This window comes from Neorhizobium huautlense (assembly GCF_002968575.1).
GTDB classification, from domain to species: domain Bacteria; phylum Pseudomonadota; class Alphaproteobacteria; order Rhizobiales; family Rhizobiaceae; genus Neorhizobium; species Neorhizobium huautlense.
Genome location: NZ_PVBM01000013.1, coordinates 1 through 55925, shown reverse-complemented (window position 1 = coordinate 55925; position 55925 = coordinate 1). Strand labels below are relative to the sequence as shown.

General features: G+C 60.6%; 59 protein-coding genes. 36 read left to right on the top strand and 23 right to left on the bottom strand.

The genetic code is table 11. The features are described from left to right. Positions 1-182: 182 nt before the first annotated feature. From urtA to ureG, 16 genes are all read left to right on the top strand, one after another. Positions 183-1472: an urea ABC transporter substrate-binding protein gene (gene urtA / locus C5L12_RS15655; protein WP_105372978.1), complete on the top strand. Its 1290-nt coding sequence runs from the start codon at positions 183-185 to the stop codon at positions 1470-1472. A 165-nt stretch (positions 1473-1637) separates the two neighbouring features. Continuing rightward, positions 1638-3251: an urea ABC transporter permease subunit UrtB gene (urtB, locus tag C5L12_RS15650; protein WP_105373066.1), complete on the top strand. Its 1614-nt coding sequence runs from the start codon at positions 1638-1640 to the stop codon at positions 3249-3251. Beyond that, positions 3248-4417 (top strand): urea ABC transporter permease subunit UrtC, encoded by a 1170-nt coding sequence (gene urtC / locus C5L12_RS15645; protein WP_105372977.1) that lies wholly within the window; start codon positions 3248-3250, stop codon positions 4415-4417. Before urtB ends, urtC begins: the two co-directional genes overlap by 4 nt. Before the next feature lie 5 nt (positions 4418-4422). Then, a complete protein-coding gene (gene urtD, locus C5L12_RS15640; RefSeq protein ID WP_105372976.1) occupies positions 4423-5184 on the top strand; it encodes an urea ABC transporter ATP-binding protein UrtD in 762 nt (253 codons plus the stop codon). Positions 5185-5186: 2 nt separating this feature from the next. Next, positions 5187-5882 carry an urea ABC transporter ATP-binding subunit UrtE gene (gene urtE, locus C5L12_RS15635; protein ID WP_105372975.1) on the top strand — a complete coding sequence of 232 codons (696 nt, stop codon included), beginning with the start codon at positions 5187-5189 and terminating at the stop codon, positions 5880-5882. 130 nt (positions 5883-6012) lie between these two features. Beyond that, positions 6013-7251, top strand: a complete 1239-nt coding sequence (locus C5L12_RS15630) for a CE1 family esterase (RefSeq protein WP_245422925.1) — start codon at positions 6013-6015, stop codon at positions 7249-7251. Continuing rightward, the gene (locus C5L12_RS15625; RefSeq protein WP_105372973.1) at positions 7188-8033 is read left to right on the top strand and encodes an urease accessory protein UreD; all 846 of its coding nucleotides are present in this window, start codon (positions 7188-7190) and stop codon (positions 8031-8033) included. The genes C5L12_RS15630 and C5L12_RS15625 overlap by 64 nt, the downstream gene beginning before the upstream one ends. A gap of 19 nt (positions 8034-8052) precedes the next feature. Beyond that, positions 8053-8355 carry an urease subunit gamma gene (locus C5L12_RS15620; RefSeq protein ID WP_105372972.1) on the top strand — a complete coding sequence of 101 codons (303 nt, stop codon included), beginning with the start codon at positions 8053-8055 and terminating at the stop codon, positions 8353-8355. Positions 8356-8365: 10 nt separating this feature from the next. Next, on the top strand, positions 8366-8617 hold the full coding sequence (locus tag C5L12_RS15615) for a DUF1272 domain-containing protein (RefSeq protein WP_105372971.1): 252 nt from the start codon (positions 8366-8368) through the stop codon (positions 8615-8617). 11 nt (positions 8618-8628) lie between these two features. Beyond that, positions 8629-8934 carry an urease subunit beta gene (locus tag C5L12_RS15610; protein WP_105372970.1) on the top strand — a complete coding sequence of 102 codons (306 nt, stop codon included), beginning with the start codon at positions 8629-8631 and terminating at the stop codon, positions 8932-8934. After that, positions 8931-9338 (top strand): lysozyme inhibitor LprI family protein, encoded by a 408-nt coding sequence (locus C5L12_RS15605; RefSeq protein ID WP_245422924.1) that lies wholly within the window; start codon positions 8931-8933, stop codon positions 9336-9338. Before C5L12_RS15610 ends, C5L12_RS15605 begins: the two co-directional genes overlap by 4 nt. 59 nt (positions 9339-9397) lie before the next feature. Then, positions 9398-11107 (top strand): urease subunit alpha, encoded by a 1710-nt coding sequence (gene ureC / locus C5L12_RS15600; RefSeq protein ID WP_105372969.1) that lies wholly within the window; start codon positions 9398-9400, stop codon positions 11105-11107. 194 nt (positions 11108-11301) lie between these two features. Then, the gene (locus tag C5L12_RS15595) at positions 11302-11844 is read left to right on the top strand and encodes a peroxiredoxin (protein WP_105372968.1); all 543 of its coding nucleotides are present in this window, start codon (positions 11302-11304) and stop codon (positions 11842-11844) included. Between the two features lie 126 nt (positions 11845-11970). Continuing rightward, a complete protein-coding gene (ureE, locus tag C5L12_RS15590; RefSeq protein WP_105372967.1) occupies positions 11971-12471 on the top strand; it encodes an urease accessory protein UreE in 501 nt (166 codons plus the stop codon). A gap of 6 nt (positions 12472-12477) precedes the next feature. Further along, positions 12478-13149, top strand: coding sequence for an urease accessory protein UreF (locus tag C5L12_RS15585; protein WP_105372966.1), 672 nt, complete (start codon positions 12478-12480; stop codon positions 13147-13149). Between the two features lie 41 nt (positions 13150-13190). After that, positions 13191-13802 carry an urease accessory protein UreG gene (ureG, locus tag C5L12_RS15580; protein ID WP_105372965.1) on the top strand — a complete coding sequence of 204 codons (612 nt, stop codon included), beginning with the start codon at positions 13191-13193 and terminating at the stop codon, positions 13800-13802. A 123-nt stretch (positions 13803-13925) separates the two neighbouring features. Here the strand turns inward: ureG and C5L12_RS15575 are convergent, their stop codons facing one another. The 7 genes from C5L12_RS15575 to C5L12_RS15540 form a co-directional block, all read right to left on the bottom strand. Continuing rightward, complete coding sequence (locus C5L12_RS15575; RefSeq protein ID WP_165924121.1) at positions 13926-14633, bottom strand: Crp/Fnr family transcriptional regulator; 708 nt, start codon at positions 14631-14633, stop codon at positions 13926-13928. A gap of 174 nt (positions 14634-14807) precedes the next feature. Next, positions 14808-18146, bottom strand: coding sequence for an efflux RND transporter permease subunit (locus C5L12_RS15570; protein WP_105372963.1), 3339 nt, complete (start codon positions 18144-18146; stop codon positions 14808-14810). Between the two features lie 14 nt (positions 18147-18160). After that, positions 18161-19354, bottom strand: a complete 1194-nt coding sequence (locus C5L12_RS15565) for an efflux RND transporter periplasmic adaptor subunit (RefSeq protein ID WP_105372962.1) — start codon at positions 19352-19354, stop codon at positions 18161-18163. A gap of 297 nt (positions 19355-19651) precedes the next feature. Beyond that, positions 19652-20617 carry an ABC transporter substrate-binding protein gene (locus tag C5L12_RS15560; protein ID WP_105372961.1) on the bottom strand — a complete coding sequence of 322 codons (966 nt, stop codon included), beginning with the start codon at positions 20615-20617 and terminating at the stop codon, positions 19652-19654. Between the two features lie 54 nt (positions 20618-20671). Further along, entirely contained in the window at positions 20672-21802 is a 1131-nt protein-coding gene (locus C5L12_RS15555; protein ID WP_105372960.1) for an ABC transporter permease, read from the bottom strand. Then, complete coding sequence (locus C5L12_RS15550; RefSeq protein WP_105372959.1) at positions 21799-22683, bottom strand: ABC transporter permease; 885 nt, start codon at positions 22681-22683, stop codon at positions 21799-21801. The genes C5L12_RS15555 and C5L12_RS15550 overlap by 4 nt, the downstream gene beginning before the upstream one ends. Positions 22684-22920: 237 nt before the next feature. Next, entirely contained in the window at positions 22921-23712 is a 792-nt protein-coding gene (locus C5L12_RS15540) for an ABC transporter ATP-binding protein (RefSeq protein ID WP_105372958.1), read from the bottom strand. A gap of 127 nt (positions 23713-23839) precedes the next feature. Here C5L12_RS15540 and C5L12_RS15535 point away from each other — a divergent pair, with 127 nt between their 5' ends. Continuing rightward, complete coding sequence (locus C5L12_RS15535) at positions 23840-24259, top strand: cupin domain-containing protein (protein ID WP_105372957.1); 420 nt, start codon at positions 23840-23842, stop codon at positions 24257-24259. 34 nt (positions 24260-24293) lie between these two features. Here the strand turns inward: C5L12_RS15535 and hydA are convergent, their stop codons facing one another. The 4 genes from hydA to C5L12_RS28155 are packed head-to-tail and all read right to left on the bottom strand — an operon-like array spanning position 24294 to position 27831. Then, a complete protein-coding gene (gene hydA / locus C5L12_RS15530) occupies positions 24294-25748 on the bottom strand; it encodes a dihydropyrimidinase (protein ID WP_105372956.1) in 1455 nt (484 codons plus the stop codon). Beyond that, a complete protein-coding gene (locus C5L12_RS15525; protein WP_105372955.1) occupies positions 25745-26329 on the bottom strand; it encodes an endonuclease domain-containing protein in 585 nt (194 codons plus the stop codon). Before C5L12_RS15525 ends, hydA begins: the two co-directional genes overlap by 4 nt. Continuing rightward, positions 26329-27582 carry a Zn-dependent hydrolase gene (locus C5L12_RS15520; protein WP_105372954.1) on the bottom strand — a complete coding sequence of 418 codons (1254 nt, stop codon included), beginning with the start codon at positions 27580-27582 and terminating at the stop codon, positions 26329-26331. The genes C5L12_RS15525 and C5L12_RS15520 overlap by 1 nt, the downstream gene beginning before the upstream one ends. 21 nt (positions 27583-27603) lie before the next feature. After that, the gene (locus C5L12_RS28155; RefSeq protein WP_132409269.1) at positions 27604-27831 is read right to left on the bottom strand and encodes a hypothetical protein; all 228 of its coding nucleotides are present in this window, start codon (positions 27829-27831) and stop codon (positions 27604-27606) included. On the opposite strand from C5L12_RS28155, the gene C5L12_RS15515 reads away from it, so the two are divergent. Then, on the top strand, positions 27824-28468 hold the full coding sequence (locus C5L12_RS15515) for a TetR family transcriptional regulator C-terminal domain-containing protein (RefSeq protein ID WP_105372953.1): 645 nt from the start codon (positions 27824-27826) through the stop codon (positions 28466-28468). The two genes, C5L12_RS28155 and C5L12_RS15515, sit on opposite strands and share 8 nt — an antisense overlap. Before the next feature lie 71 nt (positions 28469-28539). Here C5L12_RS15515 and C5L12_RS15510 read toward each other — a convergent pair whose 3' ends face one another. Beyond that, a complete protein-coding gene (locus C5L12_RS15510; RefSeq protein ID WP_105372952.1) occupies positions 28540-29580 on the bottom strand; it encodes a glutamine synthetase beta-grasp domain-containing protein in 1041 nt (346 codons plus the stop codon). Positions 29581-30023: 443 nt separating this feature from the next. Here C5L12_RS15510 and C5L12_RS15505 point away from each other — a divergent pair, with 443 nt between their 5' ends. After that, positions 30024-30221, top strand: coding sequence for a DUF2735 domain-containing protein (locus C5L12_RS15505; protein ID WP_105372951.1), 198 nt, complete (start codon positions 30024-30026; stop codon positions 30219-30221). A gap of 57 nt (positions 30222-30278) precedes the next feature. Here the strand turns inward: C5L12_RS15505 and C5L12_RS15500 are convergent, their stop codons facing one another. After that, positions 30279-31316 (bottom strand): YeiH family protein, encoded by a 1038-nt coding sequence (locus C5L12_RS15500; protein ID WP_105372950.1) that lies wholly within the window; start codon positions 31314-31316, stop codon positions 30279-30281. A gap of 114 nt (positions 31317-31430) precedes the next feature. Between C5L12_RS15500 and C5L12_RS15495 the strand changes: the two genes are divergently transcribed. The 4 genes from C5L12_RS15495 (at position 31431) to C5L12_RS15480 (ending at position 33434) form a co-directional block, all read left to right on the top strand. After that, complete coding sequence (locus C5L12_RS15495) at positions 31431-32330, top strand: LysR family transcriptional regulator (protein ID WP_105372949.1); 900 nt, start codon at positions 31431-31433, stop codon at positions 32328-32330. 85 nt (positions 32331-32415) lie between these two features. Beyond that, positions 32416-32595 carry a hypothetical protein gene (locus C5L12_RS15490; RefSeq protein WP_105372948.1) on the top strand — a complete coding sequence of 60 codons (180 nt, stop codon included), beginning with the start codon at positions 32416-32418 and terminating at the stop codon, positions 32593-32595. A 73-nt stretch (positions 32596-32668) separates the two neighbouring features. Beyond that, positions 32669-33058, top strand: coding sequence for a group II truncated hemoglobin (locus tag C5L12_RS15485; protein ID WP_105372947.1), 390 nt, complete (start codon positions 32669-32671; stop codon positions 33056-33058). 55 nt (positions 33059-33113) lie between these two features. Further along, positions 33114-33434, top strand: coding sequence for a DUF423 domain-containing protein (locus C5L12_RS15480; RefSeq protein ID WP_105373064.1), 321 nt, complete (start codon positions 33114-33116; stop codon positions 33432-33434). A 28-nt stretch (positions 33435-33462) separates the two neighbouring features. On the opposite strand, the gene C5L12_RS15475 is transcribed toward C5L12_RS15480, so the two are convergent. The 3 genes from C5L12_RS15475 to C5L12_RS15465 all read right to left on the bottom strand — a co-directional run bounded on the left by C5L12_RS15475 (position 33463) and on the right by C5L12_RS15465 (position 34656). Next, positions 33463-33963, bottom strand: a complete 501-nt coding sequence (locus C5L12_RS15475; RefSeq protein WP_105372946.1) for a DUF4405 domain-containing protein — start codon at positions 33961-33963, stop codon at positions 33463-33465. Between the two features lie 71 nt (positions 33964-34034). Then, complete coding sequence (locus C5L12_RS15470; protein WP_105373063.1) at positions 34035-34265, bottom strand: hypothetical protein; 231 nt, start codon at positions 34263-34265, stop codon at positions 34035-34037. Then, entirely contained in the window at positions 34246-34656 is a 411-nt protein-coding gene (locus C5L12_RS15465; protein WP_105372945.1) for a DUF2325 domain-containing protein, read from the bottom strand. Before C5L12_RS15465 ends, C5L12_RS15470 begins: the two co-directional genes overlap by 20 nt. A gap of 225 nt (positions 34657-34881) precedes the next feature. Here C5L12_RS15465 and C5L12_RS15460 point away from each other — a divergent pair, with 225 nt between their 5' ends. Continuing rightward, positions 34882-36243, top strand: a complete 1362-nt coding sequence (locus C5L12_RS15460; RefSeq protein ID WP_105372944.1) for an NAD(P)-dependent oxidoreductase — start codon at positions 34882-34884, stop codon at positions 36241-36243. Between the two features lie 14 nt (positions 36244-36257). Next, the gene (gene preA, locus C5L12_RS15455) at positions 36258-37571 is read left to right on the top strand and encodes an NAD-dependent dihydropyrimidine dehydrogenase subunit PreA (protein WP_105372943.1); all 1314 of its coding nucleotides are present in this window, start codon (positions 36258-36260) and stop codon (positions 37569-37571) included. A 50-nt stretch (positions 37572-37621) separates the two neighbouring features. Here preA and C5L12_RS28420 read toward each other — a convergent pair whose 3' ends face one another. Both C5L12_RS28420 and C5L12_RS15450 read right to left on the bottom strand, forming a co-directional pair. Further along, entirely contained in the window at positions 37622-37792 is a 171-nt protein-coding gene (locus C5L12_RS28420; RefSeq protein ID WP_165924113.1) for a hypothetical protein, read from the bottom strand. Positions 37793-37810: 18 nt separating this feature from the next. Continuing rightward, positions 37811-38302, bottom strand: coding sequence for a low affinity iron permease family protein (locus tag C5L12_RS15450; protein WP_105372942.1), 492 nt, complete (start codon positions 38300-38302; stop codon positions 37811-37813). A 383-nt stretch (positions 38303-38685) separates the two neighbouring features. Here C5L12_RS15450 and C5L12_RS15445 point away from each other — a divergent pair, with 383 nt between their 5' ends. Together C5L12_RS15445 and C5L12_RS15435 are read left to right on the top strand one after the other, a co-directional pair. After that, positions 38686-40452, top strand: a complete 1767-nt coding sequence (locus C5L12_RS15445; RefSeq protein WP_170109101.1) for a sensor domain-containing diguanylate cyclase — start codon at positions 38686-38688, stop codon at positions 40450-40452. Positions 40453-40741: 289 nt separating this feature from the next. After that, positions 40742-41725, top strand: a complete 984-nt coding sequence (locus C5L12_RS15435; protein ID WP_157949058.1) for a sensor histidine kinase — start codon at positions 40742-40744, stop codon at positions 41723-41725. A 95-nt stretch (positions 41726-41820) separates the two neighbouring features. On the opposite strand, the gene C5L12_RS15430 is transcribed toward C5L12_RS15435, so the two are convergent. The 4 genes from C5L12_RS15430 to C5L12_RS15415 all read right to left on the bottom strand — a co-directional run bounded on the left by C5L12_RS15430 (position 41821) and on the right by C5L12_RS15415 (position 46308). After that, complete coding sequence (locus C5L12_RS15430; RefSeq protein WP_105372938.1) at positions 41821-42630, bottom strand: galactosyl transferase; 810 nt, start codon at positions 42628-42630, stop codon at positions 41821-41823. Between the two features lie 31 nt (positions 42631-42661). After that, positions 42662-43660 carry a polysaccharide pyruvyl transferase family protein gene (locus tag C5L12_RS15425; protein ID WP_105372937.1) on the bottom strand — a complete coding sequence of 333 codons (999 nt, stop codon included), beginning with the start codon at positions 43658-43660 and terminating at the stop codon, positions 42662-42664. 41 nt (positions 43661-43701) lie between these two features. Beyond that, a complete protein-coding gene (locus tag C5L12_RS15420) occupies positions 43702-45183 on the bottom strand; it encodes a lipopolysaccharide biosynthesis protein (RefSeq protein WP_105373062.1) in 1482 nt (493 codons plus the stop codon). Positions 45184-45735: 552 nt separating this feature from the next. Beyond that, positions 45736-46308 (bottom strand): CGNR zinc finger domain-containing protein, encoded by a 573-nt coding sequence (locus C5L12_RS15415; RefSeq protein WP_105372936.1) that lies wholly within the window; start codon positions 46306-46308, stop codon positions 45736-45738. Positions 46309-46432: 124 nt separating this feature from the next. Between C5L12_RS15415 and C5L12_RS15410 the strand changes: the two genes are divergently transcribed. Further along, complete coding sequence (locus C5L12_RS15410) at positions 46433-47329, top strand: alpha/beta fold hydrolase (protein ID WP_105372935.1); 897 nt, start codon at positions 46433-46435, stop codon at positions 47327-47329. 43 nt (positions 47330-47372) lie between these two features. Here the strand turns inward: C5L12_RS15410 and C5L12_RS15405 are convergent, their stop codons facing one another. Continuing rightward, entirely contained in the window at positions 47373-48191 is an 819-nt protein-coding gene (locus C5L12_RS15405) for a helix-turn-helix domain-containing protein (RefSeq protein ID WP_105372934.1), read from the bottom strand. A gap of 119 nt (positions 48192-48310) precedes the next feature. Here C5L12_RS15405 and C5L12_RS15400 point away from each other — a divergent pair, with 119 nt between their 5' ends. From C5L12_RS15400 to C5L12_RS15365, 8 genes are all read left to right on the top strand, one after another. Continuing rightward, a complete protein-coding gene (locus tag C5L12_RS15400) occupies positions 48311-49258 on the top strand; it encodes a DUF6282 family protein (protein ID WP_105372933.1) in 948 nt (315 codons plus the stop codon). A 21-nt stretch (positions 49259-49279) separates the two neighbouring features. Beyond that, complete coding sequence (locus C5L12_RS15395; protein ID WP_105372932.1) at positions 49280-50302, top strand: NAD(P)H-quinone oxidoreductase; 1023 nt, start codon at positions 49280-49282, stop codon at positions 50300-50302. A gap of 16 nt (positions 50303-50318) precedes the next feature. Beyond that, positions 50319-51092, top strand: coding sequence for an HpcH/HpaI aldolase family protein (locus C5L12_RS15390; protein ID WP_245422923.1), 774 nt, complete (start codon positions 50319-50321; stop codon positions 51090-51092). Between the two features lie 39 nt (positions 51093-51131). Next, positions 51132-51893: an SDR family NAD(P)-dependent oxidoreductase gene (locus tag C5L12_RS15385; protein ID WP_245422922.1), complete on the top strand. Its 762-nt coding sequence runs from the start codon at positions 51132-51134 to the stop codon at positions 51891-51893. Positions 51894-52008: 115 nt separating this feature from the next. Continuing rightward, the gene (locus C5L12_RS15380; RefSeq protein ID WP_157949057.1) at positions 52009-52461 is read left to right on the top strand and encodes a tripartite tricarboxylate transporter TctB family protein; all 453 of its coding nucleotides are present in this window, start codon (positions 52009-52011) and stop codon (positions 52459-52461) included. 16 nt (positions 52462-52477) lie between these two features. After that, positions 52478-53983, top strand: a complete 1506-nt coding sequence (locus tag C5L12_RS15375) for a tripartite tricarboxylate transporter permease (protein ID WP_105372929.1) — start codon at positions 52478-52480, stop codon at positions 53981-53983. A 57-nt stretch (positions 53984-54040) separates the two neighbouring features. Beyond that, the gene (locus C5L12_RS15370; protein WP_105372928.1) at positions 54041-54664 is read left to right on the top strand and encodes a nuclear transport factor 2 family protein; all 624 of its coding nucleotides are present in this window, start codon (positions 54041-54043) and stop codon (positions 54662-54664) included. A 111-nt stretch (positions 54665-54775) separates the two neighbouring features. After that, on the top strand, positions 54776-55753 hold the full coding sequence (locus tag C5L12_RS15365; protein ID WP_105372927.1) for a Bug family tripartite tricarboxylate transporter substrate binding protein: 978 nt from the start codon (positions 54776-54778) through the stop codon (positions 55751-55753). The last annotated feature ends 172 nt before the right edge of the window (positions 55754-55925 follow it).

The window sequence follows — 55925 nt, the reverse complement described above, 5'->3', positions numbered from 1 at the left end:
TAGCCTTGCAGGAACGGCAGGTCGATTACCTCCGAGGTCATAACGGTGGCTCACACCCTTCCCGCTTCTCCCCCTGCGGTACGTCATTTTACGTATGTGGTTTTGCGATGCAGCGCCCGATAGTCGCTTAAGCAACGGTTAAGGTTTTCGTTGCGGACGAACGAGAAGAGGGGTTCGAACCAATGACTTTCAAAGCAAAGTTTGCTGGCGCATTGCTCGCCACCGTCATGTCGACGACGGCGCTTTCCGGCGCCTTCGCCGCAGACGACACCATCAAGATCGGCGTTCTGCACTCGCTTTCGGGCACCATGGCCATCTCCGAGACCACCCTCAAGGATGTCATGCTGATGCTCGTCGAGGAGCAGAACAAGAAGGGCGGCGTGCTGGGCAAGAAGCTCGAAGCCGTCGTTGTCGACCCGGCATCCGACTGGCCGCTGTTTGCCGAAAAGGCCCGCCAGCTCATCTCCCAGGACAAGGTGGCTGCCGTCTTCGGCTGCTGGACTTCGTCTTCGCGCAAGTCCGTCCTACCGGTCTTCGAGGAGCTCAATTCGATCCTCTTCTACCCGGTCCAGTACGAGGGTGAAGAATCCTCGCGCAACATCTTCTACACGGGTGCCGCGCCTAACCAGCAGGCCATCCCGGCTGTCGACTACCTGGCTGAAAGCGAAGGCGTGCAGCGCTGGGTTCTGGCCGGCACCGATTATGTCTATCCGCAGACCACCAACAAGATCCTCAAGGCCTATCTGATGTCGAAGGGCGTTGCCGAATCCGACATCATGGTGAACTATACGCCATTCGGTCACTCCGACTGGCAGACCATCGTCTCCGACATCAAGAAGTTCGGCTCCGCCGGCAAGAAGACCGCCGTCGTCTCCACCATCAACGGCGATGCCAACGTTCCCTTCTACAAGGAACTCGGCAACCAGGGCATCAAGGCCGAAGACATTCCGGTCGTGGCCTTCTCGGTCGGTGAAGAAGAGCTTGCCGGTCTCGACACCAAGCCGCTCGTCGGCCATCTCGCCGCCTGGAACTACTTCCAGTCCGTCGACGCCGAGGTCAATGCCGATTTCATCAAGGAATGGAAGGCCTTCACCAAGAACGACAAGCGCGTCACCAACGACCCGATGGAAGCCGCCTATATCGGCTTCAACGCCTGGGTAAAGGCCGTCGAAGCCGCTGGCACCACCGATACCGACAAGGTTCTGGACTCGATCATCGGCGTTTCCGTTCCGAACCTTTCGGGCGGCACATCCACCGTCATGCCGAACCATCACATCACCAAGCCGGTGCTGATCGGTGAAATCCAGGCGGACGGCCAGTTCGAAATCGTCCAGGAAACACCTGCCGTCGTTGGTGACGAATGGTCCGATTATCTGCCGGACTCCAAGAACCTGATCTCCGATTGGCGCAAGCCGATGTCCTGCGGCAACTTCAACGTTGCTTCCGGCAAGTGCGGCGGCAAGGGCAGCTGATTCTAACTGGTGAAACCTGAGGGCTGGGGGGTGAGCCCCCGGTCAGACCCTCTCCCCGACCTGAACCAGGTCGGGGAGAGAGAATTGCGGCGTCGCCGCCAGTTGTTCCTTCGGCCTCAGGGTTTCAGGCGAGGGGCGTTCCGGCCGGCCGACAGGGGCGATATCATGACCTTGAAATCTTTTCTCCAGGCTTTGCTTGCCTGTCTGATCCTTTCCTTCGCCGCGCCGTCTTTCGCGCAGAGCGACCCCAAACCTTTGATCGATGCATTAGCCAAAGCTGATTTCAACGAGGCCGAAAAACTGCTCGGCCAGATCGCCGCAACCGGCGATGCCCGCGTCGTGCCGGCGCTTAATGCCTTTGCCGAGGGCGATCTCTATTTCCGCAAATCCGACAATCTCGTTTTCATCGCTAAGGCCGCCGGTTCCGGTTTCGAGTTGATCGATCCGTTGACAGGTGCCGCGGCCGGGCAGGCGGCGAAGAACGCCGTCACCAAGATCAAGGTCAACAACAATCTGCGCCGCGTCATCCGCTCCGCCATGGGCGGCCTCACGCTTTTGAGCCCGGATCGCGCCGTGCGGCTGCAGGCCGCCGAGGCGGTGCTGCGCTCGCCAAGCCCGGAAAACCTCGATCTGGTCGAGGCAGCCCTTGCCAAGGAGACCGATGGGGAGGTCAAGGCGCGCATGGAGGAAGCGCGGGCGGTTTCGGTCCTCTCCTCCGACCGCTCCATCGATGAAAAGCGCTCCGCAATCGAAACCATCAAGAATCTCGGAGGCCGCAATTCGCTCGGCATCCTGAATTCCGTTTCCGGTTCGATCGAAGTCGGGCTCAAGGGTGACTTGGATGCGGCCATCGCTTCGATCGAGAGCGAACAGCAGCTCTGGGACATGGCGCAGAACGTCTGGTATGGCCTGTCGCTCGGCTCCGTGCTGCTGCTCGCCGCAATCGGCCTTGCGATCACATTCGGCGTCATGGGAATCATCAACATGGCGCATGGCGAAATGGTCATGCTCGGCGCCTATTCCACCTTCGTGGTGCAGGAGGTGATTCGCGACAATGCACCAAACCTGTTCGACTGGTCTCTGGCGATCGCGCTGCCCGTCGCCTTCCTCGTCACCGGTGCCGTCGGTCTGGTGATCGAGCGCGGCGTCATTCGTTTTCTTTACGGTCGCCCGCTTGAAACACTGCTCGCCACCTGGGGCGTCTCGCTCATCCTGCAGCAGACGATCCGCTCGATCTTCGGGCCGACAAACCAGGAAGTCGGCAACCCGTCCTGGATGTCGGGTTCGTTCCCCGTGGGCGGCATGACGATCACCTGGAACCGCATGTGGATCATCCTTTTCTCCATGTCGATCTTCGTGGCGCTGCTGGTGGTGCTGAAGAAATCGGCCTTCGGCCTCAATATGCGGGCCGTCACCCAGAACCGCCGCATGGCGTCGTCTATGGGCATCAAGACGCCGTGGGTCGATGCCTTCACCTTCGCGCTGGGCTCGGGCATTGCCGGTATCGCGGGTGTCGCGCTTTCCCAGATCGACAACGTCTCGCCGAATCTCGGCCAGAGCTACATCATCGACAGCTTCATGGTCGTGGTCTTCGGTGGCGTCGGCAATCTCTGGGGGACGCTGGTCGGCGCACTGTCGCTCGGCGTGCTGAACAAGTTCCTCGAACCTTCGGTCGGTGCCGTGCTCGGCAAGATCCTGGTTCTGGTGCTGATCATCCTCTTCATCCAGAAACGTCCGCGCGGTCTCTTCGCGCTCAAGGGAAGGGCGGTGGAAGCATGATTTCCGGCTTTGTCTTTCGGGCTCTCGACGGCAGGATTGTCGTTGCCGTCGCCATTTTGCTTGGCGTCGCCCTGCTCGTGCCGGCGCTCAACCTGATGACCCCGCCGGACAGCGCGCTGCATATTCCGACCTATGCCGTGTCGCTCTTCGGCAAATATCTCTGCTATGCGCTGCTGGCGCTCGCGCTCGATCTCGTCTGGGGTTACTGCGGCATTCTCTCGCTCGGCCACGGTGCCTTCTTCGCACTCGGCGGTTATGCGATGGGCATGTATCTGATGCGCCAGATCGGCAGTAGAGGCGTATACGGCAACCCGATCCTGCCGGACTTCATGGTGTTCCTCAACTGGAAGGAGCTTCCCTGGTTCTGGCATGGTTTCGACTGGTTCGTCTTCGCCATGGCGATGGTGCTGGTCGTGCCCGGCCTGCTTGCCTTCGTCTTCGGCTGGTTCGCCTTCCGCTCCCGCGTCAACGGCGTCTATCTGTCGATCATCACCCAGGCGATGACCTATGCGCTGATGCTCGCCTTCTTCCGCAACGACATGGGCTTCGGCGGCAATAACGGCCTGACCGACTTCAAGGATATCCTGGGCTTCCCGGTCCAGGCGGACGGCACGCGTGCGGTTCTCTTCGCCATGTCGGCAATCATGCTGGCGCTCTGCCTCCTCGTTGCGTCGGCCATCGTCCGATCGAAGTTCGGCAAGGTTCTGGTCGGCGTGCGCGATGCGGAAAGCCGGGTGCGTTTCCTCGGCTTCCGGGTGGAGAACATCAAGCTCTTCACCTTCGTCGTCTCGGCGATGATGGCGGGCATTGCAGGTGCGCTTTTCGTACCGCAGGTCGGCATCATCAATCCGGGCGAATTCGCGCCTGCCAACTCCATCGAGGTGGTCGTCTGGACGGCGGTCGGTGGGCGCGGCACGCTGATCGGGCCGGTCATCGGCGCGGTGCTCGTTAATGCTGGCAAAAGCTTCTTCACCGGCGCCTTCCCGGAAATCTGGCTCTATGCGCTCGGCGGCCTCTTTATCGCCGTGACGCTCTTCCTGCCGAAGGGCATCGTGGGCACGGTTCAGCAGGGTTGGAATTCGCGCAAGGCGATGAAGGCTGCCGCGGAGGCGGAAAAGGGCAGGGACGAGGCAGTGCCCGTCACGCAGGCGCAGGCGGCGGAGTGAAAACGATGAATATGATTGCCGAAACAAGACAAAAAAGCCTGCTCTATCTCGAAAACGTCTCCGTCTCCTTCGACGGTTTCAAGGCGCTGAACTCGCTGTCCTTCGTGGTCGAACCCGGCGAGCTGCGCGCCATCATCGGTCCGAATGGCGCCGGTAAGACGACGATGATGGATATCATCACCGGCAAGACGAGGCCGGACACCGGCACGGTGTTGTTCGAGGATGCGATCGATCTGACGAAAAAGGACGAGGCCGATATCGCCCAGCTCGGCATCGGCCGCAAATTCCAGAAGCCGACTGTCTTCGAAAGCCACACCGTCTGGGACAATCTGGAACTGGCGCTCAACCGCGACCGCGGGGTGTTTGCCACGCTCTTCTACACGCTGTCGACCGAAGACGAGGCGCGCATCGAGGAAATCCTTTCGACCATCCGCCTGACCCATCGCAAGGACGAGCTCGCAGCCAATCTTTCGCACGGCCAGAAGCAATGGCTGGAGATCGGCATGCTGCTTGCCCAGGAGCCCAAACTCCTGCTCGTCGACGAACCTGTCGCCGGCATGACGGACGCGGAAACGGCCGAAACCGCCGAACTCCTCAAGGAAATCGCCAAGACGCGATCAGTCGTCGTGGTCGAACACGACATGGGCTTCATCCGCGAGCTCGGCGTCAAGGTGACGTGCCTGGCGGAAGGCTCCGTGCTCGCCGAGGGCTCGATCGATTTCGTGTCCAACGATCCGAAGGTGATCGAGAACTATCTGGGGCGGTGATTATGCTGACGGTCAACAACATCAATCTTCACTACGGCGCGGCACAGGCGTTGCGTGGCGTCTCGATCACCGCCGAAATGGGCAAGATCACCTGCGTGCTGGGGCGCAACGGCGTGGGGAAGAGCTCTCTTCTCCGAGCCGTTACCGGCCAGCACGCGGTCAGCGCCGGTACGATCAGCTTCCAAAACGAAGTGCTGAACGGCCTGCAACCCTATGCCCGCGCCAAGCACGGCATCGGCTACGTGCCACAGGGGCGCGAAATCTTCCCGCTGCTCACCGTGCAGGAAAACCTTGAAAGCGGTTATGCGCCGCTCGCCCGGAAGGATCGCTCCATTCCGGATGAAATCTTTTCGTTGTTTCCGGTTTTGAAAACCATGCTCGGACGACGCGGTGGCGACCTGTCCGGTGGCCAGCAGCAGCAGCTGGCGATCGGCCGCGCCATGGTCACCCGTCCGAAGATTCTCGTGCTCGACGAACCCACCGAAGGCATTCAGCCTTCGATCATCAAGGATATCGGCCGGGCGATCCGCTATCTCCGCGACTCGACCGGCATGGCCATCCTGCTGGTCGAACAGTATCTGGATTTCTGCCGAGAGCTTGCCGATCAGGTTTACATCATGGATCGTGGCGAAATTGTGCATGAGGGTGCGGCCGAAACATTGGATACGGCAGAAGCGAGGCGGCACCTGACTGTGTAGTCCTAGTATTTCCATGGTGAATGTTTGTATCGCGTCGCAGCACTTCGTGCGTTTCGTCATCAGCGGATATGTGTTACCTAGGCGGCGTAGGGAGCGTTCCATGTAAGCTTGGAACACTCTGAGGCGGACCTTGCACATTGTTGACACCACTTCCCGCACCCATGATGAGGCGCTGATGGATTTTGCTCGCGTTGCCGGTACCTTTTCCAACCCCGCTCTTACTCGCGCGACCGCAGTAGGGGCTTTTTTCTTGGCTGCGAGCGGTGCCTATGCCGGCTGCGGCCAGCCCCTGGAACCGGGCCGTCATCCCATCACCATCGAAAGCGAAGGGGTTTCGCGTTCGGCCGTCTACTTCATTCCCTCTTCCTATACCGGCAGCCAGAAAGTCCCGGTCGTTTTCGACTTTCATGGCAGCCACAGCAATCCTCAAGGTCAGCTGAACAGGAGTTCCTGGGACAAAGTTGCCGAAAAGAACGGCTTCATCGTCATGGCGCTGCAGGGGAGCCTGCCCGGCAGTTCGGCCGGCACCTATGCCTGGAATGTGCCTTACGTAACGACCCAACCCGGCGGCCTCAATGAAGTTGCCTATATCACGCAGGCGCTCGAGACGGTGAAGGAGACCTTCTGCACCGATCCGGCACGCATCTACGCCTCCGGTTATTCCGGCGGCGGGCGTATGCTTTCGGCCTATCTTTGCGCTGGGCACGACGATTTCGCGGCCGCAGGCTTCGTGCATTCGCTGCGCGCCGGCCGACCGGTCGAGATCGACGGCAAGTGGAGGCCCGATGCGGAAAACTGCTCGCCAGCAAGGCCGATCTCCATCATGGCCTTTGCCGGCGAGAAGGACGACGCCAATCCCTATGCCGGCGGCGGCAAGGCCTACTGGCAATACGGCTTCAAGACCGCGATACAGAGATGGACCGAGCTCGACGGCTGCAAGGGCAACGGCGATCCGAAGACCGTCGACGACGTGACCTTCAGCCTCTACGGCACCTGCAAGAACGGTGCCCGTGTCGCATCCTACGTCTTTGCCAATGGCACCCATGCCTGGCCGAAACCGGCACCGGCGACGGAAGCGGTCATTGCCGCTGCCAAGGATGGCGCTGCAGGCGTCACCAAGGTCGCCACCGTTGCCGACGCCAAGCCGGCTTTCGATGCGAATATTGATCCGGCATCGCGGATGTGGGAGTTTTTCGGCAAGGCCGACAGCACCGATGTGATCGCCACCGCCGCGCCCGCAAAGGGGAAATCTGGCACGGGCGTTGCATCGGATTGCGCGACCGATACCGATCTTCAGGGGACGACGTGCAGCAGCACCCAGCCGATCAATATGCGCCGCAGCGGGCAAGGGGTGCAGGACGCCTTGTAACCAAGGCTTCCGGCGGGCGCACCCGGCTCGCCGAGTTCTACCAGGAAGGCTGCGCAAAAATTCGTCTTCCGGAAACATTTTCGCCTGAAATGGAGGCGATCCTCATCAATACGTCAGGGGGACTGACCGGCGGCGACATGATCGAATGGTCCGTCGCCGCTGCTGATTCCACCAGACTTTCGGTTACCACCCAGGCAAACGAGAAGATTTATAAAGCCGCCGCCGACACGGCTTCCGTTTCCACCCACATAACTGTCGGCAAGGACGCCTCCGTCCACTGGCTTCCCCAGGAAACCATTCTGTTCGACCAGGCCTCGTTGACCCGCCGGCTTGATGTCGACCTTGCCGAAACTGCCGAATTTCTAGCGGTCGAGGCGGTGCTGCTCGGGCGGAAGGCGATGGGCGAGGCCGTTGCCGAGGGCTTTTTTCGCGACCGGTGGCGGGTGCGCCGCTCCGGCAGGCTCATTCATGCCGAAGAGCTGCGGTTCGACGGCGCGATCGAGCGGATGACGCAGTCGGCAGGGGTCCTCTCCGGTCAGGTCGCCTTCGCCACCCTGTTTTATACCGGGCCGCTTGCCGAGGTGCTTTTTTCCAAGCTCCGCGCCTGTCTTGACGATACCGCCGGCGGAGCCAGCCCGTGGACTGGCGGAGCCAGCCACTGGAACGGCAAGCTGATTGCGCGGCTTGCGGCGCCGACCGGTTTCGAGATGAGAAAAATCCTGACACCGGCAATTTCCGTATTGCGTAACGGCGCGCCAGTGCCGAAAGTCTGGAACATCTGATTTTTATCACGGGATTCCCATGAACCTGACGCCCAGAGAAAAAGACAAGCTGCTGATATCAATGGCGGCGATCGTTGCGCGCCGCCGGCTCGAGCGGGGCGTCAAGCTGAATTATCCGGAAGCTATCGCGCTGATTACCGATTTCGTCGTCGAGGGTGCCCGTGACGGTCGTTCCGTCGCCGATCTCATGGAAGCGGGTGCGCATGTCGTCAGCCGCGACCAGGTAATGGAAGGCATTGCCGAAATGATTCACGATGTGCAGGTGGAGGCGACCTTTCCCGACGGCACCAAGCTCGTCACTGTGCACGAACCCATAAGGTGAGGAGGGCGCCATGCTGGAGCTACGCCCCAATTGCGAATGCTGCGACAAGGACCTGCCGCCCGAAAGCCGGGAGGCGATGATCTGCACCTTCGAATGCACATTCTGCGCCGACTGTGCGACCGCCATCCTGGCCGGCACTTGTCCGAATTGCGGCGGCGAACTGGTGCGCCGCCCGGTGCGCCCGGCGGGGAAGCTCGCCAAGTACCCCGCATCCACGAAACGCGTTTTGAAGGCCGAGGGCTGTGCGCCCAAGGCTGCTTGAGGAGGAGAGTCATGATTCCTGGCGAAGTCATTGCCGCTGCAGGCGAAATCGAGCTCAACTCCGGCGCTCCGACGGTGACGGTGGAGGTCTCCAACACCGGCGACCGGCCAGTGCAGGTGGGCAGCCATTATCATTTCTTCGAGACCAACAACGGCCTTTCGTTCGACCGCGAGAAAGCCCGCGGCATGCGGCTCGATATCCCGGCCGGCACGGCAGTGCGCTTCGAGCCCGGGCAGACCCGGCAAGTCACGCTAATCCCGCTTTCGGGCAAACGGGAAGTCTACGGTTTCCAGCAAAAGATCATGGGTGCCCTGTGAAATTGACGATAGCCGCCGCCGTTCTGTTGGTTTTCGCCCTGCCTGCGCTTGCGCAGGAGCCGAAGCCCAACTGCAAGAACCCCATCACGCAGATGGAAATGACCTATTGTGAAGAGCAGGAATTGAACGCTGCCGACAAGATCCTCAACGTGGAGTACCAGAAGGCCCGCAAGGCCATGAAGACATGGGATGCCGACGCGGAGGCCAATCTGAAAGGGGCCGAAGATGCGCTCGTCAAGGCGCAGCGCGCTTGGGTCGCCTATCGCGATGCTCAATGCGCCTCCTACGGTTATCAGGCCCGCGGCGGCTCGATGGAGCCCCAGCTCATCTACGGTTGCCAGGCAGACCTCACCCGCAAGCGGACGGCCGAACTGAAAGAGCTGACCGAGATCATGGGGAACTGAGTTCCCTATCGGTCAAAATTCCATTCCCAAATTACTCGAATTCCAGAGGTAGACCGTCCATGCCACACAAGATGTCCCGCGCCGCCTATGCCTCGATGTTCGGTCCGACCGTGGGCGACAAGGTGCGGCTTGCGGATACGGAGCTCTTCATCGAGGTGGAGAAGGATTTCACCGTCTATGGCGAAGAGGTGAAATTCGGCGGCGGCAAGGTCATCCGCGACGGCATGGGCCAGAGCCAGGCGACGCGGGCGGAGGGCGCGGTCGACACTGTCATCACCAATGCGCTGATCGTCGACCATTCTGGCATCTACAAGGCGGATGTCGGCCTGAAGGACGGACGCATCCATGCAATTGGCAAGGCCGGAAATCCGGATACGCAGCCAGGTGTCACGATCATCGTCGGCCCGTCGACCGAGGCGATTGCAGGCGAGGGCAAGATCCTGACCGCCGGCGGCATGGACGCGCATATCCACTACATCTGCCCGCAGCAGATCGAGGAAGCGCTGATGTCGGGCGTCACCTGCATGCTGGGCGGCGGCACTGGGCCGGCGCATGGCACGCTCGCCACCACCTGCACCGGTGCCTGGCATATCGAACGGATGATCGAAAGCTTCGATGCGTTCCCGATGAACCTCGCGCTTGCCGGCAAGGGCAATGCCTCGCTGCCGGCGCCGCTGGAGGAAATGATTCTTGCCGGCGCCTCATCGCTCAAGCTGCATGAGGACTGGGGCACGACGCCAGCGGCCATCGACAATTGCCTGACGGTTGCGGACCAGTTCGACGTGCAGGTGATGATCCACACCGATACGCTGAACGAAAGTGGTTTCGTGGAGGATACGGTCGCGGCCATCCGGGGCCGCACCATCCATGCCTTCCACACGGAAGGGGCTGGCGGCGGGCACGCGCCCGACATCATCAAGGTCTGCGGCAATCCGAACGTCATCCCGTCCTCGACCAACCCGACGCGGCCTTATACGGTCAACACGCTCGCGGAACACCTCGACATGCTGATGGTCTGCCATCACCTGTCGCCGTCGATCCCGGAAGACATCGCCTTTGCCGAAAGCCGCATCCGCAAGGAAACCATCGCGGCGGAAGATATTCTCCACGATATCGGCGCCTTCTCGATCATTTCTTCCGATAGCCAAGCCATGGGCCGCGTCGGTGAGGTGGCGATCCGCACCTGGCAGACGGCCGACAAGATGAAGCGTCAGCGCGGTCAGCTGAAGGAAGAAACCGGCGATAACGACAATTTCCGCGTCAAGCGCTATATCGCCAAATATACAATCAACCCGGCGATCGCCCATGGCGTTTCCCATGAAATCGGTTCGGTGGAAGTCGGCAAGCGGGCCGACCTCGTACTCTGGAATCCGGCCTTCTTCGGCGTGAAGCCGGACATGGTGCTGCTCGGCGGCTCGATCGCAGCCGCGCCGATGGGCGACCCGAACGCCTCGATACCCACCCCGCAGCCGATGCATTACCGGCCAATGTTTGCGGCCTACGGCAAGCTTCGGACCAATTCCTCCGTCACGTTCGTATCCCAGGCCTCGCTCGATGCGGGTCTCGCCCACAAGCTCGGCGTCGCCAAGAAGCTGCTGGCGGTCAGGAACGTCCGCGGCGGCATTTCGAAAGCCTCGATGATCCATAATTCGGCAACGCCGCATGTGGAGGTCGATCCGGAAACCTACGAGGTGCGTGCCGACGGCGAGCTGCTCACTTGCGAGCCGGCGACGGTGCTGCCGATGGCGCAGCGTTATTTTCTGTTCTGACACCCAAATCCGGAGGTAAGCGGCAATCAGGCGGCCGCCGATCGGCGCGTTACCCATGTATGCGTAGAGCGCATGGCTGTTATGCCGCAGACCTTTGATGCTGCACTGCAAGATATTTTACGTTAGTTTTCGTCATCTCATTCAGGCGGTCGCCCAAGCCGTCGATTTTCCGCGATTTCAGGAGAGTTGAAACCATGCTTATTGGAAAACGTATTCCCGATGTGACGTTCCGGACCCGCGTACGCGACGAGTCGATCGGCGGCCCGAATCCCTTCCGCTGGGAAGACAAGACGACCAGGGACTATTTTTCCGGCAAGCGTGTCGTCCTCTTTTCGCTACCTGGTGCCTTCACGCCAACCTGCTCGACTTATCAGCTGCCGGATTTCGAAAAGCTTACCGGTGAGTTCAAGGCACAGGGCATCGACGAAATCTATTGCATTTCCGTCAACGATGCTTTTGTCATGAACGCCTGGGGCAAAAGCCAGAACCTTGAGAACGTCAAGCTCATTCCGGATGGTTCGGGTGAATTCACCCGCAAGATGGGCATGCTGGTCGCCAAGGACAATCTCGGCTTCGGGATGCGCTCCTGGCGTTATGCCGCCATCATCAATGACGGCATCGTCGAGCAGTGGTTTGAAGAGGAAGGTTATTCCGACAACTGCGACTCCGACCCCTATGGCGTTTCTTCTCCGCAGAATATCCTGGAGAATCTGAAGTCGGCCAAGATCGCGGCTTGATTTGGTGCATTCCGCGCCATCCGGAACCCGGACGCCAGTCCGGGTTTTTTGTTGATTGTTCAAAGGCCTTGCTCGTTGAGGCAAGCTCCGCAATGATGCGGTTTTCGCAGACAGACGAGTGGTTCCATGCAGCATATCCATTCCTACCGCCCCGCCGGCGTCATCACCGATCCGCCGGTCGATATCGTCACGTTGCCGCATGACCTGCGTCATCTGCGCCGCAAGCTGCTGCATCTTTCGAATGGCGACATGGTGATGCTCGACCTTAAGGAAGCGGTGCTCTTCCATCACGGTGACCGGCTGGTGCTCGACAGCGGCGATACCGTCGAGGTGCGTGCGGCGCCGGAGAAGCTTTTCGAGGTCAGGGCGCGTGACACACTGCATCTGATCGAGCTTGCCTGGCATCTCGGCAACCGGCATCTTTCGGCGCAGATCGAAGAAGGCCGCATCCTGATCCTGCGCGACCACGTGATCCGCGCCATGCTCGAAGGGCTTGGCGCCACGGTCGCGGAGATCGAGGAGCCGTTCCAGCCGGCGCGCGGTGCCTATCATTCACATGGGGGGCATTCGCATGGCAGCCATGCGCATGGACATGATAACCATGACCATCATCACCATCATGATTGAGCCTGCATGAGCCAGGCCCTCGATACGCAGGCGCTTCTGAGGTTGATGGCCTGGCTGTCTCCCGCCTTTCCGATTGGCGGCTTTGCCTATTCCGGCGGTCTTGAGCGGGCAGTTTTTGATGGTCTGGTGACGGACGCCGCAGGCCTTGAGGAGTGGATATCGACGCTGCTCCGGCGTGGCAGTCTCTGGAACGACGCGGTTCTGTTTTCCGAAGCCTGGCGGCAGGTGGAGAACGAGGCGGAACTGAGTGAGGTCGCGGAACTGAGCCTCGCCCTGAGCGGCTCTGCCGAGCGGTTCATGGAGGCGTTGTCGCTCGGGAAGGCATTCGTCGTGGCGGCTTCTGCCTGGCCAAATCCGGTGCTGGATCGCCTGCCGCGCGATGTGCCTTTTCCCGTCGCAGTCGGAGCAGTCTCGGCAGCGCATCACATTCCTGCCGGCAAGGCGCTGGCCGCCTATCTGCATGCCGCCGTCTCCCAATCGGTCTCGGCGGCCATCAGGCTTGGTGTCTGCGGACAGTCGGAAGGGGTGAAGGTCCTGGCCTCCCTCGAGGTGCTGATTGAAGAGATTTCACAGTGCGCGGTGCGGGCCACCCTCGATGATCTCGGCAGCGCGGCGGTGCAGGCGGAAATCGCCTCGCTCCGGCACGAAACACAAAATTCACGGCTTTTCCGCTCGTGAGGGCGGCTTAAGCTGACTTGGGATTTATGAAAGGAAGTCACATGAAATCGACGAACGGCCCCTTGCGCGTCGGCATCGGCGGCCCTGTCGGCTCCGGCAAGACGGCTTTGACGGAAAAACTCTGCAAGGCGATGCGGGAGAGTTATTCCGTCGCTGTTGTCACCAACGACATCTATACGAAGGAAGACGCCGAGGCGCTCGTCAGGATGCAGGCGCTTTCCTCCGACCGGATCGTCGGCGTCGAGACCGGCGGTTGTCCGCATACCGCGATCCGCGAGGATGCGACGATCAATCTCCAGGCGATTGCGGGTCTCAACGAGCGCATCCCCGATCTTGACGTGGTCTTCATCGAATCCGGCGGCGACAATCTTGCGGCGACCTTTTCCCCGGATCTTGCCGACATCACCATCTATGTCATCTCAACCTGCCAGGGCGAAGAAATACCCCGCAAGGGCGGCCCGGGAATCACCCGCTCCGACCTGCTCGTCATCAACAAAAAGGATCTGGCACCCTATGTCGGCGTCGATCTCGATGTGATGGACCGCGACGCCCATCGCATGCGCGAGGCGAAACCGCATCTCTTCACCGATCTGAAACGCGGCGAAGGAGTGGACCACGTGGTCCGGTTCCTGAAGGAGCAGGGCGGGCTGTAAGCGCTGCCTTGGAAAAAGAAGGCGGCGGCCTCGAAAGCCACCAGCCTATCGCATGCCGCCGCCACCGCCCGTGTACGGCATGCTTTCGGGAAGCCGGCCTTGCCAGGCGGGACCTCCCTCGCGTCAACCGTGATGAACGTTCATTTCCCGAAGCGCTTGCACATCGCCCACCTGGATCACACGGCCTCGCACGGTGACGCCGGTCTTCCGCAAGGTGGAAAATGCGCGGGAAAGGGCTTCCGGGGCGAGGCCCAGCATACCCGCCAGCAGGCTCTTCTGGAAAGGGAGGCGAATGGAGGCCGGGCCACCATCCACCGGACAGCGCGTCAGGATGTAATTCGCCACCCGTTGCGGCGCCGTATGCAGCCGGTCGTTGGCGACGCAGTCCATGGCCGTCAGAAGGTGTTGGGACAGGGAGATCATCACCGCCTTGGCGACATCGCTTTCCTGTTCGGCAAGTTCCCGGACGGTCTGCGCATCGAAACGGGCGAGCGTCGCGGCTTCGGCGGTCTGTGCATGAAACGGGTATTTCTTGTCGCCATAGAGAAGGCACTCGGCGAAGGTGTCACCCGGTGCGCAGATGCGGATATCCGCTTCGCGCCCCTCCCGATTCAACCGGTAGAGCCTGACATAACCGCTGAGCACGCAGTAGAAGGCGCCGGCATCTTCCCCTTCGCGGAAGACGGATTTACGTGCAGGCAGGCTCAGCACCGCCATGCTGCCGAGCATCCGCGCAAGCGAATTGCCGCTCAGGCCGCTCAAGAAGGGCGCCCTCATCAGCACCGCCCGGTCTCGGCTGTTGAGCTTGATATTGGTGTTGATCATTTCCATCGTCTGTTCCATGACGTCGGCCGCTGCGCACTCACGATGGCACCAAAATAACAGTTTCATGAAAGCGGTTTTTGACGCCGATCAAATATGCCGTATTTTTCTCGCCATTTCTTCTTCAACGAAAAACGCCGGACCCAAAGGCCCGGCGTTTCTTGAAGCATTGGCGAATGGCGCTTATTCGGCGGCCATCGGAGGCAGGCGCAGTACCTTGCTGCCGGCCTGCGCACCCGGTGCGGCCCGGTCGTCGTTGGCGCCGATCTGGCGCTCGATCTGGTTGAGGCGTTCTTCCAGCGAGGCGATCGACTGCGCATTCCTGCGTGCTTCCTGCGTGAGCTCTTCCGGTGAAAGACCGAGATCTTCGGCTTCCTTCTTGCCGACGAACCGGCCGAAGAGCTTGCCAAGCAGAAGGGAGAGGTCGTCCATGATCAGGAAGAAGGACGGCACGACCACCAACGAGAGCACCGTCGAGACGATGATCCCGCCGATCACCGCAATCGCCATTGGCGCGCGGAACGAACCGCCTTCGCCGATGCCGAGCGCCGAAGGCAGCATGCCTGCCGACATGGCGATCGAGGTCATGATGATCGGCCGGGCGCGCTTGCGGCCGGCCTCGACCATGGCGTGAACGCGCTCCATCCCGTGGCGGCGCATTTCGATCGCGAAATCCACCAAGAGGATGGCGTTCTTTGTGACGATGCCCATCAGCATCAGGATGCCGATCAGCACCGGCATGGACATGGCATTCTGTGTCAGGATCAGCGCGACCGCCACACCGCCGATGGCAAGCGGCAGGGAGAACAGGATGGTGAAGGGCTGGATCACATCCTTGAAGAGGAGGATCAGCACCACCAGCACCAGCATCAGGCCAAGCAGCATCGCGTTGCCGAAGCTCTGCGTCATCTCGGCCTGGATTTTGGCGTCCCCGCTTTCCGCAAGCCGTACGCTCGGGGGAAGCTTGGTCTCTTCGACGATTCGCTTGAATTCGGCACTTGCCGTGTCGAGCGCGGTGCCGAAGGGCACATCCGAACCGATCGAGACGACGCGGCTGCGGTCGTTGCGCTTGATCGAGCTCGGACCCTCCGAATAGTCGATATCGGCGACACTGTAGAGGGGCACGCTCTGGCCGCTCGCGGTCTTGATCTTCAGAGCGCGGATGGCGGCCAGATCCCTTCGGACATCAAGCGAAGCCTGTACGCGGATCGGGATCTGCCGGTCATCGAGCGAAATCTTCGCCAGATTCGCATCGACATCGCCGATCGTCGCGACACGGACGGTTTCCGAAATCTGCTGCGGCGTGATGCCGAGCCGTGAAGCCTCGTCCATGCGCGGCCGGATCTGCAGTTCCGGACGGGGCAGGGCACCTTCCGAACTGACATTGGCAAGGATCGGCGAGGCACGCAGGCGTGACTCCAGCAGACTGACGGCGTCGTTCAGGTCCGCCTCGTTGGTGGAGAGGAAGTTGAACGAAAGATCGCGTTCGGCGCGGTCGTTGAGCTTGGCGACGCGAACATCCGGAATGGATTGCAGCTTCGCGAGGATCTCCTTCTCGATATCCCATTGTGGCTTGACGCGGCCCTTCACCTCCATCTTCGGCAGGTAATCGCCGAGGATCGGGATTGAGCCGAGCCCTTTGTTAACCAGGGTCTTGACGAGCGAATGTTCGATATTGCCGAGGATGACGCGTACGGTGGCGCGGCGGAGTTCGAGGTCGCCCTTGGGCGATGCGCCGCCCAGCACGAAGACGCTTTCGACGCCCTCGATATCGCGGATCGCCTCGTAGATCTGCGTCGTCGTCGCGTCGGTCTCGTCGAGCGTGGCGTTCGGTGGCAGTTCCACCGACAGCACGACGCGCGAGGCGTCTTCCGGCGGTATGAAACTGCCGGGAACCTGGGCGAGCAGCATGACCGAGCCGACCAGGAAGGCGATTGCCGCAAGCAGCGTCGTATAACGCCAGTACCATTTGCGGGTCGTGCCGCTGATAAGGCGCGTATAGGCCTTCATTAGACGGCTGTCGTTGTCGTGGTGGTCGTCCATCGCGTCTTCGGCGCGCATGAAATAGGCGGCCATCAGCGGCGTGATGAGGCGCGCCACCATCAGCGAGAAGAAGACCGAGAAGGCGACCGTCAGGCCGAACTGGATGAAGTACTGACCCGGAATGCCCGGCATGAAGGACACCGGCACGAAGACCGCGATGATCGTGAAGCTCGTCGCGATAACCGCAAGACCGATTTCGTCGGCGGCTTCCAGCGCCGCCCGGTAGGGCGTCTTGCCCATCTTGATATGGCGGGCGATGTTCTCGATCTCGACGATCGCATCATCCACCAGGATACCGGTGGCGAGCGTCAGCGCCAGGAAGCTCACGAGGTTCAGCGAGAACCCCATGATGTCCATGATCCAGAAGGTCGGGATCGCCGACAGCGGCAGTGCCACGGCGGCGATCAGGGTCGCACGCCAGTTGCGCAGGAAGAGCAGCACGACGATAACGGCGAGGATCGCACCTTCGATGAGCGTGTGGAGAGCCGCCTCGTAGTTGCCATAGGTGTAGTAGACGGCGTCGTCGACCATCTCGATGGTCACATCAGGATTGGCCTTACGCACCTCGTTGAGGCTTTCCGCGACCGTTTCCGCAACCGAGACCTCGCTTGCGCCCTTGGCGCGGAAGACCGCGAAGGTGACGGACGGCGTTCCCTTGAAGCGGCCGAAGGATTTCGGCTCTTCATAGGTGTCGGTGATCGTGCCGAGCTGCGACAGCTTCACGAAACGACCGTTGGAAAGCGATATCGACGTATCGGAAAGCTGGGCCACGTCGCGGGCGTCGCCCAGCGTGCGGATGGTCTGCTCGTTGCCGGCTACCTGCCCACGGCCTGAACCGAGGTCCACGTTTGTGCCGCGAAGCTGCTGGTTCACATCCGCTGCGGTGATGCCATAGGCATCGAGCTTCGCTGCATTCAGCGACACGCGGATTTCACGGTCAGCGCCGCCGTAACGGTCGATACGGCCGATGCCCGGCTGGCCCTGCAGCGAGCGCTTCACGGTATCGTCCACGAACCACGACAGCTCTTCGAGCGTCATGTTGGGCGAAGAAACGGCAAAGGTCTGAATGGCCTGGCCTTCGACGTCGATCTTGGAGACGACGGGCTCTTCGATGCCGGCCGGCAGATCGCTGCGGATCTTATCGATGGCATCCTTGGTGTCCTGCACCGCTTCTTCGGTGGGCTTTTCGATGCGGAACATCACCACCGTCTGTGACTGGCCATCCGTCACGGTGGACTGGATCTCGTCGATGCCGCTGATCGATGCGACGGCGTCTTCGATCTCCTTGGTCACCTGCATCTCCAGTTCGGCAGGCGAAGCCCCGCTCTGGGTTACGGTGATCGAAACAACCGGGACGTCGATGTTCGGGAAACGGGTGATCGGCAGCGTGAAGAACGACTGGAACCCCAGATAGAGCAACAGCGCGAAGCCGAGCAGCGGCGCGATCGGATTACGGATCGACCAGGCGGAAAAATTCATGAGTCAACCTCAGCTCAGTTCGCAACAGCCGCGGGCTCGGCCAGGACCGGGGCGATCTTGTCGCCGTCCCGCACGAAAGCACCAGCCTTGGCAACAACCAGATCACCGGCTTCGAGACCGCTGACCACCTGAACGAAACCGCCATCCTGGATGCCGGTTTCAATCTTCACCTGTTTGACCACATTGTCTTCAACCTTGCGGGCACTGGAGCCGTCGCGGCCAGTAATGACGGCAGACAGCGGGAGCGCCAGCGCGCTGGTCTCGGTAACGACGATCTCCGCACTGGCATACATGCCGGCCCGGGCGCCGCTTTCATCATTGATGACAATATGAACGGCACCAAGCCTTGTCGCCGCGTCGACGGTCGGGGAGACCAGGCGCACCTTGCCCTCGATCTTTGTCTTGCCGCCGGCAACCGAGACAAGCGCCTTCTGCCCGACCTTGATCTTCTGGATGTCGGTCTCGGAGAGATCCGCCACGAGTTCGATCGCGCCATCCCGGATGATCGTGAACAGCGGTTCGCCGGTGCCGCTGGCAATCGCGCCGACCTTGGCGCTACGGGCCGAAACAACGCCGGACACGGGCGCCTTCACGCCGGTCCGGGCGAGCTTCAGATCGATATCCTCGATCTGGGCCTCTACGACCTTGATGTCGGAATCACCCACGGCAACGGACTGTTTGGCGGCGTTCAACTGTGCCTGCCGTACTTCGACCAATGCTTCTGCCTGTTCGACCTGCGAAACCGTGCTGGTGCCGCTTTGGCTGAGCCGCTTGGTGCGATCGCGTTGGCGTGTGGCATCCGCCAGATTGGCTTCGGCTTCGATCACCTGCGCCTTGTATTGGGCAAGACCTGCCTCGGCCTTTGCCTTGTTGGCTTCGAGCTGACTCTTTTCGAGGAGCAATGCGTCTTCGTTCAGCGTCGCCAGCACACTATCGGCCTTCACCTCGTCGCCGATATCGGCGTTGAGCATCTTAATCGACAGTCCCTCTACCAGAGGCTGGACATAGACTTCCTGGACGGGCTTGATCGTGCCGGTTGCGATGATCCGGTCGACGAGCGGCTTGGTTACGGTCTCTGTAACAACGATGGAAGGCAGCTTCGGCTGCGATGCGGCTGCGGGTTGGGCCTCCTGTGACAGGGCGGAACCCGCGGCAAGCGAGAGGAGGATCGCCGAAATGCCGGCAGACTTCGAGAACTTGCGAAACATGTGTTTATGTCCGACCTGAATTAAAAAAGGGGCAAATATTTCGCTGGGAACCTCCCCGGTCTCGCTGCGCCCCCTCTGCGCGCGATATCCCGGATCTAGGTGGTAAACGCCAAAAGCGGTTACAAGACCGGCAGCGAAAGATTCATCAGGACTGAACTTTTACGTGTTTGCGTCGCACAAATCAATCCATGCTCGTTATGGAATGGATGACTTTTGGTTATGGTTTACGTCAAAAAATTTCGGAGAACGCATGAAGCATAGTTCATGCGTTCTCTTGATATGGCCGATAGCCGATTTTTATTTCAGCGCCGCGGCAGTGATGTCGGTCGTATAAGCGCCTTCCGGCTTCTTGCTGATGATCTTCTGGTCCAGCAATGCCTTCACCGTGCGGTCGTAGGTTGCCATGTCCAGCTTGCCGTCGCCGATCAGCTTGGCGACTTCTCCCATCATGCGCTTCTGGTGGTTCTCGTCCTGACCGCCGTTGTCCATGACGATTTCGGCTGCTTCCTCAGGGTTTTCAAGCGCGTATTTCCAGCCCTTCATGGAGGCGCGGACGAACTTGACCATGTTTTCCTTGAACTTCGGATCCTTGAGCTTGGTCTCCGTGACATAGAGGCCGTCCTCGAGCAGGTCGTTGCCCATGGCGGTGTAGTTGAAGACGACCAGGTCTTCCGGCTTGAAGCCGGCGTCGATCGCCTGCCAGTATTCGTTGTAGGTCATCACCGAAATGCAGTTTGCCTGTTTCTGAACGAGTGGCTGCACGTCGAAGCTTTGCTTCAGAACCGTTACGCCGTCCTTGCCGCCATCCGTCTTGAGGCCGAGCTTGTTCATCCAGGCAAAGAAGGGATATTCGTTGCCGAAGAACCAGACGCCGAGCGTGTGACCCTTGAAATCGGCTTCGGTCTTCACCGGGCCGTCTTTGGGGCAGATCAGCTGCAGGCCGGATTTCTGGAACGGCTGGGCGATATTGACCAGCGGCACGCCTTTTTCGCGGGCAACCAACGCGCCGCCCATCCAGTCGACGATGACGTCGGCGCCGCCGCCGGCGATCACCTGTTCCGGAGCGATGTCCGGACCGCCCGGCTTGATCGTCACGTCGAGGCCTTCTTCCTCGTAATAGCCCTTGTCCTTGGCGACGAAATAGCCGCCGAACTGGCCCTGCGCCACCCATTTCAACTGCAGGGTCACCTTGTCGGCGGCGATCGCCTGGGCTGCGGCAAGCGACATGGCGCCTGCCATCAATGCCATCATGATCTTTTTCATTGTCGTTTCCCTCTGTGTTTGCCGGCCCCGTTGGCCCGAGCCGGATATCAGCGTCTAGCCACCACGGTTAGACGGATGCCAGAACGTCGTCGCCCTCTCGACAAGCGCCACGACGCCATAAAAAACCGAACCGATCAGCGCTGCAACAGCGATTTCGGCCCAAACCATATCGACATTCATGCGGCCGATCTCGGTCGAGATGCGAAAGCCCATGCCGACGATCGGCGTGCCGAAGAACTCGGCGACGATCGCGCCGATCAGCGCCAGCGTCGAGTTGATCTTCAGTGCGTTGAAGATGAAGGGCATGGCGGCGGGCAGGCGCAGCTTTATCAGCGTCTGCCAGTAGTCGGATGCGTAGGAGCGCATAAGGTCCCGTTCCATAGCGCCCGCCACACCGAGACCCGCCACCGTGTTCACCAGCATCGGGAAGAAGGTCATGATGATGACGACCGCCGCCTTCGACTGCCAGTCGAAGCCGAACCACATGACCATGATCGGCGCCACGCCGATGATCGGCAGGGCCGAGACCATGTTGCCGATGGGAATAAGGCCGCGGCGCAGGAAAGCGAAGCGGTCGGCCAGGATCGCGACGGCGAACCCCGATGCGCAACCGACCACATAACCGAACAGTACGGCCTTGAAGATGGTCTGCTGGACATCGGCCCAGAGGACGGAAACCGAGCCGGCGATGCGGGCGCCGATCGCGGAGGGTGGCGGAAGCAGGATGAAGGGGATTCCGGCCCCTCGGGTGACGGCCTCCCAGAGGATCAGGATCCAGATGCCGAAGATCGCCGGGATCAGCAGGCGCAGGAAGGAGCGGGCCGTGGAAGACCGGGGCTCGATCTGCGCGAGTTCGGAAACGGTGCCCCAGGCGAGGAGCCAGCTCGCCGCGATCATCAGGAAAAAGGAGGCGGACATCTGCCCCTCATTTCCGTCCAGCCTGGAAAGCAACATGGCGGCGGGAATATGGGCTCCGACGAAGAGAACACCGGCACGCATTGCATGCCCGCGATCTCCCAGCGTCAGCACGACATTGAGTGCTGCGGCAAGAATTATCAAAGCTATCGTCATGCCGCCCTCTATGGGAGCCGGCGCGTCGGGGAGGGTGAGCGGCAGCCGGGCTGCGGCCAGAGCCGTCAGCAGGCCCGCAAGCAGCGGCTGCCAATTGCGCTTCAACCGCCTCATGCCGGCCTCCCGCCCATGGAGCGATCGACGATCCTGGCGACGATCCCCACGATCGTGACCAGGAGGGCGGCCAGCACGGAGCCGGCGATCAACGCCGCCCAGATGTCGATCGTCTGGCTGTAATAGGCGCCGGCCAGGAGCTTGGAGCCGATGCCGGCGACGGCACCCGTCGGCAGTTCGCCGACAATCGCGCCGACCAGGCTTGCGGCGATCGCCACTTTCATCGACGTGAAGAGGAAAGGGATCGATGCCGGCACGCGCAGCTTCCAGAAGGTCTGGGCGGCGCTGGCATTATAGGTCCGCATCAGATCGAGCTGTATCAGTTCCGGCGAGCGCAGGCCTTTCACCATGCCGACCGCGACGGGAAAAAAGGAGAGGTAGGTGGAGATCAGCGCCTTGGGGAGGAGGCCGGTGATGTTGACCGCCGCCAGCACCACGATCACCATCGGGGCGATCGCCAGGATCGGAATCGTCTGCGAGGCGATGATCCAGGGCATCAGGCTGCGGTCGAGCGCCTTCACATGCACGATGCCGACCGCGATCAGTATGCCGAGCAACGTGCCCATTGTGAAGCCGGCGACCGTCGAGGACAGTGTCACCCAGGCATGATAGACGAGGCTGCGGTTGGACGTGACGCGGCGCAGGAAGGTGTTTTCGAAAAGGTTCTGCGCCACCTGATGCGGCGCCGGCAGCACCGGTTTCGGCTGTGCCATGGTCTTGCCGACGAACTCCATCGCTGTCGATGTGACATTGCCCCGCCGATCGAGATCGCGCTGGAACGGCGCGTTCATGAAATAGGCGCCGACGTACCAGACGGCGACGATCACCACGAGGATGGTGAGGACGGGGAGGGTGCGGTTCTTGAGGGAGTCGGGCTTCATGCGATGGCTCCCCGAGGCTGCGGATCGTGGCCACCCCCCTCTGTCCTGCCGGACATCTCCCCCTCAAGGGGGGAGATCGGCCAGACGGACCACCTTTGCGAAATATTCAGCGCCTTGGCGGTAGGCGCGGCAATCTCGGATCCGACTTGAGGTCTGAGCCATGCTGCTATCCGATCTCCCCCCTTGAGGGGGAGATGTCCGGCAGGACAGAGGGGAGCATACCCACGCAACAAGGCGTTATTCCTCATAGCTGTGCCCCGCCCTCAAACCTTCGCGCACCCGGTGGGCAATCTCCAGGAATTCCGGCGTTTCGCGGATTTCGAGCGGCCGTTCCTTCGGCAGCGTCGATTCGATGATATCGGTCACTCGGCCCGGGCGGGGCGACATGACGACGATCCGGGTCGACAGATAGACGGCTTCCGGAATGGAGTGGGTCACGAAACAGATTGTCTTTTCGGTTCGCGCCCAGAGTTTCAGAAGCTGCTCGTTCAGATGGTCGCGGACGATTTCGTCCAGCGCGCCGAAGGGTTCGTCCATCAGCAGAAGATCAGCATCGAAGGCAAGCGCGCGAGCGATCGAGGCACGCTGCTGCATGCCGCCGGACAGCTGCCAGGGATATTTCTTGCCGAAGCCCGACAGGTTGACGAGATCGAGCGTGCGTTCGATGCGCTTTCCGCGTTCGGCTGCCGAATGTCCCATGATCTCCAGCGGCAGTGCGATGTTCTTTTCGATCGTCCGCCACGGATAAAGGGCCGGCGCCTGAAAGACGTAGCCGTAGGAGCGGGATTTACGCGCCTCTTCGGGCGTCATGCCGTTGACGGTGATCTCGCCATCGGTGTTTTTTTCCAGATCGGCGATGACCCTGAGGAATGTAGTCTTGCCGCAGCCTGACGGCCCGATGAAGGAGACGAAATCGCCCTTGCTGACTTCCAGGTCCACATTCGAGAGCGCATGGACGGGGCCGTCGCCGGTTTCAAAGGTCAGGCCTAGTTTTCTGGCGGAAACGACGGAGAGGGAAGTCACTGACATTGGATATAAAGTCCATGCTGGATATCGTCCGGGAGGCCGGGCGTATTCTGAAGGGAAGGCGTATCACCAAAAGGCATCGGATCATGGTAAGTTTGAAGACGATGCCGTCGTCTGGAGGAAGAACGCAATGGACACTGTTTCAAAACCCACCTGCCGTATCGTGAAACCCGATGCCACCTATGACGGGAAGCAGGGACTGAGCTACTTTCAAGGCATTGCCGCCGAGACCGTCGGCTCCAGGGGCATCTGCATGCATCTGCTCACCATCCCGCCGGGCGTGAAGGCAAAAGCGCATCTGCATGAAACGCACGAAACGGCGATCTACATGCTCTCCGGTTCGGCCCACACCTGGTACGGCGACCGGCTGGAGAACTATGTCGTGCTGCATGCCGGCGAGCTGATGTATATTCCTGCCGGAGTGCCGCATCTGCCGGCCAATCTGTCGAACACGCCCTGCACGGCGGTGATCGCCCGCACCGATCCCAACGAGCAGGAAAGCGTCGTGCTTTTGCCGGAGCTGGATGGGTTGGTGGAGATTCCAGCCTGACTGTTCATTGCCGGCCTGCTGCATCGCCCTCACATTACACCCCGCTTGCCGGAATGCCTGTCCGTTCCACCTTGCGCGGCGCGGTCAGCTCCTTCCAGGTGGAAAGCGCCCTGTTGACCGCCTGGAACGGTTCGCGCTTGACGAACTGGCCATGGCCTTCCTGGGTCTTGACGGTGGCCTCCTCGATGGCGACCACGCCGCGGGTGAGCGTGTAGCGGGGCAGACCCATCACCTGCTTACCTTCGAAGACGTTGTAATCGATCGCCGACTGCTGGTTTCCGGCCAAAATCGTCTTTGAGCGCTTCGGATCCCAGACGACGATATCCGCATCGGCGCCTACGAGGATGGCGCCCTTTCGCGGATAGATATTGAGTATCTTGGCGATATTAGTGGAGGTGACGGCCACGAATTCGTTCATGGTGATGCGGCCGGTATTGACGCCATAGGTCCAGAGCATCGGCATGCGGTCTTCGAGGCCGCCGGTGCCGTTCGGGATTTTCCGGAAATCGCCGGCGCCGGTACGCTTCTGTTCTGTGGTGAAGGCGCAGTGATCGGTCGCCACCACCTGCAGCGAGCCCGATGCAAGGCCCGCCCAGAGACTGTCCTGATGCTGCTTGTTGCGGAAGGGCGGGCTCATGACGCGGCGGGCGGCATGGTCCCAGTCCTTGTTAAAATATTCGCTTTCGTCGAGCGTCAGGTGCTGGATCAGCGGTTCGCCATAAACGCGCATGCCGTTCTGGCGGGCACGGCGGATTGCCTCATGCGCCTGTTCGCAGGATGTGTGGACGACATAGAGCGGCACGCCCGCCATGTCGGCGATGATGATGGCGCGGTTGGTCGCCTCACCCTCGACGGAGGCCGGTCGGGAATAGGCATGCGCCTCCGGCCCGTTATTGCCTTCGTCCATGAGCTTCTGCTGCATGGCTGCGACCACGTCGCCGTTTTCGGCATGGACGAGGGGCAGGGCGCCGAGTTCGGCGCAGCGCTGGAACGAGGCGAACATCTCGTCGTCATTCACCATCAGCGCGCCCTTGTAGGCCATGAAGTGCTTGAAAGTGTTGATGCCGTGATGCAGCACGACGGCCTTCATCTCGTTGAAGACCTGCTCGCCCCACCAGGTGACTGACATATGGAAGGAGTAATCGCAATTGGCGCGGGTCGCCTTGTTGTCCCAGCGCTTCAGCGCATCGAGCAGAGACTGACCCGGTTCGGGCAGACAGAAGTCCACCACCATGGTGGTGCCGCCGGCGAGCGCGGCGCGGGTTCCGCTCTCGAAATCGTCGGAGGAGTAGGTGCCCATGAAGGGCATTTCCAGATGCACATGCGGGTCGATGCCGCCCGGCATGACATAACAGCCTGCAGCGTCCAACGTCGTGTCGCCCGAAAGATTCGGTCCGATCTCGATGATCCTGCCGCCGTCGATCTTGACGTCCGCCTTGTAGGTCAGGTCGGCGGTGACGATGGTTCCACCCTTGATGACTGTGGTCATGGTTTTCGTTCCTTATTCTCTTTTTTGAATGAGGCCGGTGAATAAAAGCCGGAGGCCGGGTCTGCCTCAAGGTGGCCGCTTAGCGCTGCGAGAATTGTCTCGAGTACGGAGGGGCGTGCACGCGAAACTTCGTGATTCCAAAAACGCAGCACTGCGTACCCTTGAGCGTTCAGCCAGCCGGTCCGCCTGCCATCATAAGCGTTGTCTGCATGTTGAGCGCCATCAACTTCAACGACGAGGCTGTGCTCGCGGCAAAGGAAATCCACGATGTAGGGACCTAATGGTACTTGGCGTGCGAACTTGTAACCATTGAGCCTGCGAGCGCGCAGGTCGCTCCAGAGATGGTATTCCTCTTCCGTTTCATTTTGACGGAGCTGCCGGGCTTGCGAAGTTTTTCCCGGACGGCGCTTGGTAACATCGTCCTTGGGCAGCTGCCGCTCCCCCTTATCCGACCCTTCGGGCCACCTTCTCCCCGCTGGGGAGAAGGGAAAAGTTGAGGCTGCGGCACGCCCTCCCTTCTCCCATCGGGGAGAAGGTGCCCAACGGGCGGATGAGGGGGCCAAGGCCTCGGTGCTTGCCATCACTCCACGATCTCCGCCGTCTCCAGCACGGCGTGGAACAGCACGTCCGCTCCCGCAGCCGCCCATTCCTTGGAAATGTCTTCTGCTTCGTTGTGCGAAAGGCCGCCGACGCAGGGGCACATGATCATCGTCGCGGGCGCGACTTTGGCCGCCCAGCACGCGTCGTGGCCAGCGCCGGAGATGATGTTCATGTGACTGTAGCCGAGTTTTTCCGCGGCCTCGCGCACGCGCCCGACCAGAACTGGGTCGAAAGTCACCGGATCGAAATGGCCGACAGCTTCGACGGAACAGCCGACGCCGAGCGCCTCGCAAATCTTTGCCGCTTCCGCCTCGATCTTCGCCCGCATGCGGTCGAGCTTTTCCTGTGAGGGGGTGCGGATATCGACGGTGAAGACGACCTTGCCTGGCAGAACATTTCGCGAGTTCGGCGAGAAAAAGACCTGGCCGACGCCGCCGACGGCACCCGGCTGTTCGCTCATCGCGACGTCCTGCACCATTTCCAGGATGCGGCCCATGGCGAGCCCCGCATTGACGCGCATATTCATCGGCGTCGAGCCGGTATGGGCCTCCCGACCGGTCAGTGTGAATTCCAGCCACCAGAGGCCCTGACAATGGGTGACGACGCCGATCTGCTTGTTTTCGGCCTCCAGGATCGGCCCCTGCTCGATGTGGTATTCGAAATAGGCGTGCATCTTTCTCGCGCCGACCTCTTCGTCGCCCACCCAACCGATGCGCTTCAATTCGTCGCCGAAACTCTTTCCTTCCGGATCCTTGCGGGAATAGGCGTAGTCGATCGAATGCACGCCGGCGAAGACGCCCGACGCAAGCATGGCCGGCGCGAAGCGGGCGCCTTCCTCATTCGTCCAGTTGGTGACGACGATCGGATGTTTCGTCCTGATGCCGAGGTCGTTCATGGTGCGCACCACCTCCAGCGCTCCAAGAACGCCGAGCACGCCGTCAAACTTGCCGCCGGTCGGCTGGGTATCGAGGTGGGAGCCGACATAGACCGGCAGCGCATCGGGATCGGTGCCGGCGCGGGTGGCAAACATCGTGCCCATCCTGTCGACGCCGAGTGTCAGCCCTGCTTCATCACACCATGTCTTGAAGAGATTGCGGCCTTCCTTGTCGTCATCCGTCAGCGTCTGGCGATTGTTGCCGCCGGCAATACCGGGGCCAATCTTCGCCATCTCCATCAGCATGTCCCAGAGACGGTCGCCGTTGACGCGCAAGTTCTCGCCTGGTGCTGCCACCATCAGATTGTCCTCACCTGTTTTTCACGCGTCCGCTTTTGCCGCGGGCGGCATGCTTTTTGTTCCCAATGGTCCTTCATCCGCATGGCGTTGGAAGATCGGCATTGCCTTTGTTTTGCTTGTCGCCGATAATTTGACCGATTGGTAAAACATTACAATTTCCGCAGCATCACTCAAGCCGAAAATCAGCAAAAATCCAGAGAAATGTGATCGGCGAAGCGAAGCGGACAGGGGAGGGAACAGGATGGCCATTCCGAGGGCTGCAAAGACGCAGCGGCGCACGCGCATCCAGGAGGAAAAGGAGGAACGCATTCTCGAGGCGGCGCTCGACGTTTTTTCCTCCAGTGGTTTCCGTGGCTCGACTATCGACCAGATCGCCGATGCGGCCGGCATGTCGAAACCGAACCTCCTCTATTATTTCCGCACCAAGGAGGCGATCCACCGCCAGCTCATCGACCGGGTGCTGTTCACCTGGCTGGAGCCTTTGCGTGCCTTCGATGCCGAAGGCGATCCCGAAGCGGAAATCCGCTCCTACATCCGCCGAAAACTCGAGATGGCCCGCGACTTCCCCCGCGAGAGCCGGCTTTTCGCCAACGAGATCCTGCAGGGAGCACCGCATATCGAGGACGAGCTGAAGGGGCCGCTCAAGGAGCTCGTAGACGAGAAGGCGGAGGTCATCCGCGCCTGGGCGCGGGCCGGCAAGATTGCCGCATGCGATCCTTATCACCTGATCTTCTCGATCTGGGCGACGACGCAGCATTATGCGGATTTCGACGTCCAGGTGCGGGCAGTCCTCGGACAGGAGGCCGCAGGCGAAGGCCGTTTCGAAGATGCCGCCCGGTTTCTGGAACAGCTCTACATGAATGGACTGCGGGTTGGGGCGGACTGACTGTCCAATATATTCGGCAGAAAAGAAAAAACGCCGGCCTGGGGCCGGCGTTGCAGTCTTGGGGTATGGGATCAGGCGGCGGCCGAGGCGAAACCGGCGGTCGGGACTTCCGAGATCGTCTTCAGAACCTGCGAAGCGATCTGGTAGGGGTCGCCCTGGGAGTTCGGGCGGCGGTCTTCCAGATAGCCCCTGTAGTCGTTCTTGACGAAGGAATGCGGAACGCGGATCGAAGCGCCGCGGTCGGCAACGCCGTAGGAGAACTTGTTCCACGGAGCCGTTTCGTGCTTGCCGGTCAGGCGCTTGTCGTTGTCCGGGCCATAGACGTTGATGTGGTCCATGAGATTCTTTTCGAACTGGGCCATCAACGCCTCGAAATAGGCCTTGCCGCCGACTTCGCGCATGAACTTGGTGGAGAAGTTGCAGTGCATGCCCGAACCGTTCCAGTCCGTGTCGCCGAGCGGCTTGCAGTGGAACTCGATGTCGATGCCGTACTTTTCGCAGAGGCGGAGAAGCAGGTAGCGCGCCATCCAGATCTGGTCGGCGGCCTTCTTGGAGCCCTTGCCGAAAACCTGGAATTCCCACTGGCCCTTTGCCACTTCGGCATTGATGCCTTCGTGGTTGATGCCGGCAGCGAGGCAGAGGTCTAGGTGCTCTTCAACGATTTCGCGGGCGATTGAACCGACGTTCTTGTAGCCGACGCCGGTATAATACGGACCCTGGGGAGCCGGGAAGCCGGATTCCGGGAAGCCGAGCGGGCGGCCGTTTTCGTAGAAGAAATATTCCTGCTCGAAACCGAACCACGCGTCCTCGTCGTCGAGGATGGTTGCGCGGCTGTTCGACGGATGCGGCGTGACGCCATCGGGCATCATCACTTCACACATTACCAGCACGCCGTTGGTGCGGGCTGGGTCAGGATAAAGCGCGACGGGCTTCAGCACGCAATCGGAGCTGCGGCCTTCGGCCTGCATGGTCGACGAACCGTCAAAGCCCCAGAGCGGAAGCTGCTCGAGCGTCGGGAAGCTGTCGAATTCCTTGATCTGCGTCTTGCCACGCAGGTTCGGGGTCGGGGTGTAACCGTCGAGCCAGATGTACTCGAGCTTATACTTCGTCATTTTTTATCTCTCAGGCCGTGGTGTTCATGGTTGAGCCATCCTGAGGAAGCGGCGCCTGAATGGGCCGCGCCTCGGGCATGAACAAGGGGAGTGCATATCCCGTGCCAGTTTGAAGGCCGGGTGTCATTTTTTCTTAAAAAAGTGTGAAGGCGAGAGATGCCGGCCTATCCGACCGGGCGGCTGCGTCCCATAAATAAGCGCTCGCTCATGAAAATGGCGGCTTTTGCGCCTCTCCGGCACCTCGTCTGGAACTGCCGGAGACGAAAGACGTTTGCCTTGCGGGCGCTCGAAAAGAGCAAATTTAGCTTCGGCAGGCACAAGCGGCTAAATTAGTGCCTAGCGCCCGAGATTGAAGTGATATAAAATCGTGCAATCAGCACAAAAAATGTGCAATTTGTGCTGGTGTGTATCTATATGCACCATTCGGTTTAGGAGACGATAGGATGACCACTGACATCCATCGTGAAACGGCCAGAATCTACCAGTTCCCCATCCGTCCCCGGCGGCGGCTCGATAACGGTGCTACGGCACCGAGCAGCGATCTGGAGATCGCCGGCAACGTTGTCGACACGTGCTGGTATCACGACGAAGCGGTCAAGGATTCGACCTCAAAGACCAACGAGCGCCCGAAGCCCTGCTGAGCGCTTATGGAGAGGCTTTGCCTTTCCGGCGGAGCTTTGCCTTTTTCTCCCGACTTATCAAAAAGCAAATAGCTTGAGCATCGCATATCCGAAGATTGCGATGAACAGCCATCCGAAGGCGCCGAGCGCGAGGGGGCGCCAGCCCTCCGCTTTCAAGTTTCCGATATCCGTATGCAGCCCCATGGCAGCGAGGGCCATGGAGAGAAGAAAGGCAGTCGCTGTCGCGAGCGCCTGGCTGATGCCGGCAGGGATGGGGACGGCACTGTTGAACAGCATCATGCCGACAAACCCCAGCACGAACCATGGCATCGGTATGGCACCCTTTGCGGCGCCCGCCGGACCGGAGCGCATGGCGAGCGCCAGCGTCATGACCAGCGGCGCCAGCATGACGACGCGGGCGAGCTTCGAGATCGTCCCGAACTGGCCAGCGACATCGCCGCCCTGGAAGGCCGCCGCCACCACCTGTGCCACTTCATGGATCGTGGTGCCCGTCCAGAGGCCGAAACCGCGAGCATCGAGGCCAAGAGGGGCGGCCAGCAGAGGATAAACAAGCATCGACAGTGAGCCGAACAGCGTGACGCAGGCAACCGCATAGGCGACGTGTTCCTGCTTTCCGCGAATCACGGTGTTGGCCGCGATGACTGCCGACGCACCGCAGACCGAGGTGCCGGCGGCAATCAGATCGGTCAGCGAGCGGTCGACACCCATCATCCGGCCGGCGATGCGGATCGCGACGAAGGTCGCGGCGAGGGTCAGCGCGACCATCGCAAGACCACCGCCGCCAAGGGACAAGATCTGTGCTGCAGTCACCTGCAGGCCAAGCAGAATGATGCCGAAGCGCAGAATACGCTTCAGCGAAAAGGTGATTCCGGCTTGCGTCGCGGCTGGAACCGTGGCGCCGTTGCGGATCAGTATGCCGATGAGGATCGAGAGAATAAGCGGGCTCAGCGCCATCCATCCGGTCAGATTGCGGATGGCAATCGCCGTCGCGGCGATCGCGGCCGTCAGAACGAGGCCGGGAAGAACAGGGGCGACAGCGGCGAAGCGGAACGAAGAGGCGGAGGAGTGTTCTGCTGCCGGTTGGATCTGCTTCATGATTTTTCCAAAGCGTGAGGCGATGATGGAAAATCATTCTCGATGGAGAAGAAACACAAATCCAATTGATAAGTCTTGTGATACCGTTCTTAAAAATCGAATGGTTTGGCTAGCATGACCCTTGAACAGCTCAGGATATTTCTCGAAGTAGCAGAGCGCGAACACGTCACGCGGGCGGCGGAGGCGTTGAACCTTACCCAATCCGCCGTGAGTGCGGCGGTCTCGGCGCTGGAAGCGCGGCATTCCGTCATCCTGTTCAACCGCGTCGGACGCCGGATCGAGTTGACGGAAGCGGGGCGGCTCTTCGTGCCGGAGGCACGGGCGGTGCTGGAGCGTGCCCGGACGGCAGAGCACATGCTTGCCGATCTCGGAGGTTCGGCTTCGGGGGTGCTGCGCGTTCACGCCAGCCAGACGGTGGCGAGCTACTGGCTGCCGGCGCGGCTCGTCGGTTATCATGAGCGCTTTCCGCGCGTCGACGTGCAGCTGACCGTGGGCAATACGCAGAGCGCTGCGGAAGCAGTGCTCGCTGGAGCGGCCGAGCTTGCGGTGGTGGAAGGCGAAGTCCTGCTGCCCGGCCTCAAGCGTCGCAAGGTGGCAGAAGACCGGCTGGTGCTGGTCGTCGGCCGCCGTCATCCCTGGGCCGACGGGAGAAAGATACGGTCCGGCGATTTCCTTGAGACCAACTGGATCATGCGCGAAAAAGGGTCCGGGACGCGTTCGGCCTTCGAAGCGCTGCTCGTCAATCTCGGCATCGAGCCGCAATCCCTGTCCGTCGTGCTTGAACTGCCGTCGAACGAAGCGGCCATGGCCGCAGCCGAGGCAGGCCTTGCCGCGACCGTGATTTCGAGCCGCGCTGCCCAACCTCATTCTTCTTCCGGCCGACTGCATGTCGCCGATTTTTCAATGCCGGTGCGGCAGTTTTCTGCGCTCCATCACGCCGAACGGCATGCGACGCGGGCGCTGCGGGCCATGCTCGACGTCCTCAGCGAACCGATGGAAGAGGAAAGCATCTAACCGCAAGAACTGGAAGAGCGCGAAGAACCGGAACTCCTTCCTTCTGCAGAACGTTTGCCCGGCAGGACGAACCAAGGGATCGGATATGGCAGAAGACAAGAAAGCTCAAGAAGCGGTGGAGCATGTCGGGAAACCGGGAGACGCGGCAAAACATCCCGCTGCCGGACCGCATGCCAAGCCGCACCTCACCGACAAGGAGAAGACGCCGGGGACCGGCTCGCTGCCCGAGCCGGATGCAAAGGAAGCCGACGCCGGACCGGATTAGGTGCGACGCCGTGCCCCTTGCCCTGATGAGGAGACGCCATTAACACCATGACGCAGCAAATGTGGCGGTGGGCATGGCAGGCGAAACAATCACACTCTATGAAGCGATCGGCGGAGACGCGACGGTGCGTGCTCTGGTCAGGCGCTTCTACGAGCTGATGGACACGCTGCCCGAAGCCGCCCGCTGCCGGGCCGTGCATCCGCCGAGCCTCGAAGGCAGCGAAGCCAAACTGTACGATTATCTGACCGGCTATCTCGGCGGCCCTCCCGTCTACGTGGAGAAATACGGTCATCCAAGGCTGCGCTCGCGCCATTTCGGCGCCGCCATCGGCCCCGAGGAGCGGGACGAATGGATACTCTGTTTCCGTCGGGCGATGGACGAGACCATCGAGAATCCGAAACTGCGCGATATCATCTGGGCGCCGGTCGAACGGCTGGCCTTCCACATGCAGAACAAGGAATAGGCCGTTGAAGGGGCTGGACAAACTGCGACCGTTGATCCTGCTTGTGAGCGGTCTGATGGGCGCTGCGGGGGTGGCTCTGGCAGCGGCTGCCAGCCACGGCGGCGATACTGTTTTCCTGGGCTCGGCCTCGACCATGTGCCTGGCACATGCGCCGGTCCTGCTCGGGCTCTATCTTGGCCACCTGCATTTTCGAACGGCAACGCTTGCCGCTCTGGTGCTCGGGTTGGGCACGATCATCTTCGCCGGCGACCTGGTGTCACGGCACTATCTCGGCGACCGGCTGTTTCCTTTTGCGGCGCCGACCGGCGGCACATTGATGATGCTCGGCTGGCTGGCGGTGGCGGCAGGCACGTTTCTCACCGTAAGACGCGCCTGAACCTTGCCTGATGGCGGCAGAGGAGGTTCTACTGCCTCGCTGGTATGATCGCCTGGATGAGCTGACCCTCGCTTTTGCCGGATTTCGTCGCAATATCGATCAGGGCAAGATCGGCCGCGGCCGCGGAGAAACCCTGTTCATTGAGATGTTTCACCAGATTGTCCGACGTATCCCCCAGCAACGGGGCGACTTGCGACAATGGATTCTTGATGATTTCGCGCGTGAATGCAAACTGGGGCGGGCCGCCGGCCTGCGGTTCGCTGCTCGGCCAGATGAAATAGGCGCTCCCCAATACGGAGACGAGCAGCGCCACGGTCATCGGCAGGTGCCGGAAATAGTTGGTAAACGGCCGCCAGTTCTTCCAAACGTGCAGGACGAAGGGCAAGATAAGCGCCACGCTCAGCCATTCGTGCATTCCGTGAAACCATGCCGTACCGACATGGAAGAAAAGGGCGACGCCGGAGATGAGCGAGACCAGGAAAAGGCCGGTGATAAGCGGGGTCGCGTAGCGGAGAAAGAAGTTTTTCATGTGAGGCACCGTCGTTCGTTTCAACGATATCTGCCCCAGCACTACGCCTTGTTGTAGTTAAATCCCTGTAACTATTGATGCCTGTCAAAAGCCAACACCACTCCCGTCTCCGCAGCGGAAAGGGTCGGCTCGTCACGTCGGCGCGGGGCGACCGGCAACGCCACCACATTGGTCATGTCCGGCGCCGCATTGGCCCGATTTGCCAGCAGCGCATAAAGCTCGGGCACCAGACCGTCGCCATTTTGTTCAGCAAGCTTGTGGAGGCCGATAAAGAGGCTCACGTCACGACGTTCTTCGTTCATCATTGCGTTCCTTCATCGTCTGGAGCGCCCGCTCCAGACTCGATTTCGATCCGTTGCGCAGGGGCACGAAGGCGACGCCGAACTTCTTGCAGCCGGTCTTCACCCTCAGGCATGCATCGTGGCTGATACAGTCGATGGGGCAGAAAACGCAGTCCACCGAGGGCAGCACCGTATCGATGCGCGAAACTGCTTCACGCAAACCCCCGTCGTGGTGAATTAGTTCCGCACCGAAATCGCTGGCAATCTCGCGAAGGTGCGCCACCTGACAATCGCGGCCGCCGACATAAAGGAAACTGCGGACGTCGATCGCGCCGTTGCCGGCGGCGGCCGATGTTCTGGATGCCTTCTCGGCGTCGCTATTGCCGTTCTTGCGCTTCTGCTTCTTTGCCATGACGCTCCCCGTTTGGCCGAGTCTGTGCGGGCGGAACCCCTCGATGGCGCGCACCATAGTAAAGTTGATTTTGTGAGTAAAGATTAAAGTTGATTGATTAAGTCATGATATCGAAGGCCGGCTTACCAGTCGGCTTCGGCAAAAATTTACCGTTTGATAAATTTTTTTGCTGTGGTACCTTTTTCCCAATAGTTGTCCATGAATCCATAAAAGAGGGAACATAAGATGGATCGACTGGGAAACGGTATTGAGGCCGGACGCCTCACGCCGGCGGAATACGAGTCGAATTTCGCCGATCTCCACCCGCGTCTCGACAGTCACGAGGCGCTGGTCGCCGCCGACCGCTGTTATTTCTGCTACGACGCGCCGTGCATGACGGCCTGTCCCACCGCCATCGATATCCCGCTGTTCATCCGGCAGATATCGACGGGCAATCCGATCGGATCAGCCAAGACGATTTTCGACCAGAATATCCTGGGCGGCATGTGCGCCCGCGTCTGTCCCACCGAAACGCTCTGCGAGCAGGTCTGCGTGCGCAACACCGCCGAGGACCGTCCGGTGGAGATCGGCAGGCTGCAGCGCTACGCGACCGATATCGCCATGGAGCAGGGGCGGCAGTTCTATAGCCGAAAAGCATCTACCGGAAAGACCGTCGCAATCGTCGGGGCAGGGCCTGCGGGACTTGCGGCCGCCCACCGCCTTGCCATGCACGGACATTCGGTGGTGATGCTGGAGGCCCGCGAAAAAGCGGGCGGGCTCAACGAATACGGTATCGCCACTTACAAGGCGGTCGACGACTTTGCCCGGCGCGAGGTCGAGTACGTTACGGCGATCGGCGGTATCGAGATCAGGAACGGCGTGGCGCTCGGCCGCGACTTCTCGCTTTCGGATCTGACGGCGAACTATGACGCCGTCTTCCTCGCCATGGGGCTTGCCGGCGTCAATGGGCTCGGCATCGAGGGCGAGGAACTCGAAGGCGTCGAGGATGCCGTCGATTTCATCGCGGCTCTCCGCCAGACAGCCGACAAGGCCACCGTTCCGATCGGACGGCGGGTCGTCGTGCTCGGCGGCGGCATGACCGCGATCGATGCGGCGATCCAGGCAAAGCTGCTCGGCGCCGAAGAAGTGACCATCTGCTATCGGCGCGGCAAGGAGAATATGAATGCGTCCGCCTATGAGCAGGATCTGGCGACCGCCAACGGCGTCATCATCCGCCATGGGCTGGCGCCTAAGGTAATTCTCGGTCAGGACGGCAAGGTGGCCGGTATCGAGGTGGAATATACCGCGATGCGCGACGGCAAGCTCGTCGGTACCGGCGAAACCGGCGTGATTGCCGCCGACCAGATCATGAAGGCGATCGGCCAGAGCTTCCTTGCCTCCGGTCTCGGGGCGCTGCAGATCGAGAGGGGCAAGATCTCGACCGACATCGAAGGCAGGACTTCGATCGAGGGCGTCTGGGCCGGCGGCGACTGCATCGGCCTTGGCGAGGATCTCACCGTTTCGGCCGTGGCGCAGGGGCGCGACGCCGCCGAGAGCATCAACCGTGTCCTGGCCGCCGGGGCGCGGCCGGCGACCGCCGTCGCCTGAGGGGAGATCGAACCATGGCTGATATCCGCAACAACTTCGTCGGCATCAAATCCCCCAATCCGTTCTGGCTGGCTTCCGCGCCGCCGACCGACAAGGCCTATAATGTCGAGCGCGCTTTCAAGGCGGGCTGGGGCGGCGTGGTCTGGAAGACGCTGGGCGAAGAAGGACCGCCGGTCGTCAACGTCAACGGCCCGCGCTACGGCGCGATCTGGGGCGCCGACCGGAGGCTTCTCGGGCTCAACAACATCGAGTTGATCACAGACCGCGACCTCTATACGAACCTGCGCGAAATGAAGCAGGTGAAGATGAACTGGCCGGACCGGGCGCTCATCGCCTCGATCATGGTTCCTTGCGAGGAAAATGCCTGGAAGGCGATCCTGCCGCTTGTCGAAGAGACGGGCGCCGACGGCATCGAACTCAACTTCGGCTGTCCGCACGGCATGTCCGAGCGCGGCATGGGCTCGGCGGTTGGTCAGGTGCCGGAATATATCGAGATGGTGGTGCGCTGGTGCAAGCAGTACACCCGCATGCCTGTCATCACCAAGCTGACGCCCAATATCACCGACATCCGCAAGCCGGCGCGGGCGGCACGAGCCGGCGGCACGGATGCCGTGTCGCTGATCAATACGATCAACTCGATCACCGGGGTCAATCTCGACACCTTCTCGCCTGAACCTTCGATCGACGGCCGCGGCAGCCATGGCGGCTATTGCGGTCCCGCGGTCAAGCCGATCGCGCTGAACATGGTGGCTGAAATCGCTCGCGATCCGGAAACCTACGGGCTGCCGATTTCCGGCATCGGCGGCGTCACGACCTGGCGCGACGCGGCAGAATTTCTGGTACTCGGCGCCGGCAACGTGCAGGTCTGCACGGCCGCGATGACCTACGGGTTCAAGATCGTCCAGGAGATGATCACCGGCCTCTCCGACTGGATGGACTCCAAGGGCCACCGGACGCTCGACGACATTACCGGTCGAGCCGTCCCGAACGTCTCCGACTGGCAATATCTGAACCTCAACTATGTGTCCAAGGCGCATATCGACCAGGATGCCTGCATCAAGTGCGGCCGCTGTCACATCGCGTGCGAGGACACCTCGCACCAGGCGATCACCAACGTCGTCAACGGTATCCGGCATTTCGAGGTGATCGAGGAGGAATGCGTCGGGTGCAATCTCTGCGTCAATGTCTGTCCGGTCCAGAACTGCATCACGATGGTGCCGCTTGCCGCCGGCGATCTCGACAAACGCACCGGCAAGGTGGTCGAGCCGACCTATGCCAACTGGACGACCCATCCCAACAATCCGATGGCGCGGCAGGCCGCGGAATAGGTTTCAATCCAAGAAAGGGCGGCGCGAGCCGCCCTTTTCGTATTCGTTTCTCAACCGCTGCTGATCCCGGCATAGATGCCGATGGTCAAGTATAGCAGCAGCGCCGCGACCGCGACGCCGACGATGAACAGAACAAGGCCTTTGCCGGCGCGGGCCTTTTTCACCTTCTGCCCGTGGCTATCGGCTGACGGCGCCAGTCCTGGTTCGTCCTCGGGTTTCATTCTGCCGCACTCCGTTTCTCAGGGCATTGAACATCGTTTTTTTTCATCAGGTTCCTGGAGTCCTGAAGATTTCGCGCCAATTGCCGAAAAGAGCGGGTCAGTGCTTTCCTGCGCTTCCTCGATGTTGTCCGCCTGATCATCGAGCGCTTTGGCCTGTTCCTCGAGGCGGTCGCTCAGTTTGCGGAGTTCCCGCTCGTCAAGCTTTTCGATGCCGACAAATCCGTTGGCTGCCTTGCTTGTAAGGATGAGTTCATCGAGTTTCGCCTGAACTGCCCTGCCATCCCGGTTCTGCGAGTTCTGCAGAACAAACACCATCAGGAACGTGACGATCGTGGTGGCGGTGTTGACGACGAGCTGCCAGGTTTCGGAGAAGCCGAAGAGAGGCCCGGTCAGCGCCCAGATAATGATGAAAACGACGGCCGAAACAAAAGCGACTGGTTTGCCCGACCATTCGGCAATGGCGCTCGAGAATCGGTCGAATATGTTGTTGCGTCCGCGGGGCGAAGCCATTTTCAATGTTCCAGGTGTCCTCTGCAGCTGCGTTCTGACGCTAGAAAGTTTAAAAGCGCGCCGAAGGTTCCACCGGCCGTTACAATCGAGGGGAATTGCGCCGCTCAAATGCCGGAACGGCCTTGAAGGCTCCGGGCATCGCCACACCTACTGTTTTTCGCCTATGATTTCCCGGACTAGCGGAAGCGAAGTTCTTTAGCGTTTTGTAATGTATTCTGGAATATTCGAGTCGAAGGCGGCTCTGGAGTGATTCTATGAAGGCCTTGGTGATCCGGTCAACGAAGACGACCCCCATTGCCGTCTTGCTCGGGTTCCTGGCCTTTTCCGCTCTGCTTGGGTGGACGGAGTACTCAAATTGGAGGGCCGAGGTCGGACGGGTCGAGATGAGCCTGGAGCAGACCGCGGAGGCAATTGCCCAGCATGCGGACGATGTCATCGAGACCACGCGGCTCCCCCTTGCCAGCCTGATCGCGGTGATTGGCGATGAAGAGGGGCATCCCCATATTGCGGCGAAAATCAAATCGCTGATCACACGCCAGATGAAGGCGTCGCCGACGCTCGACACACTTTCCTATATCGATGCGGAAGGCCGCATGATCGCGACATCGGCTGACCGGCCGCCGGCGGGCGTGCTCTATACGGACCGGGAATATTTCCAGTACCACAAGGCCAAGCCCTTCCCGTTGCCGGTCCTCGGCAAGCCGATCAAGAGCCGCCTGTCGGGGGATTGGGTCTGGCCGATTTCACAGAAGGTCCTGCGGGCCGACGGCTCGTTCGGAGGCGTTGTCGTCTCCACCATTCGCGTCAAGCATTTCATCAATTTCTTCCGAAATTTCCCGGTCGGGAGCGACGGGTCTTTCCTGATGGCGCGCGGCGACGGCATGATTCTCGCTCGCGGTCCGATGGCGGAAAACTTCCTGGGCACCAACATGGCCGCGCACGAACTCTTTGCGCGACACCTGAGAGCGAGAACGGCGGGAGCCTTTCATTACCGATCTCCGGTGGACCAGCAGCAGCGGATCGGCGGCTTCTATCAGAGCGAGCGGACCGGCATCGTCGTTCTCGCCGCGGCCGCGAAGCAGCAGATCCTGCTTGAGTGGATGACACAGGCCAAGCTCCGCTGGATCTATGCCTTGGTTTTGATGGCCATTTCGGTCCTTGCCGCGTCCCATTGGCGCCAGCAGCTCAAGCGGCGCGAGGAAAGCGAGGCCCAGCTTGCGGCGCGCGAAGCCGAATTCAGGTTGCTTGCCGAATCATCGAGCGACGTCATCTCCCGTTTTGATGAGAACGGCATCCGGGAATATGTCTCTCCATCCTCGGCCGCGATCCTGGGCATCGAGGCGGATAGATTGATCGGAAAAAGCGTCTATGCCGGCATGACGGAAGAAGCCGAGGCAACCATTCGGGAGGCTGCAGCGCGGTTGCAGAACGGGTCGACCCACGAGAAATTCCTCATCAAGCATGTGAAGCCGAGCGGCGAGGAGGTGTGGCTCGAGACGGCCCTGAGCAAATTGCCGGAGCAAAACAAAGCGAGCGCGACGAGGGTCGTTGCGATCACTCGCGACGTCACGACACACAAGATCATGCATGATCAACTGGATCAGCTTGCCAGTACCGACGATCTGACGAAGCTCGCCAACCGCCGGTCCTTCAACGTCCGATTTGAAGAGGCAATGAAGCGGGCCCGGCGCGGCAGGACGCCATTGTCCCTGCTGATGATCGATGCCGACCGCTTCAAGCTGTTGAACGACATTTACGGTCATGCCGCCGGCGACGAATGCCTCGCACAGATTGCCGCTGTCGTCAGGAACTGCGTCAAGCGTCCCGGCGACATCGCCGCCCGTTACGGCGGCGAAGAAATGGCGGTGCTGCTGTCGGATGCGGATATCGGCGGGGCGTGGACAGTGGCTGAAAGAATTCGCGTGCAGGTCAGTGCGCTGGCCTTGCCGCATACGGGCAATCCGCCGTTCGGCCACGTCACCGTCAGCATCGGAACGGCCACGCTGCCACCGGAGGCGCCGGGCGACATCACTGCTCAGGCTCTGTTCACGCAGGCCGACGCGGCGCTTTATCGGGCGAAGGAAGCGGGGCGCAATCAGGTCATCAACGCCAACCGGACGTGGTACCAGATCGCGAAGTCGGCCACATGACCGGTATTTCCTACAAGCCCGTTGCTCTTGGCGAATATGTCGCGGATTTGCCGCGTGCATCGACTGTATCGGACATGCGCTTCAACTGTATCGAATGGCGACAAATGTCCCTATCCGATGCTTCGACGCCATGGAAGCGTTCACCGAATAGCGGCTGGTTGCTGTTGATCTTGTGGATCGGGGGATGCGCGATCTAGAACTTCTGTCTATGCTGCGTCAGCATTGTCTGACGATGATTTGCTCGGGACAGGGATTATCGTCGCAGATGCGGCCGGCAGAGGGGAATTTGATGGAGCGCAAGCGAGTCTGGGCTGGCGGAGAGTTATGGAAGCGTTTGCTGCCGGAAGAACCGCCATCATGGAAACGCGGGCTGGCCGTCGCTTTTGCATGCCTGCTCATCGGTTTCGCCATTCGCGCTTTTCTTTCGATATGGCTGACCGGTGCGCCATTTCTTACCTTTTACCCGCTGATCGTGGTGTCTGCAGCCTGGGGAGGCCCGTGGGCCGGCGCCCTGGTGATTGTCGCGGCCGCTTCTTTCGCTTTGGCCGGCGCTACCACCGGTGGCGCCTGGGCGGGCACGATGGCGGCGACCGTCATGTTCGTCGTATTCGGCGGCTTGATGGTCACCATCATCCACGCGCTTCAGCAGGCTATTCAGGCTCAGCAGGCCGCCGAAAGGGAAGCCGAAATCATGGCGCGCGAAATGCGCCATCGCGTTTCGAACATCATGCAGCTCGTTCTGTCCATTGCCCAGCTGACATGGCGCAATACCAAGGAGCCGGAACGCTTTATGCCGCTGTTCGAAGGCCGCCTCTCGGCGCTGTCGCAGTCGCATCGCATTTCTTCCGGCAGCGCCGGCGCGCCGCCCGATCTGCACGCGCTCCTTCGGGTTCTGCTCTCGCCCTATGGTCCCGAGCGGTTTCGCTTCTCCGGACCGAGCGTTCAGCTGCATGAAGCCATTACGCCGCGGATCGGTTTGATCATCCACGAACTCGCCACCAATGCCGCCAAATACGGCGCTCTCTCGGTGCCGGAGGGAATTGTCAGCGTGGAATGGAAGATGCTGCCGCAGCTCGTCGAGATCCACTGGACCGAAAGCAACGGCCCTTCGGTCACCCAGCCCGAGCGCCAGGGGTTCGGGAGCAAGCTCATTCCTGCCGCTCTATCGGGAGGAATGGGCGAGGTGGAGACGGTATTTGCACCCGAAGGCGTGCGAAGCTGTCTGCGCATACATTACGACGAGGCGCCGCCCGAGGCGCGGCTCTCCGCCTGAACGGCGGGTGTGCCTCCGTGTACCGCCGTTGATCGTCAATTGCACGGCGATCCCGAAAGCGAAGCCGCGTTTCGGGATCGCCAGCCCCAAATGACCTATTTCGAAAGCCCGAAGAACTCTCTTTTGTGTTCAACCGACAGAAGCCGCAGCCGCGCAAGGTTCCTCAGAATATTGACAGGCCGCTTCAGAGCGCTCCTGTTCAGGAAATACATCTCGATAAGACTGGGCGCCTTGCTGTGCGATCCCTTGTGCGCGACGCGATAGACCGCACCCGGGAATGGCAGTGATTTCAATGGTGTTCCGCGCGCAGCCAAAGCTGGCGCTATGCGGACATGGCTGCCGAGCATATCCTTGATCCATTCGAGGGAAGCATCTTCTGCGCTCGGCGGCAGCCCGTAGAGATCCGAGCGGATGATCAGCGATGTTCCGCAATAGTGGCTGAACTGGTCCCGACCCAACAAAAGACTGCCGCCGTCGTCCCAGATATAGCCCTTGTCGATCGTCCAGCCGTTCTCGTTATGATGCTGCGACACATACTCGACAATCCGGGCGCTTACAAAATCGTCGTCGTCGACGATCATGAAGAAACGGCTGTCTCTGGCATCGAGCATGCCTGCAAGCACGCGCCGGCCCTTGTCGGCGCGGAAGGAATCGAGAAATTCTTCCTGGGTCGCATTGCCGCGATCATGGATGTCGTTCGGCGGAAAATCCACCCAGGTCACCGAGAATTTGTCCGGCAGCGCGGGAAGATCAGCGCCTCTGTTGGCGACGATCACTCCTCGCCAGTCAGGGCTGGTTTGATTGGAAATCGAGGCGACGGTCTGCGTCAGATTTTTCTTCAGCAGGCCCCAGTCGCGCGCATTTTTCTGGTGCCTCACGGGGATGATGAACGTTACTACGGTCATGACGGCCTCCGGTCGTTGTCTTTGGGCTGGGTCACGCTGCGACACCCGCCTGTTCCCTTGCCCATCGGATGCCGTCGTCGAGCGAGGTTGCCTTGTAAGAGAGATCCGTGCCTCCCGAAAAAGCATTCATGAAGCGCCGGATCTTGCCGTAATTGTTGTCGAGTACGGCATGGCGGCGTCCGATCAGGAGAGAGCAGATATGCACGTGCAGGCGGTCGGTCACGATAGCCTTGCCGCGGGAGATCTGCCGGATACCGCGCTGGAAGCGGTTGTTGGCCGCGGCATCCAGTTTGCGCAGCCGTACTTCCGAGGGACTGAGATGCAGCAGTGCGGATGCCGCGCCGAGCGCCTTTGCGACGCGCACCTTCGAACGGTTCTCGGTAATCCAGTCTTCCTTCGGGATGTCGGGATAGGCGGAAAAATCGACCGTCCCGACCTGTTCCTTATCCTGGCGGAGCATTGCAAGGACGGGGAATTGCGGCGTGTCGGGCTCTATACTGCCGATGCAAAATGCCATGTCCGGGCACAGATGCACCTGGCAATCGAAATTTTCCTTGGCGAACTGAAACGACTCCTCGTCCCGCACCAAGAGCACGAAGTTGCCGTGCCTGCCGATCGCGCGCTTGCTCTGCTCCAGCCGTTCCGGAGACTTGTAGTGAATCGACTGCGGAAACTGGACGATCTGCCGGTTCGGAAACAGCTCCATCACCCGCTCCCGGAAATCCTGGTGGAAGACCCAAACGTCGCCGAAATTGCCGCCCCCGTGAATGAAGATCGGACCGCTTGGGGCCGCGCTCTTGAGTTCGTCCGGTGAAAAATCGTCGGTCGTGCAGACGTAGGAGGGCCGCTTTGCGTAGCGATCCTTCAAATAAGCCATTTCCCCCAGCCAGATCGCGGAATCTCCGCAGTTCTTGATGTCGGGAAAATCCAGTATCGCCAAAGGTTCATCGGGCTTGACGAATTGCTTCAGGCAATCGTGCGTTCTGTTCTGGAGCCTGGTGATGAGTTCGGATTGCTGTACCGCGGGCATCGTACCTCTCTTTCGAAAGTTGTAATTAAACAGGCCTCTGATCAGGCGTGGCTGACTTTGGAAATCACCTTGGAGGCGATTCTTCGTATTTCGGTCTCGGGACCGTTTGGACGGTCCATGACCAGCCAAAGAAGGATACTGGAGGTGCAATAGAGAACGCCTCCAAGGCAAATGAGGATGGCGAGCTGCAGAGCCAGCGCCGTCGAGGTGGTCTCAACCCCCATCTGGCGGTGAGCAAGCAAGACGCCTGCCGCCATGATGGCCGAGCTCGCGAGCGCCCGGAAATTCGCCCACAGTTGTGCCGTCACCGGAACATTGATGAAGCGTTTGACGATGATCATGTTGACGAAAGCGCTGAAGAGACCGGTGAGCACCCGGCTGACGATCAGCCCCGGCAGGCCCCAGAAGACTAGGCCGACGGTGATCACTGGAACCCGCACCAGAAGCATCTGGGTATCGCGGATGAACAGGGTGCGGGTGTGGCCGAGAGCCATGCCGAGCGGCTGGTTGAGCGAGCCCAGCGTCTGCAGGGCGTAAACGGACGAGAGCGCTTGGATGATGAAGATGACGGGAAGCCACTTTTCTCCGAGAACGAGCCGGACGAGGGGGTCGGCAACGACCGCCATTCCTATGCCGGCAGGCAAGGCAACGGCCGTCAGCAGCGCCTGCGCCCGCTGATAGGCTGCCGCCAGACGATGGGGGTCGTGGCGGACATTGGCGAAACCGGGATAGATGGTCGCCGTCAGCGGCGCCGTCGCCTCGCGCGTCGGCGTCATGGCGAGCTGGCCGCCGAGCGAATAATAGCCGAGCGCGGAGCCGTCCAGCAGCTTGCCGATGAGCAGGTAGTCGAAACGCCAATTGAGCGTATTGACGATCTGCCCGGCGGTAATCCAGAGGGAAAACGAAAAGAACTCCCGCATATGGGAGAAGGTGAGGCGGGGGCGGAAGGGCATCACAAGGTATGACGTCAGGACGTTCGTCGCCTGCATGACCAGAGTGCCGACCACAAGCGCCCAGTAGCTGTGGTAGATGACGGCTATGGCGACGGTCGCGACGAATCCGGCAACTTTCTGGGCGACATTCAGTACGAATTCTTGCCAGAAGATCAGCTCCCGCTGGAGCATGATCCTGCGCGGATTGGCAAGCCCGTTGATCAGCAGGCTGAGGCTGAGCGCGAGCAGGACCCCGAACAGGCGCGGCTCCTCGTAAAGGACGGAGGCCGGATAGGCGAATGCGGCGAAGAGAAGGCACAATATCAGGCCGCGGGTCGCAGCCAATGTCCATGCGGCGCTGAAATGGGATTCTCCGGGATCTTCGTGCCGGATCAGCGCTTCGCCGAGGGAAAGCTCGGTAACCGTCGTGACGATGGCGAGCATGGTTGTCGCAAGCGCCACCACGCCAAAATCCGAAGGCAATAGATACCAGGCCAGGATAATGGTGCTGAGGGTCGACAATCCATTGACGATGACCCTCGAGAGGGTGACCCAGAGACTTCCCGTCACCAACCGATCAGCGATGCTCATGGCAGGCCCCTTCGATGCAATGTCGGGCATGGCTCATCCGGAACCGCCGCAGGCCGACAGCTACGCGAGGCGGCCATAAGCGGTCGACGTCGCTCGCGCCAAGCGAAAGCTTTTCCGGGTGAGCCGCGTCCGAAAGACACGGGTTGCCTATTGGGCACTACGCTCATTGAGCCCCCTATCTGCACTCTCCTCCCTGATGGAATTGCCACGACTTCCGTGACTGACGACGACCGCCCCCTCCGGCGGGTGATATAGCGGAGCCCAAAGCCACGGCCAGAGGTCCTTCATCAACTACTTGGCTGCGAATAATGTTGGTTTTGTGGAAGGCCGCGGGCAAGTGCGGAGGCGGTGTGGCGCGGCTGCGGTCCGAATGGCGGGATGACGACGTTCCGTCACGCTGCGTCGGTTCAGCGAGGCCATGTCTTTAGAGGCGCCCGAGCCGCCTCGGTTCAGAGCGATTGGCACGCTATGATTTGGCCGTGCATAAGCTATGTCGGTATTGGCGGCGGGCGACCTGGATCCGGGCCTTGCGCTTTAACAGAATGCCGCCGGTCAAGATCCCACATGCCCCCTGTGGCGGGATATCTTTTCGCGATTTCCGCAAATCCGCATGTTGCACCAGCGGCGCTTCCCGCCTCGCGACGTGTCTATGAACAGCCATCCACATCGTGGGCATGCATGCAGCCTTGTGCGCGGCAGCGTAAAGAATGCCTCGATCGACAGGCAGGCGAGGAATGCGGTCACAAGGGCCGGATCTTGCCATTGATTGGAGGCCAAAGCGGGCCTTTCCGCCTTCCACCCGACCGGCTGGGCTCCGAGGCCCTGCGCTGCGCCTGAGAACAAAAGGCCAAGCGGCTGCGCGGGTATCTCCTCATCCGAGGTGATCGCGTCGAAGACCTCGTACGACGATTCCCGTATCTCACGAACGCTGTCGAGGAAATTCCGATCCCATATCTCGGCGACCGCTGCTGCTCCACGCTCGTCTGCCAGGCCCGCCGCAAGGAGCCACGTCCCGACGTCCCGGCAGGACTTAAAAAGTTCATTGTCCGGCGGTGGCGCGCGCCGGTCATAGACCGCGTTCGAAAGGTCCAGAGCGGGGTGACCGCCTATGAAGTGCTCCGGCACCCAGGCCGTGTGATCGCTCGACAGGGAACGTAACCTCTTAAAGCTAGTTATACGGTTACAACCACGTAACCGTATAAATCAAATTATCAGGTTTCAACGACAACGGCAAACTCAGGAGCGAATCATGCAAACCCAGTCTGACAAAATTGCCCGGCGCCGATTGGGTCTATCCGGGGGAGGCGAGCTCGCCTACGTCACGGCGGGCGATCCCTCCTACCCCGGACTATTGCTGCTGCACGGTTATGCAAGCTCATCGGCCACGTTCCGTGACGTGATCCTTCCGCTGTCGCGCGCCGCCCATGTGATCGCGCCCGATCTGCCCGGATACGGGGAATCCGATCCGCTTCCCGCGCCGTCGTTTGCAGCGCTCAGCGACGCCATCGGCGAGCTGTTGCGCCATCTCGCGGTGGGGCAGCGTTTCATCTACCTGCATGATTGGGGTGCGCCTGTCGGATTGTCGATCGCCATGCAATCGCCTGAGCTGGTGGAAGGCCTCATCATTCAGAACGCCAATGCGCACCGGAGCGGATTTGCGCCGCAATGGGAGGCGACATTCGCGTACTGGTCCGATCCAACCCCGGAAAACAAGGCCAGGGCGACCACGTTTCTCACCTATGAAGGCACGCGCGACCAGTATACGCGCGACGTGCCGGCAGAGGTCGTCGCCAAAATCAAGGGCGAGCCCTGGGTCGAGGATTGGAGGGTGCTGAACCTGCCCGGCCGCATGGAGATGCAGCGCACCCTGCTTGCGGACTACGGCAAATACGTCGCCCGCTTCGATGCGATCGGCGCGTATCTCAAGCAGTGGCAGCCGCCGGCGCTGATGATCTGGGGCCGCCATGACGCCTTTTTCGACATCGCCGAAACGCTCTCCTGGATACAGGACCTTCCACGCATGGAAGCGCACATCCTCGACGGCGGACACTTTCTCCTCGAAACTCACCCCGAGCCGGCAGCAGCCTTCATGACGGGGTTCATCAAGCAAACACGAGAGAGAAGCGCAACCCGCCTCAGGGATTAACGCCTACCGCGCCGCGACCGTATCACGGCATCCCGGTCGGTGCTCATCCTAGTGCTTCGGCCTCGCCCGACGAACTCACTTCGATGGCCATGCTGTTCGACAACCGGGCCAAGTCCTCCGAAATGGCAGTTGCTGCCGATCTGAGAACAGGAACATAGCGCTCACGGGGCTCCTGGTTCGAATCAAATGCGGACTTGAAATAGGTGAGGCCGAGGCTCGCGAGAACTCTTCCATCCTTGGCGATGATCGGAACGGCGATTGTATCGGAGTTTCGTGGTTCGACAGTCGAGGAACGGGTCGCATAACCGTTCTTCCGCACTTGCCTGAGCACGCGCAGAAGTTCATCGCGATGATGGCTTAGTGCATTCTCCGGGTTCTCCGACTTCTGCAAAATATCGATCATGACGTCGCGATCTTCAGAATCGAGAAAGGCTAGATAAGCAAGGCCCAACCCGCGCGTGAGCATGCACAGGCGCTTGTTCACCGTGCTGTGGAACGGCGAAACAAGGCTGTCTGGAACCGTGCTGAAGCGGATGATCATTCCGTCATAGTCAGGCAAGGCGATGGCGACCGGCCACTTGTGCTTGCGAGTGATTGCGATCGCCCAGGCTCGGCCAGCCTCCACGACCAGCGGCCCCTTGTGGAAGCCGGAGCTCAGCGATGTAACCAGAGCGCTCACCTGATAACCACCCTGACGCGTGTCGTTCTCGACATAGCCGGCCTCCTCGAGTGTTCGAAGGATGCGTACAAGGGTCGGCTTGGGCAGTTTCGTGCGGGCATGGAGCTGCGCGATCGTGTTGATCGGCTGCTGATTCAATTCCTGGAGCACGTTCATTGCGCGCTCGATGGCTCGAATGGTCATGGGTCCTCCTCCCAGACATCCTGCGGGTATATTTCGGCTCGCGAAACGCTGACGACGATAGGTTGTCGGTGAACCAAGTCAAGCTTTAAGGCTTCCTTAGATACGCAGAGGAGGGTTTCATGGCGACAGCAGATGATTCGAAACGCAATCGCGAGGAAGTGCGCAAGCTGATAGCGGGCGTTGACGAGGCGCTGGCGGCCAGCCTCTTACGCGGCGCACTGGATCTCCACGTGCATTCGGGTCCTTCGACAATGCCGCGGCAGCTAGATCACTTGCAAGCGGCCGAAGAAGCGGCGGCAGCCGGAATGCGCGGCCTGCTGTTCAAGGACCACCATTACTCCGTAGCGCCCTTCATTCCCCTGATGGAGCGAGTTCTCGGGGATCGAGGCCTTGCCATGTATAGCGGCCTCGTGCTCAACAATTCGACAGGGGGCTTCAACCCATTCGTCGTGGACGCTCAGTTGAAGATGGGCGCAAAGCTCATCTGGATGCCGACGGCGCAGGCTGCCAATCATATCAGAAGCGCCCACCGGAAGGTTCGGCTGGCTTCAAACGTGGAATTGAGGAGCTCGCCGGCACTGAGCGTGGTCGATGGCTACGGCAACATCCTGGACGAGGTGAAGCAGATCCTCGACATGATCGCCGAATTTGATGCCATTCTGTCGTCCGGTCATTTGCATGTCTGGGAGATCTGGCGACTGTTTGAGGAGGCGAAGAAGCGAGGAGTCAAGCGCCTGCTCATAAATCACCCGATGTACGGCCTGCACTTCACCTATGACGATATCCGCGACCTGGCAGCTATGGGCGCACTGGTCGAACAGTCCGCCGGCATGTATGTCGACAGCCGCTTCAACGTATACAGCCCGCAGGAGCTAAAGGAGCACATCTTGGCTGCCGGCGTCGCTCGCTCCTCGATCGGCTCCGACCTCGGGCAGGTGGACAATCCGACGCCTGTCGAAGGCATGAGGCAGGCCATCAAGCTCTGCCTCGCACTCGGTTTCACTGAGGTCGAGGTGCGGACCATGGTGGCCGACAATCCTGCGCGTCTGGTCGGCCTGTCCGATTGACACGACAGCGGATACGAGCCGGTGAAAGTTGTTGAGATCGAAAGGCCGGGTGGTCCGGAGGTTCTCCGGATTGTCGAACGGCAACGGCCCCGTCCCGGTCCCGGCGAGGTGCTGATCCGGGTGGTCGCGGCAGGCGTCAATCGGCCGGATGTCCAACAGCGGCGCGGGCTTTATCCGCCACCGCCAGGCGCGTCCGATATCCCTGGTCTCGATGCTGCGGGCTTCGTCGAAGAGGTTGGTGCGGGCGTGAAGACGCTGAGGGTCGGGGCTCCAGTCTGCGCATTGGTCAATGGCGGGGGATATGCGCAATATTGCTTGGCGCCGGCGGTCCAATGCATGCCAATTCCGCGTGGGCTCAACTTTATTGAAGGTGCTTCGCTTCCGGAGGTATTCTTCACCGCCTGGAACAACCTGATCTGGCTGGCGCATCTTGCCGATGGAGAAACGCTACTGATCCAGGGAGGTGCAAGCGGCGTCGGGATGGCCGGAATCCAGATCGCTCGGCATTTGCGGCAAGCGACAGTTTTTGCAACGGCAGGCAGCCCGGAGAAGCGCGACGTCTGTCTGTCTGTCGGTGCAAAAGTAGCAGTCGACTACAGGGGAGCCTGGGACGACGAAATTCGCAAACATACCGGCGGCGCGGGCGTCGACGTCATCCTGGATGGACAGGCAGGTCCGAAGACTCAGCGGCAGCTTGACCTGCTCAAGATGGATGGGCGCCTGGTCTTCATTGCAAGCCACGAGGGCGAAACGGCAGAGGTCAATGTAAGGTCGCTGGTTCGCCGCCGCCTGACTATCGCGGGCTCAACCCTGAGGCCTCGAACAGCGGATTACAAAGGTCGGCTGGCGCGCGAGCTTGTCGCGCAGGTCTGGCCGCTGATTGAGGATGGGCGCATCAAGACGCACATTCACCAGGCTGTACAGTTTCATCAGGTGGAGGACGCTCACGCCATTCTCGACGAGAACCGGCAGATCGGCAAAGTCGTGCTGGTCCTCGATCCGGCGATTGCGACCACTGTGCCCGGACCAATGCAGCCATTCTAGAAAGCGAGAGACAAAGATGACCGATCAACGACCGAGCTTCACCATGTTCCGTGAGCGTCTTCTTGCCCGTGAGCGGATGCTGGGAACCTTCCTGAAGCTGCCGACGACCCAGGTGGTCGAAATGCTCGGGCCGCTTGGCTACGATTTCGTCGTCATCGACCAGGAGCACGCGCCGCTGGATCGCGGCATCACCGATCTGATGATCCTTGCGGCCCGCGCATCCAACATCGCGCCTCTGGTCCGCATTGCCGAATTCAGTGCCGCGACCATCCTTTCGGCGCTGGACTGCGGAGCCATGGGAATCATGGTTCCGCATGTCAATTCGGTCGAAAAAGCTGAGGCTGTTGCCCAAAGCTGCCGTTATGCGGGGGGCACTCGGGGCTTTGCCGGCCTGACGCGCGCCAGCACCTGGGGCAGTGTCGCCGGCGCGCAGCACATGAAGGCGCAGGACAGGCAGGTTGCCTGCATCGTCATGATCGAAGATCAGGATGCGATCGAGCACGCGGAAGCAATCGCCCGAGTCGATGGAGTGGATGCGCTATTCATCGGTCGGGGCGATCTCACCGCTTCGTTCGGGAACGATCCGGATGCCGGCAGCAAGGTTGCGGAGATCAGCAGGAAAGTCGCTGCCGCAGCCCGAGAGGCCGGCGTTCCGCTCTTGATGTTGCCGACGACCAGAGACGATTTTGAATTTGCGAAAGGTCTCGGGGCAAGCGCCTTGTTGCTCTCAAGCGATCATGGCTTCATCCGCTCCGCCGCGGCCAAGACGATCAAAGACTTCTCAGACTGATTCAGCGTTTAACAAATGAGCATTCGATCGGAGAGAGATGTGACTGCAATCGATATCCCCATGGCCACGGTACCCGAAGTGGCCGTTGTCACAGGAGGAAGCAGCGGTATCGGCAAGGCTACAGCAGCCCGCCTGGCGGAGCTGGGTTCAACCGTCGTCGTCGGCTACAACAGCCGGGCGGATGCCGCCAACGACGTGGTAGGCAGCCTCAAAGGAACGGGCCACATCGCCATGCGCATCTCGATCGATGATCCCGCATCAATCGCCGACGCTGCTGCTGCCGTAGGCGACCGATTTGGGAAGATCGATACGCTCGTCAACTGCGGTGGTGCGACGACGCCGGTTCCCGCCGCTGACCTAGAGGGTCTTACAGACGACATATTCGACCGCACGGTTATGCTTAACCTCCGCGGCCCATTCGCAGTGATCCGTGCGTTTCGGCCGCTGCTGGAACAGGGCGACAACGCTTCCATCGTTAATCTTTCCTCGATTGCTGCGCGCACGGGGATCGGAAGCAGCCTCGCCTATCTTGCGGCAAAGGGTGGGCTTGATTCACTGACGATTGCGCTTGCCAAGGTGCTGGCGCCGAAAGTGAGGGTGTTTTCGGTATCGCCTGCAGGTGTCGACACCGATTTCGTGCCCAACCGCAGCCGCGAGCAGCTCGAAAAGGTCGCAGAAAAACTGCCGCTGGGGCGGGTGACGACACCCGACGACGTGGCGCGCGCGGTGATTGCCTGTATCGTTAACCTGACGAGTTCCACCGGGATCATTGTGCCGGTGGATGAAGGCCGGCATCTATAAGGAGCGTTTCGAGCCAGTGCCAGGGCCGTCAGGCGAAACGCCGAGGAGATTACGTTGCCACCGGCGCCCGGTCCTGTACTGCTCTCAAACTCCGAGTCTTCTGGGGAGGATGCCGATGAAGATCAGTCGAGATAGTATATTAGGGCTTTTTTTTGCAGTGACCGGCTGTGTCGTGCTGGGGATTGCAGTCCAGTATCCATTCGGCACGGCAGGCCGCATGGGGCCAGGCTTTTTTCCCGTCATCGTATCAGGCCTTCTTGTCGCGACCGGTATCGGCGTTCTTGTCCGGTCGGTTTCCGGATCAGTTGAAGTCTTGTCTGCGATCAACTGGAAGGCGCTAATCATGGTGCCTGCAGCGATCGTTGTCTTCGGTTTAGCGATCGAGCCGCTTGGCTTCCTGCCAGCCGTGCTGCTGCTCCTCGTCCTATGCGCCGTGACGAGCGTCAAGTTTCACATTGAGTTGAAGTCGGCAGTCGGAGCGCTGGCCTTCACCGGACTGTGTACCGTGCTCTTCATCGAACTGATCGGGTTGCCGATTCCGGTGCTCGGCACCTGGCTACACGAATAGGACTTGTGGTTCCAACATGGATATCTTCAACGGACTTCTGCTGGGCTTCTCGACTGCCACGACGTTTAGTAATTTTCTCTATTGCTTCCTTGGGGTTTTGCTCGGCACGACTGTCGGCGTGTTGCCCGGACTGGGGCCGGTCGCGACAATCTCCATGCTTCTGCCCTTCACTTTCGGACTTCCCGTCGATACTGCACTGATCATGCTGGCCGGCATTTTCTATGGATCGCAATATGGCGGGTCGACAACCGCGATCCTGATGAACCTTCCGGGCGAGGCTTCCTCGGTCGTAACCACGCTTGATGGCCATGCAATGGCCAAACAGGGCAAGGCGGGCCGTGCTCTTGCAGCAGCGGCGATCGGCAGCTTCTTCGCCGGCACTGTGGGCACGCTTTTCATCGTGGTCTCGGCGCCGTTGCTTGCCAGTTTTGCTCTGACTTTCGGCCCGGCGGAATATTTCTCCTTGATCGTGCTTGGGTTGATCACGTCGATGGTGCTGGCCAGCGGGTCGATGCTCACTGCTTTGGGTATGGCCCTGTTCGGCGTCATGCTGGGGATGATCGGAACAGACGTTAATTCGGGCGCTGCGCGTTTTACCTTCGGCACACCGAACCTGCTCGACGGGTTGAACTTCGTGGTGGTCGCGACGGGCATCTTCGGCCTAGGCGATGTCCTTGCTAATCTCGAGGACGAACGCAGCCGGCCGGCCAGCGTCGCGACCGTCAGCAGTCTCTTCCCGACCCGCGAGGACTGGAAACGCATCATAGCGCCGGTGCTTCGCGGTACTGGGATTGGCGTCCTGCTCGGCGTCCTGCCCGGAGCGGGGGTTCTCCTTGCGTCCTTCTCGGCCTACGCGCTGGAAAAGAAGGTTTCGCGTCGTCCCGACGAGTTCGGCAAGGGAGCGATCGAAGGTGTGGCTGCACCCGAAGCGGCCAACAACGCGGCGGCTCAGACATGTTTCATCCCGATGCTGACGCTCGGTCTGCCCGGCACGGCAACCATGGCGCTGATGATCGGGGCCTTGGTGGTGCAGGGTGTGCAGCCAGGACCGGAAATCTTGACACAGCAACCGGCACTCTTCTGGGGCCTCGTGGTGTCCATGTGGCTTGGCAACCTGATGTTGCTGTTCTTGAATCTCCCGCTCGTCGGCTTGTGGGCCAAACTGATTTCGGTGCCGTATCACTACCTGTTCCCGATGATTTGTGTCTTCGTGGCGATCGGCGTCTACAGCATCAACAACAGCGTGTTTGACGTTTACATGATGGCCCTGTTCGGGGTGCTGGGATATTTCTTCAGGAAGGTCGGCGCAGAACCCGCGCCGCTCATCCTCGCGATGATCCTCGGTCCGATGGCCGAGGAATATCTGCGCCGGGCGCTGCTGATCTCGCATGGCGACGCCAGCGTCTTCTTCACCAGTCCGCTCAGCCTTGGGACCCTCATTGTTGCAGCGTTGCTGCTTCTATCGATCATATCTCCACGTTTTCGCAAAGTACGCGAGGAAGGGCTGCAGGAGGCAGACTAAAAGTCGTCGGCTTCCTGCACCTTCGCACGATCGGCATTCAACACATCAGGAAACGCTATGCCACAAGACCTCGACGCTCGCTTGCGTGCACATCTCGACCGGGAGGAAATCTTTGACCTTGTCAGGCGCGAGCGCTTTGCACGCGACCAGCGCCGTTTCGACGTGATGGCCGAATGTTTTCATCGCGACGCCTATGTCCGCACGAGTTGGTATGACGGCCATGGCGGTGATGTCTATGTGGAGGCGACGCGGAAATGGATGGGTGATACCGGCAACAGCAAGCACTGGGTATTTCCGGCCTTTGCCCAAATAGCGGAAGACCGGGCGACGGTGGAAAGCCCGGCGATGATCTTCAATCGCGCGCGGCTTGGGGATGTTGAGGTAGATTTTCATGTGTTCTGCCGCTTCTTCTCCCGCGTAATCAGGGAGGGCGGTGTGTGGAAACTCCTGTCCTTCCACGTTTTCTTCGAGCGCGACGTGATGAAGCCGGTTAACCCGTCCGAAACGCTTCCGATCGACTGGAGGCAGCTCAACATGATGCGGCCCTCCTACAAGTTCCTCACCTATATCCAGACTGTAAGGGGAGTGAAGGTCAATCCCGACCTGCTTGGCGACGACCGGCCGGATGAACTTGCGGCCTTCCACGCAAGTGAGGAGGTTTGGTTGGCCGGGGGCGAGTAGGAAGGGTTCCTGGTTGTCTGGGCCATTCCATAGAGCGAAACAACGGAAGCCAGATGTTCGAAAGGTGACCGGGTTGTTTTAGTTTAACACTCAAGAGTGGGAGGAAGAACAATGAAGAGACGCGAATTCATGGTGCTCAGCGGCACTGCATCCTTGTTGGCCGCAAGCGGAACCGCATGGTCAGCGAGCAAGTGGCCGAGTAAATCCGGTGTGGTAATATCGGCGTACCCCCCAGGTGGCACGAGTGACATCATCACCCGCCTAGTGGCGGATGCCTTGACCGCCAAGTTCGGCCAGCAGTTCGTCGTGGAGAACTACGCCGGCGCGGCGGGGGCGTTAGCCGGCGGCAAGCTCGCTCGCGCGGCGCCTGACGGTTACACGATCATGGTAAGCGGCAGCGCGCCGATCGCGGCAAACAAGGTCGTGCAGAAGAACCTTGCTTACGATCCTCAGGTGGATTTCACTCCGATTTCGATCGTCGCCGAGAGCCCCGCGCTACTGACTGCGAGTGCTTCTGCCCCAGCGAAGTCGCTTCAGGAGCTCGTTGCTTACGCCAAGGCGAACCCCGGCAAAGTAAATATCGGCAATCCCGGCGCCGGTACGAAGGGACATATCGCAGCGGCGATCATAGGGCAGATGGCAGGGGTCGAAATCAACCACATCCCCTATAAGGGGTCACCGCCGCTGCTGACGGATCTGCTTGGCGGCCATATCCATTTCGCTCTCGATGCCCCCTCGAACTATCTGCCGCATATCCGTGACGCCAAGATTCGCGGGCTTGCTGTGACATCTCTCAAGCGTGCCAGTGAGATGCCGGATGTGCCCACGGTCGCTGAACAAGGGTTCAAGGATTACAACCAGACTTTGTGGTTCGGTGCCGTCGGTCCGAAGGGCATGCCTGCCGAAATCGTCGACGCGCTCCATGGCGCTATCAAGGAATGGACGGACATGCCGGCGACACAGGAAAAGCTGAAATCGCTTGGCCTCACTCCGATTGCCAATACTCCGGACGAAATGCGAGCCGCAATCGACAAAGAAATCGAATCCATCCGGCCACTTGTAGACGCTGGTCTCGTGCAGCCGACCTGATTCTGATCAACATCCAAAGCTGGATGACAAGAAGCCCCGGAGAAACAGGCTGTGTGGAAACGATTGGCAAATCAGTTAAGATGGCCACCTCGGGATCGGGGTGGCCATTTTCATGGGATATATTTTCGGTTTGGATCGGGAGCAGGCATCGCTTTTGCCAGCTCGGATTGAG

Excerpts from the sequence above, each read along its gene's own strand:
- urtA (WP_105372978.1), top strand. The coding sequence starts at position 183 with ATGACTTTCAAAGCAAAGTTTGCTGGCGCATTGCTCGCCACCGTCATG.
- urtB (WP_105373066.1), top strand. The coding sequence starts at position 1,638 with ATGACCTTGAAATCTTTTCTCCAGGCTTTGCTTGCCTGTCTGATCCTT.
- urtC (WP_105372977.1), top strand. The coding sequence starts at position 3,248 with ATGATTTCCGGCTTTGTCTTTCGGGCTCTCGACGGCAGGATTGTCGTT.
- urtD (WP_105372976.1), top strand. The coding sequence starts at position 4,423 with ATGAATATGATTGCCGAAACAAGACAAAAAAGCCTGCTCTATCTCGAA.
- urtE (WP_105372975.1), top strand. The coding sequence starts at position 5,187 with ATGCTGACGGTCAACAACATCAATCTTCACTACGGCGCGGCACAGGCG.
- C5L12_RS15620 (WP_105372972.1), top strand. The coding sequence starts at position 8,053 with ATGAACCTGACGCCCAGAGAAAAAGACAAGCTGCTGATATCAATGGCG.
- C5L12_RS15615 (WP_105372971.1), top strand. The coding sequence starts at position 8,366 with ATGCTGGAGCTACGCCCCAATTGCGAATGCTGCGACAAGGACCTGCCG.
- C5L12_RS15610 (WP_105372970.1), top strand. The coding sequence starts at position 8,629 with ATGATTCCTGGCGAAGTCATTGCCGCTGCAGGCGAAATCGAGCTCAAC.
- ureC (WP_105372969.1), top strand. The coding sequence starts at position 9,398 with ATGCCACACAAGATGTCCCGCGCCGCCTATGCCTCGATGTTCGGTCCG.
- C5L12_RS15595 (WP_105372968.1), top strand. The coding sequence starts at position 11,302 with ATGCTTATTGGAAAACGTATTCCCGATGTGACGTTCCGGACCCGCGTA.
- ureE (WP_105372967.1), top strand. The coding sequence starts at position 11,971 with ATGCAGCATATCCATTCCTACCGCCCCGCCGGCGTCATCACCGATCCG.
- C5L12_RS15585 (WP_105372966.1), top strand. The coding sequence starts at position 12,478 with ATGAGCCAGGCCCTCGATACGCAGGCGCTTCTGAGGTTGATGGCCTGG.
- ureG (WP_105372965.1), top strand. The coding sequence starts at position 13,191 with ATGAAATCGACGAACGGCCCCTTGCGCGTCGGCATCGGCGGCCCTGTC.
- C5L12_RS15575 (WP_165924121.1), bottom strand. The coding sequence starts at position 14,633 with ATGGAAATGATCAACACCAATATCAAGCTCAACAGCCGAGACCGGGCG.
- C5L12_RS15570 (WP_105372963.1), bottom strand. The coding sequence starts at position 18,146 with ATGAATTTTTCCGCCTGGTCGATCCGTAATCCGATCGCGCCGCTGCTC.
- C5L12_RS15565 (WP_105372962.1), bottom strand. The coding sequence starts at position 19,354 with ATGTTTCGCAAGTTCTCGAAGTCTGCCGGCATTTCGGCGATCCTCCTC.
- C5L12_RS15560 (WP_105372961.1), bottom strand. The coding sequence starts at position 20,617 with ATGAAAAAGATCATGATGGCATTGATGGCAGGCGCCATGTCGCTTGCC.
- C5L12_RS15555 (WP_105372960.1), bottom strand. The coding sequence starts at position 21,802 with ATGAGGCGGTTGAAGCGCAATTGGCAGCCGCTGCTTGCGGGCCTGCTG.
- C5L12_RS15550 (WP_105372959.1), bottom strand. The coding sequence starts at position 22,683 with ATGAAGCCCGACTCCCTCAAGAACCGCACCCTCCCCGTCCTCACCATC.
- C5L12_RS15540 (WP_105372958.1), bottom strand. The coding sequence starts at position 23,712 with ATGTCAGTGACTTCCCTCTCCGTCGTTTCCGCCAGAAAACTAGGCCTG.
- C5L12_RS15535 (WP_105372957.1), top strand. The coding sequence starts at position 23,840 with ATGGACACTGTTTCAAAACCCACCTGCCGTATCGTGAAACCCGATGCC.
- hydA (WP_105372956.1), bottom strand. The coding sequence starts at position 25,748 with ATGACCACAGTCATCAAGGGTGGAACCATCGTCACCGCCGACCTGACC.
- C5L12_RS15525 (WP_105372955.1), bottom strand. The coding sequence starts at position 26,329 with ATGGCAAGCACCGAGGCCTTGGCCCCCTCATCCGCCCGTTGGGCACCT.
- C5L12_RS15520 (WP_105372954.1), bottom strand. The coding sequence starts at position 27,582 with ATGGTGGCAGCACCAGGCGAGAACTTGCGCGTCAACGGCGACCGTCTC.
- C5L12_RS15515 (WP_105372953.1), top strand. The coding sequence starts at position 27,824 with ATGGCCATTCCGAGGGCTGCAAAGACGCAGCGGCGCACGCGCATCCAG.
- C5L12_RS28155 (WP_132409269.1), bottom strand. The coding sequence starts at position 27,831 with ATGGCCATCCTGTTCCCTCCCCTGTCCGCTTCGCTTCGCCGATCACAT.
- C5L12_RS15510 (WP_105372952.1), bottom strand. The coding sequence starts at position 29,580 with ATGACGAAGTATAAGCTCGAGTACATCTGGCTCGACGGTTACACCCCG.
- C5L12_RS15505 (WP_105372951.1), top strand. The coding sequence starts at position 30,024 with ATGACCACTGACATCCATCGTGAAACGGCCAGAATCTACCAGTTCCCC.
- C5L12_RS15500 (WP_105372950.1), bottom strand. The coding sequence starts at position 31,316 with ATGAAGCAGATCCAACCGGCAGCAGAACACTCCTCCGCCTCTTCGTTC.
- C5L12_RS15495 (WP_105372949.1), top strand. The coding sequence starts at position 31,431 with ATGACCCTTGAACAGCTCAGGATATTTCTCGAAGTAGCAGAGCGCGAA.
- C5L12_RS15490 (WP_105372948.1), top strand. The coding sequence starts at position 32,416 with ATGGCAGAAGACAAGAAAGCTCAAGAAGCGGTGGAGCATGTCGGGAAA.
- C5L12_RS15485 (WP_105372947.1), top strand. The coding sequence starts at position 32,669 with ATGGCAGGCGAAACAATCACACTCTATGAAGCGATCGGCGGAGACGCG.
- C5L12_RS15480 (WP_105373064.1), top strand. The coding sequence starts at position 33,114 with ATGGGCGCTGCGGGGGTGGCTCTGGCAGCGGCTGCCAGCCACGGCGGC.
- C5L12_RS15475 (WP_105372946.1), bottom strand. The coding sequence starts at position 33,963 with ATGAAAAACTTCTTTCTCCGCTACGCGACCCCGCTTATCACCGGCCTT.
- C5L12_RS15470 (WP_105373063.1), bottom strand. The coding sequence starts at position 34,265 with ATGAACGAAGAACGTCGTGACGTGAGCCTCTTTATCGGCCTCCACAAG.
- C5L12_RS15465 (WP_105372945.1), bottom strand. The coding sequence starts at position 34,656 with ATGGCAAAGAAGCAGAAGCGCAAGAACGGCAATAGCGACGCCGAGAAG.
- C5L12_RS15460 (WP_105372944.1), top strand. The coding sequence starts at position 34,882 with ATGGATCGACTGGGAAACGGTATTGAGGCCGGACGCCTCACGCCGGCG.
- preA (WP_105372943.1), top strand. The coding sequence starts at position 36,258 with ATGGCTGATATCCGCAACAACTTCGTCGGCATCAAATCCCCCAATCCG.
- C5L12_RS28420 (WP_165924113.1), bottom strand. The coding sequence starts at position 37,792 with ATGAAACCCGAGGACGAACCAGGACTGGCGCCGTCAGCCGATAGCCAC.
- C5L12_RS15450 (WP_105372942.1), bottom strand. The coding sequence starts at position 38,302 with ATGGCTTCGCCCCGCGGACGCAACAACATATTCGACCGATTCTCGAGC.
- C5L12_RS15445 (WP_170109101.1), top strand. The coding sequence starts at position 38,686 with ATGAGCCTGGAGCAGACCGCGGAGGCAATTGCCCAGCATGCGGACGAT.
- C5L12_RS15435 (WP_157949058.1), top strand. The coding sequence starts at position 40,742 with ATGGAGCGCAAGCGAGTCTGGGCTGGCGGAGAGTTATGGAAGCGTTTG.
- C5L12_RS15430 (WP_105372938.1), bottom strand. The coding sequence starts at position 42,630 with ATGACCGTAGTAACGTTCATCATCCCCGTGAGGCACCAGAAAAATGCG.
- C5L12_RS15425 (WP_105372937.1), bottom strand. The coding sequence starts at position 43,660 with ATGCCCGCGGTACAGCAATCCGAACTCATCACCAGGCTCCAGAACAGA.
- C5L12_RS15420 (WP_105373062.1), bottom strand. The coding sequence starts at position 45,183 with ATGAGCATCGCTGATCGGTTGGTGACGGGAAGTCTCTGGGTCACCCTC.
- C5L12_RS15410 (WP_105372935.1), top strand. The coding sequence starts at position 46,433 with ATGCAAACCCAGTCTGACAAAATTGCCCGGCGCCGATTGGGTCTATCC.
- C5L12_RS15405 (WP_105372934.1), bottom strand. The coding sequence starts at position 48,191 with ATGACCATTCGAGCCATCGAGCGCGCAATGAACGTGCTCCAGGAATTG.
- C5L12_RS15400 (WP_105372933.1), top strand. The coding sequence starts at position 48,311 with ATGGCGACAGCAGATGATTCGAAACGCAATCGCGAGGAAGTGCGCAAG.
- C5L12_RS15390 (WP_245422923.1), top strand. The coding sequence starts at position 50,319 with ATGACCGATCAACGACCGAGCTTCACCATGTTCCGTGAGCGTCTTCTT.
- C5L12_RS15380 (WP_157949057.1), top strand. The coding sequence starts at position 52,009 with ATGAAGATCAGTCGAGATAGTATATTAGGGCTTTTTTTTGCAGTGACC.
- C5L12_RS15375 (WP_105372929.1), top strand. The coding sequence starts at position 52,478 with ATGGATATCTTCAACGGACTTCTGCTGGGCTTCTCGACTGCCACGACG.
- C5L12_RS15370 (WP_105372928.1), top strand. The coding sequence starts at position 54,041 with ATGCCACAAGACCTCGACGCTCGCTTGCGTGCACATCTCGACCGGGAG.
- C5L12_RS15365 (WP_105372927.1), top strand. The coding sequence starts at position 54,776 with ATGAAGAGACGCGAATTCATGGTGCTCAGCGGCACTGCATCCTTGTTG.